Consider the following 41,809-nt stretch of genomic DNA (forward strand, 5'->3'; position numbering starts at 1 on the left):
TTATGATCTTTATAAGGAAAATCCCCTAACTCGCCATACCACAGCAGCTTAGCCGTATTAACTTTACCACCTTGAATCGCAGTCGATAGATAATCCGTTAAGTCTTGTCCGAGTGCCAGAGTCGGCAGGTAACGCCATGTTTCACCTGCGTTATAGAGATCTGCTTCAGCATAAAACGATAAAAATGGGCTTTGTTCTTTTGGAAAATCAAGACGGAATGCTCCTAGTACTTGAAGATCCGGTGTCGCAGCCGTCACTTTATCAGACCACAAGCGCCAGCCGCTCTCATCTTGCTGCCAGATAATATCGACTTCACCTTGTTTGATATTCAGCGGAGCTTGAAATACATCACCGTACGGAAATACATCATCAATGACGGTTACTTTCGCTTTTGCCTGATCTAAATTACCAGATACACTGCCCTGTACATGATGGAATCCTGGTAGCAGTTCCCATTGCGTCATCGCGAGTTCATCCAGTTCCGCGGAGTAGCGTAACGTGTCTAAACCACCGTTCATGGACAAGCGAACATCTTCAACTCGGCCTTTCGGTGCCAATTTGTTGATAAGGTCACTGGTCGATTCCGACTCTGGAGCCAATTTGATGAGCGGAATAAGTGCTTCGATATCGAGTTGAGAAAGGTTGAGCGTCCAACCATTCGGTTGCCAATCAAACGCTGCGTCTAATTCCGGCCAAGGGGTGTTGTCGGTTCGGATCCGAAGTGAGTGACCATTTACTTTCCAACCTTGTTTATCTGGTCGAAGATTGAAAATACCTGACTCGATAAACAGCTCATGACGACCGTTTTCATTCCACACCAGCTCAGAAGGTAATAGTTCAACATACGCATCATTCGGTTGGCTGTGTTTCAGCGTCAGCCAAGTGTTTAAGCTGACCTTACCCGACTCAGCACCCGACTCTTCTTGCATGTAAGTGGTTAACCAAGGCGTCACTGAGACATCTTGGGCACTCACGTAAAACTCACCAGACACATCACGCAGCGAACCATGGTCTTTAAAGTTAGCGCTCACTAACAATGAATTCAGACGAACATCGGCAATGTTCACGGTGCCTTCTGCTAAGTGGTGCTTGCCTTGGTTGCTCCAACGGAGCTGCTCGATATCTAAACGGCGAGTCTCACCAGATACCGATTTATACCAAATCCGTGAGTCGGTAATGGTGAAGTCTTCAAACTGACGTAAAAGAAGTGAGTCGAGTTGGTCGATGAGCTTCACTTCGCTCTTGTCCACACTCGGTTCCTGCTCTTGACGACTAGAGGTCGGCAGAATGTCTACGGTGTGAATATCCAGAGCGAGGTTATGGATGGTGAGGTCTGCGACCACCGGTTTGAGTTGCAAAAGAGATTGAATGAGATCGAATTCAATTTGGATTTCTTCAACGGCAAAGCGTGCATCCTGAATATTCGGCAGGTTCGCTTCTAAACCGAGTAGCGCGATGGAGGGGTGATTATTGCGCCACGTCCCTGCGACGTTGGCGATAGAAAAGTCAAAACCTGTGTCCTGCTTGACCCAGGTTTTGATCTCATCTTGGAAGTGGTTAAGTTGTGGCAATGTGACGCGCAGTGTGGTTACTAATATGGCCAATAACACCAGTACAGTAACTAAACTCCACGCACAAAAACGCCCAAAACGGTTAACACCAGAATTCACAAATGTTCCAAATTACATCATTACGACGTCAAACTGTTCCTGAATGTACAGGGGCTCAGCCTGAACTCGCACTTGCTTGCCAATAAATACTTCGAGCTCAGCCAATGCATGAGACTCATCACCCAACAGCGCTTCAGCAACAAACGGCGATGCGTACACAACAAAATTATCGGCGTCGTAAGCACGGTTTACACGAGTAATCTCGCGTAATATCTCAAAGCACACGGTTTCAACCGTTTTCACGCTACCACGGCCTTCACAAGTAGGACAGCCAGAACACAAGATATGTTCAATACTTTCTCGTGTGCGCTTACGCGTCATCTCGACTAAGCCGAGCTGAGTAAAGCCGTTGATGTTGGTTTTTACTCGGTCTTTAGCCAGTGCGGTTTCCAATGAGGTAAGCACTCGCTGACGGTGCTCTTCAGACGCCATATCGATAAAGTCGATAATGATGATGCCGCCGAGATTGCGCAAACGCAGCTGACGAGCAATAGCCTGAGTTGCCTCAATGTTGGTATTAAAGATAGTCTCTTCGAGATTACGACGACCAACAAATGCACCAGTGTTGATGTCGATAGTTGTCATAGCTTCAGTTTGATCAATGATCAAATAGCCACCCGACTTTAGCTCAACCTTGCGCTCTAAAGAACGCTGAATTTCATTCTCGGTGTCGTACATGTCAAAGATTGGCTTGTCACCTTCGTAAAGCTCAAGCTTGTCTGTTAACTCAGGTACATACTCAGAAGTGAATTCTTTCAGGTTTTCATATTCGAGGCGGGAGTCGACCATGATTTTATCGAGCTCTGTGCCGACAAAATCACGCAGAATACGCTGGGCCAAACCAAGTTCACCGTAAAGCGTTGAACGCGTTTTGTATTTTGAACGACGCTCCATGACTTTTAGCCACAAGCGCTTAAGAAATGCCGCGTCTTGAGAAAGCTCTTTTTCATCTGCGCCTTCCGCTGCGGTACGAATGATAAAACCACCGTGCTCATCACAGTAATGGTTCACCACTTTTTTCAGACGCTCGCGCTCTTTCTCACTCTCAATACGCTGCGAGACACCAACATGGCTGGCACCCGGCATAAAGACAAGATAACGTGAAGGCAATGTGATATCCGTCGTTAAACGCGCGCCTTTCGTGCCGAGCGGATCTTTGACCACTTGTACAACAATGTCTTGTCCCTGACGTACCAGCTCAGAGATATCACGGACTTGAAACTGCTGTTTTTCGTTCTCTGCCACACATTCGGTATGCGGGACAATATCTGACGCATGTAAAAACGCCGCTTTATCTAAACCGATATCGACGAAAGCCGCTTGCATACCTGGCAGTACTCGGCTGACTTTGCCTTTGTATATATTGCCCACAATGCCGCGACGCGATTCGCGCTCGATATGTATTTCTTGTAGTACTCCACCTTCAATCATGGCCACACGAGTTTCACTCGGGGTCACGTTAAGCAGCAATTCTGCACTCATGTGCACACCTCAAAACAATTATAAAAATTCTTGAATTAGCTGATCGGTTTCGAACAAAGGTAAGCCTACTACAGCGTGATAACTGCCTTCGATTCGGGTGACAAATCGCCCTCCGAGTCCCTGAATACCATAACTTCCAGCTTTATCGCATGGCTCTCCTGACTGCCAATATTGTTCGATTTCTTCGTGAGTCAGTTGCTTGAACCACACGTCAGTGGTGACGACCACTGAATGTTGTTGTTCCGATGATACGACGCTCACCGCAGTCATCACTTGATGACGACGACCGGATAAGTCAGTAAGCATACGCTTTGAATCTTCAAAACTTTTTGGTTTTTCTAGCACACGGTCATCGCATACTACGACCGTGTCAGAGCCCAATACAACGGAATCAGGCTTAGCTAATGCTAAGCCTGCCTGAGCTTTTTCCAAAGAAAGACGCAGCACGTACTCTCGTGCCTGCTCATGAGCCTGTTTGGCTTCCTCAATATCAGGCAATACGATCTCAAAGTCATAACCTAGTTGAGCAAGCAGCTCTTTTCTTCTCGGAGAACCCGAAGCGAGAACGAGAGATAAGCTTTTCTTCACCGCTTTACCTTACGTGCCATGCACGACGAACTCGTCGCATTAATAAAAACATCCATGGCCAAAGTATACAGTTTATTGCTGCCGTCCACAGAGATAATGGATTAAATACTACGTCCTGGTTCAAATATTCCCCACAGAATATCAAAACTTCCAATAACGCAGTAAAAAAGGCAATTAAAATCGACTGTTGCCACAATGCCATGTTACGAATCAACAGGAAATTCAACGCCACCAGATAGATGACAATCGACATCATCATGCCGCGAATTCCAAGCGTTGAACCGATCAAGATATCCCATAATAAGCCCAGTACTAGCGCGGTTCCAACGTTCACTCGGTGCGGCAGTGCCAACACCCAATAACACGTTACAAGGAACAACCATGATGGACGTAAAACATCTAACACACCTGGCCACGGAATGGTTTGCAATACCAGCGCAACGAAGAAACTGACACCAATCACCATTCGGCTGCTCACTACATTATTGGCCATCAGTTACCTCTTGTTCTTTTTGCTCTAATCCTTCATCCACATTGGATCGCAGCACTTTGTGTTGACGATCTTCATTCGGCCAAATCAGCAGTAGATAACGTAAGCGATCAAACTCTACAACTGGCTCAGCCTTGATTGACGCAAATTCTTGGCGCGTATCGTGATCCACATTGGTAACCGTCGCGACTGGGTACCCTTCTGGGTAAATCCCACCTAGGCCGGATGTCACCAGTAGATCGCCAACCTGAATATCAGTACTGGTTGGAATGTGCTCCAGTTGGATTTCATCCATTTCACCATTGCCCGACGCGATCACTCGAATATCGTTACGGATCACCTGGACAGGAATCGCATTTTTCGCATCCGTTAGCAACAGAACACGTGCGTTGTGCGCTGCGACAAACGTGACCTGACCAACAATGCCTTTTTCGTTGATCACTGGCTGCCCGACGTACACACCGTCTATTTGTCCTTTATCAATCACCACTTGATGACGATAAGGTGAAGTATCAACCGCCATCACTTCAGTTACGACTTTCTTTTCATCCCTGACAAATGAAGAGCCTAACAATTTGCGTAGACGTTGGTTTTCTTCTTTATATTGATCGAGCAAGATCAGCTCGCTTTTCAGGCGTAGCACTTCTCGCTTTAAGTTGCGATTGCCTTCAACTAATGCCTGACGAGTATTAAAACGTTCAAATACGCCATCGAACATGCTGCGAGGCAAATTGGCTGCGTATTGAATCGGTGCAACCATACTGTTCAATAAGTATCGGACGTTGGAAAACGTATCTAGACGACTATCAGCCAGCATTAAGCTCGCCGACACGATGACAGCAAAAAACAGACGTAATTGCAGAGACGGACCTCTGCCAAAAATCGGTTTCATCTTGTTTTTGACCTGATTGCTTCCATGATTATTGAGCCTTACTTGGCAACCTAAAAATACTTAAATAAATACTTTTAGGTATGGAGCATGTTTGAATTACAGAGAGAGCAGAAATGAAGGTGAAGCCCGACATGAGCTTCACCTAAACCTTTATTCTTCAGAGAACAGATCGCCACCGTGCATGTCGATCATTTCTAGTGCTTTACCGCCACCACGCGCAACACACGTTAGTGGATCTTCCGCGATAACCACAGGGATACCGGTTTCTTCCATTAATAGACGATCGAGATCTTTCAGTAGCGCGCCACCACCAGTCAGAACCATGCCGTTTTCAGAAATGTCTGAAGCAAGCTCTGGTGGACACTGCTCTAGTGCAACCATGACTGCTGAGACGATGCCAGATAGCGGCTCTTGAAGCGCTTCTAGGATCTCGTTTGAGTTCAGGCTAAAGCTGCGTGGCACACCCTCTGCAAGGTTACGACCGCGAACTTCAATCTCTTGAACTTCATCGCCAGGGTAAGCAGAACCGATTTCGTGTTTGATCTTTTCAGCCGTTGCTTCACCAATCAAGCTGCCGTAGTTACGACGTACGTAGTTGATCACGGCTTCATCAAAGCGATCACCACCGATACGTACTGACGATGAGTAAACCACACCGTTTAGAGAGATAACCGCAACTTCAGTTGTACCACCACCGATATCAACCACCATTGAACCTGTCGGCTCAGATACGCGCAGGCCTGCACCAATTGCTGCCGCCATTGGCTCGTCGATTAGGTAAACTTCACGCGCGCCAGCACCGAGAGCTGATTCACGAATTGCGCGACGCTCAACTTGGGTAGAACCACAAGGAACACAAACAAGAACACGTGGGCTTGGCTTTAGGATGCTGTTGTCATGCACTTGTTTGATAAAGTGCTGAAGCATTTTTTCGGTTACGTAGAAATCAGCGATTACGCCGTCTTTCATTGGGCGGATAGCGGAAATGTTGCCAGGTGTACGACCAAGCATCTGTTTTGCTGCGTGACCGACTGCAGCAACGCTTTTTGCAGAACCTACACGATCTTGACGAATAGCAACTACAGAAGGTTCATCAAGGACAATTCCTTGCCCTTTTACGTAAATTAGAGTGTTGGCTGTACCTAAATCGATAGATAGATCGTTAGAAAACATGCCACGAAGTTTCTTAAACATACTCTTCGCTCATCCTGCAAAAATATAGAAGACAAAAATTGCTCTAAATGTACCAATGCCTCGCTGTCACAGCAAGGTATTGGTACACAAACATGAGCAGAAAGCCTCAATTTCTTGCAGTTTCCTAACTTAAGGCCAAAAACCTAAGTTGTTACTGTCCGGTTAACCCTGGCTCACCACGGTAAATCACGCGGTCATTACCACGGTGAATACCGAAGGTGACGACGGAGGATGGGTTTTCTTCTCCCGCTTTGTCATTATCCCAGTTGTACTTGAGCCAAGGTAAACCATTTTTTGAATCATCAAGGTCTAACCAAACGCGCGTTTGCTGACGGTATGGTTCAGCTTGAGTTGCAGTAACAGAGCGAGAAGAACCAGAAGACACTTCACCACCAGCTCCTAATGTAACCGCTTTAGGATCAGCATCAGTACCTGTTGGCCAGATATGCGTTTCAGCGACAGTGACACCTTTCACATCGGTTTGATTGTCATCAGGGTTGGCGATAAAGCGGCTACCATTCCAGTATTCAACTCGGAGTGGCACATGTAATGTCGTGCCTTGGTTACCACCTACATCATCTAGGTCTACACGACCAAAGCGGATGTCGGGCTGAGTAGGCAACACTCCCTCACTACCATCGATAGATACTGGATCCTTATTATCATCCGCAGATTTGATTGATATCGCCGTATCTTTCGCGTTCTCGTTAAAGTTGAGCGGACCATCTGGGTAACTTGAGCCAGAACCTTTTAATAGCTCTAACCCATCCGTCGTTGAACCAGTAAACTTACCTAGACTTCTTGAGGTGACATAAGCAGCACCATTATTCACCCAAGTTCCCGTATAGGTTTTGTTCAAAATAAAACGAGATTGATAAGAGCTAGTATCTTTCAAACCAAACTTTGCTTGTAAGCCACTAGAGAAGAAGGCGTAGTTTGTTAAAGCGCCTTTATCCGCATTTAATGCCTCAACATAAAACTCCTCGACGCCAAAGCCTTGTCCCATATAAGCAAAGTTTTCTTTATGTGGGTAAGCCCATTGATTTCCTTTCGCGTCATCAACTCGGAAATACTTAGGGTAGAAACGACCAATATTTTCTTCTGCTGGCGTAATGGTGAAAGCTTTACTGCCGAGATACGTTTCAGGTGGTGTAATCTTAAAATCAAAAGCACCAACTTCGGACACAGTTTGCGTCACTGACCCCGTACCATTAGTTAGATTGATATGATCGTATGTGGTCGTCCCTAAAGTGCCAGGAATCGCACTATCAAACTGCGGGTAAGATACTTTATGACTAATCGTTAAACCTGATTGCTGATAGTTTTGTGCTGGCTTCTTGTCATCACCAAATTGATAAGCCGTCACTTTCATTGTGAACTCTTCTCCAGCAGCAACCAGTTTCTGACTACAAGAGCCAGAACCACACAGACCACCATCAACCGTCAATTTGAGATATGCGGGGAAACTCACAAAGCTATTCTGTCCTAACGAATCCTTTTCATCTTTTATTTTCGCCTTCAGCGCGACTTTACCTGCCTCTGGATACTTTAAGTTGAAGTAAGCTTTGCCTTGCTTATTGAAGTAGACATCGGCAACCTTAACAGTATTTGTCCCAACGGTAACCTCGTTACTGAAAGAACCATCTCTCTTTTTGAAAGAGACATAAGCAGGAACTGATACTGCATTGCTTGTCGGTTCGACTCTTTCAATGGATAACTGAACATCTCGATTTGCGCCATCACCGTCCTGTTGGCTTGGTGAGCTACAAAACTCCAAATAAGGCGAACTTTGATTGCTATATTGTGCCTGCCCTTTGTTATTGAAGAATGGCTTACCAGCAACCTTATCTGGAACCGTTACACCCAATGCCGCAGAGTTAAATACGATATTACAGTTTTGCTCAGATAGCGGACCACCAGCGATACGACACTTAGCTCCTTCAAATCCGAACTGTGGAACTGAACTACTCGCAATGCCAAGTTTTGCAGAGCCAGATTGATAAGCCTGCAATTTTAACGAAATAGAGTCAGAGAATGTGACACTATCTCCTTCCTCCCACTTAACCAAAGAGGAAGATTGAGGCAACAACGATACCGTGACGGGATCAATACTCGCCCCAGGATTACTAGACAACACTGATGCTGGATATGTTTTCGAGCAAGAGTCATTCATACACGCTCGAAGCGTTACTTCCGATGCCTGACAAATACTGCCAGTTCCAGCATAGTCAAACTCGAAGTGGTGAATACCTTCCGTTATTTTTTGATACTTATCAGCACAAACTTGGAAGTTATCCATTTCGTGTACGTTGGTAATGTCACCAGTCGAGGCGGTAATCGACACACGGAAATTTTCTGGAGGCGTGGTTTGCCCAAAACCTCTCATAACATCAAATTGGGAGATCAATGTTGTCCAAGAGTTCGCACTACCGATCTTACGCTGAATCGTAATGTAGACTTTACCTTGTTGTTTAGAATCGATGATAACTTTGTATCTATGATTTGGATCGCGGCGTCTATCTAAGTCACCAACATTGTGGTTACCTTTGATATAGCGATAGCCTCCCATCCATTGCCCAGCCCCGTTCTTAATCCCAGAACCACGAATTGCGACTGTATTTGGCTTAAACCCTGGTCGGTAATTACTATCCTCAAAACTACCTTCTCTTGAGTAGTTGCCGTATTCATCGATACCGAACCCAAGCCAACCGCCAGCAAAGCCTTGTATGTTAGGTTTCACGCCATAGCCAAGTGGACCACCAAATGCCCCAGTTTGTGGCGGAACATTCGCATCAGATAAAACCAATGCCACACCATCAGCCCCAGAGCCGGAGTGTGCATAATGGTCAAACTCCACCTCAAGGTAGTTATCTTTCGAAGGGAATAGATAGTTGTATGCAGATGCTGTTGCTTGATTTCTTTGAGACGAGTTTAAAACGAATCGACCACCAGACGGTTTAGGTTTGATGCTTTGCCCAAAGCCAATAACAGACCAGTTGCTAATATCATTAGCGTTGAAGTCTTCCATTGGTAAGTATTCACACTGTTTGGGAATTATATTTTCGTTATTAATTTTACTACTGTCAGTCAAAGTTAATATACGAGAGTTTACTTTTCCCAGAATAACAGAACCATTGTGGAGAGATATATCTTCATCTGCATAAAAATACCCCTCTAATGTTGAACTCTTGTGAACCGGCCAATAGCTATCATTCAGTGTTATAGAGTCTCGAGAAACAAAAATTAATTGTGAATTTTCATCTGCATACTCAATACTGGCTCCATTAAACTCTGCTTCATTCTTTAAATGTATCTTCACGTTACCATGAATGACGATTTTAGAGCTGTTTTGCATAGTCAGTTTATCAATCCAGTACTCCCCACTAAAAAAATGCACTGTAGAACTACCGTACATATTCATTTTTTTTATCTTGTGCAAAGGTGAAGAAAACCAAGCATTACAATTTTGGTATCCCTTAAAGGACTTAATATTTTCTCGATAAATATTGGTACTACTATTACAATAAATATTTTCATTACCTGTCGCTTCTTTAAATGGTTTTAATTTTTTAGGTGATAACTGTTGGTAACTGACATTACATTTTCTCAAACTGCCATCGTTATTATCACAAGAAGTTTCCGACATATATTGAAAACCATAACAAAAATTTAAATCTAATCCTTCAGTCCCCCAAATTGTAGCTTCATTATAGACCTTAAGATAACTAGCGTTACCATATCCATTACAGAAGCTATTTCCATTACCATGCCCTTGTGCAACAAAAGGAAAATCATTGATCGTAATAGTGTCACTAGAAGCTCTAACGCTATTTGTTACAAGAAATGTTAATAACAATATGAATGGAATGAATTTATTATTTAAGCTTAACTTCATTGTTCTAATCCTTAACCCAAATCTCTTGTCTGCGTTCAACCAAACTCAATCCAGAACCACACTGGACCGCAGCTTCGATACGATAAAAAGTTTGGTTATCTAGCTTTCTATCCCCCCCGTCACACACAAGTGAAACTAATCGGCAACTTCCGTAATTTACACTATCTGAGCTTGGAGCTTTGCCATTTACTTTGTTGTTGCAGTTATCTCCAACTTTTGAGCTAGGCTCATTCAGCGGGTAAATCTCAGTCAGCGCCCACTCTGTTGAAGATTGAGCGTAAAACCATGCTTGTGTTCCTAAAAACTCACGAGTCATTGAGTTTTGATTAGACCAGTTAGTCTTTGTGAGTGTAGCTCCTAGATATCCCATAACAACAATCACGAACAAGCATACAATGAGTACATTTCCACTGTTTTTCTGTTTATGGGACATTTAACACCTGCACATCTTGTTGGTAGGTACTAACTTCACCATTTTGTTCAAAAGCAAATTTGAGATAGACAATCCCACCAGTCTGTAAACTCACATTCGTGTAATCAAATTGACTGTCACCTGCCACAATATTTTCAACAACAGTGCCATTGCGAGTTAAGCGGTTACTACGCACACCTGTTTTGACAATGCAGTATTCAACTTTGGTTGCTAACTGATATAGATAAATACGATGAGCGATCGAGTCACTAGGTAAAGGCGTCGTTAAGCTATAACGATAAAAGTCGGCATTACCATTGCCATCATTACCATTTAAAGAAAGGTCACTATTAATTAAGTGATTACTCACAGCGCCTGATATCAAATCGTCATAGCGTGTAGGGTTAATGACAAAGCGTATCTCCTCGGAAGCTTTTAATGTATTTCCTGGAACGTTTTCCCCAGTGATAAAAAGCAGATCGTTGCTGGTTGGTTCTTGAAAGTAATAACCGGAATTTAAAGTTGGAACAAACGACAGACAGGATTCGTCAACCGTGTTTGTCATTGCAAAACTATTGGGAACGGCGTGTCTAATTTCACGCGCCATTTTTTCTAGCACAAATTGAGCTTGGGTCTGAATTCTTTGTCTTGAACTCGCATCAACATACCCTTTCATCCCAACTTGAACATAACCTGCAATCCCCAACATGATGATGCTACCAATAACAATGGTCAGCACGAGCTCTATGAGAGTGAAGCCTCTTTGACTCATTAATAATTACCTCTGTAACCAACCAATGAAATCGCTAACGCGGAACCAGCAAATATATCTAGTTTCACTTGCTTCATTTTAGGAACACTTCCTTCGAGCTCTGTCGTTTCTACCGCAACCTCTACGCGAAAATTGATATAACTACTGTCTGCACTATTACCTACAACACCTGAGAGTTGGTATTTTTCGCTACCTGAGGGGCAACGGTTCTGAGTATTTTTGGTGTACCAACAACCAATATAATCATCAACATCATTAAAAGCAGAGGGCGAAGTCTCTCCATCCCTTCCAAGAGCAGAGCAAGCATCTGCACCGCTTTCACCACAGCGGAGCATGCCACCGTTATCATCATAATAATGGTCAAAATTACGGGCTAAAATTTGCGACATCATACTATGCCCTAAAGCGATGGCTCGACTTTGATAATGAGAGGTGGAAGCATCTTTAATTTGTGGTATCAAGGCTGTCGAAAACATCACCATTGCGACTCCCATCAAGACGATCGCGATTATCATCTCGATTAGCGTCATTCCTCTGAGCGTTTTTTTGCCTTTCATAGTCATGAACAGCCACCTTTACTCACGTAGCCTTGCTCATTAATTGTGACCGTACAGGTTTGAGAGCTATTGTTTTCGCTAATAGAGATAGTGACCGAAGGAGGGGTCGGGTTTCCTAGCAGATCAAACTGAACCTCTCGGACAGGAGAAAAAGTAACACTGCTGTCTTCGACCCAATCACTACGACTACTGGACTGAGATGAGCAAGAGGCTTTTGAGCCGATACAATTGGTTGCTATGGATAGAATAAAATCGTTATTTCCTACCGCACTACTGACATTAGATTGCATGCGATTCACCTGGACTTGGCGAACAACAGAAATGACTTGATCTTGAATTGCGACGGCAGAAATACCAGTGCGTATAAATCGACTGGATGCATAAAGCGATAATATAGAGAGGATGACGATTACCATGATCAGCTCAATGAGAGTAAAACCTGATATCGTTGAGCGCGACTTCATACTGAGGAACCTTCGGCTTACAACAAGCGATCAAATTATAAGCAAAAAAGCATGGTGATTTTGGACTAAAATCACACTTCTTTTACGTAGCAAACAAGATTGCTCTAGGTTAGTTTTTCGATCTATCGATTTCTTCTTCAATCCGATCGTAAGTTTCTTTGTTGCTTAGCGTCTCAGAAACATGCTCAGCGGTTTGCTTGGTTTGCTCCCACTTGGCTTCGTAAATTTCTGGCTCGAAGCTGATAAATCTTGGTAATACCACATAACCGACCACTCCTAAGATAATCAGTACAACCACAAACTCTATTGCACTAAGACCCAATGATTTACGCATATGAACTATTCCGAGATTAATCAAAATAAAGGTCAGCCTGACTGACTGACCTTTTTAAACTAACTATTTACAGTTGTCTTCGCCTTTAACTACTTCAATCTCTGCAGGAGTTGTCGCATTTTTTGCTGCCGTGTATTTTACACAGTTTGAAGTGTAACCTTTAATACCGTAAACAATACTACCTTTACCATCTGTAGAAGTTGAGTCTATCAAAAGCTCCCAGTCTTGCAGACCGTCAACAGCTAGATTCAAAGCTGCTGATGTTGCTTGCGGGTAACCCCAAATTAAATCTAAATTTCCACCAGCAGCACTGATCGCACCAGTTTCACCATCCTGACCATTAATGGCTGCTTTGCCATAAACAATACCCGCTGCTCCATCCATAGCTCCTTTTAGACCTTGGATAGTTGATTCTCGAGCATCGTCCTGCAGGTTAAGGAAACGTGGTGCTGCAGTGACCGCTAGAATACCTAGGATTACAATAACCACCACTAGTTCGATAAGGGTGAAACCACCTTGTCTTTTCATTGTTTACTCTCTCTATGTAAGCATGCAGTACAACTGCAAAGTTTCGTTTAGGTCACGCGACCATTTTGGATATTGTCAAAACGGTTTGGGGCAGCAACGTTCACTAAAACTGACCGTGAAGTGGATACTGTATCTACCGCTTGAGCAGAATGACGATTCGCCATTATTCAGTTCATGCTGCAATGAGAAAAACACATTATTGTTTACCCTCTATTACAGCGTCTTACTTATGGTAATAATTGCATTATACCGACTTTCATTACCAATTATAGTGATTAGGTGTCAAAAAATTCACTCCGCCGACATTTCGACGTCTATTTTCAGTTGATTAGCTGTTGAAATAACTACAATCGACTGACCATTTTCATAAGTATAGTGACAAACATAACGATCAGTTTTGATGGATCCACTGATATCTATTAACTTATTGGTCATTATTTTACGTTGTGGATAATGCACTGCTAGCCAATAACCACAATCTAAAACACCTTGTTGAGTAAAGGGAGACACTAGCCCGCCCTCAGTCATGGTGAGATTAAAACCATCCATCAGCATATGTTTTGGCTCGCCTTGTACTAACCAAGCTTGACGATAACGCTGAACACTATCTTGCATCCAAACTCTCGCCAACTTCGCTCCGGTCACTTGCGCCTGCTCGGTAACAGGACGTAATTTGACCGCCAAGCCAACAGCAATGATGGTAGCAATTACCCCAAAAACGATTAGCGTCGCTCGACTTTGATTTTCAACCACCGATTAGCCGCCTTTGATGATGTCTAGCATTCCCCACATTGGCAGGAAGATACCCAGTGCTAGCACCATGACCATACCAGCGACAATCACCAAAAGTAGCGGTTCTATTCTTGCGGTCAGTGTTTTTAGATCGTAATCAACTTCTCTATCGTAAAAATCCGACACTTCCAGCAGCAGCTCATCAATACGACCGGTTTCTTCCCCTACTGCAATCATCTGAATCACCAAAGGGGTAAAGATTTTACTGTTGATGGCAGTCACTGAAATGGTGCTACCCGCTTCAATCGCGGATTTCATCTCAAGAATTCGATTTTCTAAAAAGCGGTTCCCCAGGGCTTCCCCGGCTAAAGCTAAAGACTGGTTAAGTGGAACGCCTGATTTCAGCATCAACGAGAAGGTTCTGGCAAAACGAGAAAGCTGCGCGCGATTAACGATATCGCCCACAATTGGCAGCCGAAGCCGAAACTTATCGAACTTTTCCCTACCATCAGCCGTCGCCACCCAAGCTCTGAAAACCGCAAACGCACCAATCATTGCCACAATCAGCAATATCCAATAATTAACAAAGAAATTAGAAGTAGCGATCAAAATACGCGTCGGCAGTGGTAACTCAACACCAAAGCGCGTAAACATCGATGCAAACTCAGGGATCACCAAGATATTCAATATAAACATGGCGATGGTAATAAAGACAATCACAAACGTCGGATAACGCATCGCCGCTTTGATACGTTTACGAGTCTCGAGTTCCTGTTCGTAGTAATTTGCCAGTTGCAATAGCGCTTGATCGAGTCGACCCGTATTCTCACCTACATTGATCATAGAAACGAACAGTGGGCTGAATACTTTGCTGTGTTGCTGCATCGCAGAAGACAAACCTCGGCCATTACTCAGTTCAGAAACGACATCTTCCAGTGCCTCTTTGAGCTGTTTGTTTTCACAATTTTGCAGCAGGCCACGCATAGAACGCAGCAACGGTACGCCCGCTTTAGTTAAGCTAAACAACTGGCGAGAGAAAAGAATGATCACTTCCAATGGAATGGCTGGCACAAATAGCTTAGACAAGCTCACTTGGCTTTTTGTCGACTCTTTCTCTAACCGCACATTGAGCGGGATGATCCCTTTGTTCATCAATGCTTCCGCTGCAGCTTCTGAGTTCACTGCCTCGATTTTGCCGTTAGTGGATGAGCCGTCTAGAGTACGACCTTGATAACGAAAAGTTGGCATTCACTTACCTATATGAAAATGGGATCAGTCTTACCAGAAGCGTCACCTTCACCTAGGGTCATCACTTCATCCAAGCTGACGGTGCCTTGCAGCGCCAGTTCCATCGCCGAGGCAAGCAGCGGCTTATAGTTTTCTGAGCGACGCGCGGCTTGCGCAAAACCGACCGCATCGTTGGCGCGCAGTTTATCCATCATTTCTTGCTCCAGTTCGAGCATTTCAAACACACCAATTCGGCCTCGATAGCCAGTCAAGTTACAGTTTTGACAGCCTGCACCTTTATAAAAAGTGGTGCCCACTTGGTTTGGAAAACGCCCAGCTAACCACTGTTGGCGTGACTCGTCTAGATGGTCTTCTGTTTTGCAATCTGGACAAACACGGCGAACAAGACGCTGCGCCACCACAGCTCTGACCGCACTGGCAACCAAGTAACCCGGCGCACCCATATCAATCATGCGTAACGCACTGTCAACCGCGTCGTTGGTGTGAAGAGTGCTCAATACTAAGTGACCCGTTAGTGCAGCTCGTAGACCAATTTCTACCGTTTCTTGGTCACGCATCTCACCGACGAGAATAATGTCTGGGTCTTGACGTAAAAAGGTTCGAAGCACACGCGAGAAAGTCAGATCGATCTTACTGTTTACCTGTACCTGAGTGATGCGAGGCAGGCGATATTCAACCGGGTCCTCTGCTGTAATGATCTTTTTCCCTGGCTCGTTGAGCTCACTTAATGCGCCGTAAAGCGTGGTGGTTTTACCTGAACCTGTCGGCCCCGTCACCAAGATCATGCCGTACGGACGAGCCAACTGTCGACGTAAACGAGCAAGCAAATCTGGCGGCAAACCTGACTCTTCTAATGGACGCAAACCAGCAGACTGGTTAAGCAGACGCATTACTACGGACTCCCCGTATTGCGTTGGTAGCGTCGACATACGAATATCGATTGATTGACCACGCACTTTGATATTGAATCGGCCATCTTGCGGCAAGCGCTTCTCAGAGATGTCTAGGTGCGCCATCAACTTCAATCGAAGAACCAAAGCCGATGCGATATTCACTTCATTCAGGATGGTTTCATGCAGTACACCATCAATACGCTGACGTAAGCGCAAAACCTGATCGTCTGGCTCAATATGAATATCCGATGCCCCGACTTGTACCGCATCTTCAAACATGGAATTAACCAGCTTTACAACGGTAACTTCCTCACTGTCGGTTCCATCAATACCGTAATCGAAGCTTTGCTCATCTTTATGCTCTTCATGCAACTGTTCCGCGAAAGAAGCGATTTCTTTGGTGCGGCGATAATAGCGGTCAAAGCTTGAAATGAGTTGGCGCTCTGAAGCCACAATGAACTCAAGGTTGTATTCACCTAGCAAATTCATCAGTGACTCTTGGATGAACAAATCTGCAGGGTCACTCATAGCAACGCGCAACGTGTCCCCATTTCGAGCAACGACCATCGCACGTAAGCGACGTGCGTGTACCTCAGGTAGAATCTGTACCGCTTCCGCATCCACAGGGGCACGACCAAGATCGATCAATGGCAAACCAAGTTGTTGGGACAAGAAGTCCAACATTTGCTTCTCAGTAATAAAGCCGAGATCAATTAACGCATCGCCTAGCTTCTGCCCGGTACTACGTTGTGCGTTTAGTGCTTGCTGGATTTGTTCTTCAGAGACGATCCCTTCTTCAACCAGAAGATCGCCTAAGCGTTTTCTCAACTGAATTTTCATTGTGCATTCTCCAGCTGTTTCAAGATGCTCAAACGGTCACGAATAAACGCTTGCGATTGATTCGAAATGCCAACTTTACCCAGAGCTTGGTTGTAAGAGTTGATCGCGGCGGTAAACGTCAGCGCGCGCTCTTGTTGAATCGCTAAACCTAGCCACCAGCGCGCATTTTCCGGCTCACGTTGAGTAAGGAGTTGATAACTCTCAAGCGCAATATCATTCTGCTTGTGTTTTTGTGCCAATGCCGCACGCATCGCCAAGTAATCTCGACTTGGTATTGGAGGCAAATGCACAAGCGGACTCAGCGCCGCTTCAGGTTGATTAGCTTTCACTAACAACTTAGACAAGGCCAAACGAAGTACTTGGTTGTTCGTGTCAAGGTTGATCCCTTCTTGGATAATCTCATACGCTTTACGCGTGTCGCCTTTGCCAAAGTACAACGCCGATAATTTTTGACGCGTGTCTGCATTCATTGGCTCATAACGTAACGCCTCAGCATAAGCCGACAACGCCGTTTGCATATCGTTAGCATCCAGTGCTTTTTCCGCTCGGCTAACCGCTTTAAGAGATAACTGGCGGTGCGTCAGCTCAACCTGCTCAATACGCATTGAACTGTTTTCTGCTGTCGTGCGGGTTACGTGATTAGATTGCTCATCGCTTGGCATCGTTGCCACTTGCGCGAGTAGCACTGCATCTTCAGAGACCGCATTTACCTCCGCTCTTGGCGTGAACCTATCAGTCTCAGGCATATGAAGCTGTTGCGCAGCCGGTTGTGTCACTGGCTTCGTGTAAACCACATGGGCTGTCTCGGGCGTCATTTTACTCGTTGGCGAATGAGTACGCTCTGATGATGTGATTGACGAAGCATTCACTGACGACAATGGCATGGTTTCTGTTTGAGCAGATGAAAGCTCGCCTGAAGGGATAGGACCGCGAGAGACCGCCCAGCCGCCCACCGCAAGGCTTAACGAGAAACCAGCAACGAGCCAAAGCCAAGGTTTACTGCGTGAAACGTTGGGAATGTCCGCACGAGTAAGCTCTGACGGTGATGTTTTTTCAGCGAGTTCTGATAATGCTTTATTGATGGCACTCAAGGTTGACTCCATCCCCAAAATACGGGTGTTTTAAACTTAGGTTTACGGGCATCAAACGTATCGTGCATAGCTGCGTAAACGTGATGATTTTTTAATAGTGTGCAACGATCATTAAATGCCGCAAGCAACGACTTGTGGCTAATTTGGTTGATCAAACGTGGAATCCCCATGGATGAACGCCAAATCGCTTTTTTCTGCTCAATAGAAAAAATGTGCGCTCCATTGCCTGCCTTGTCTAAACGATTATTGATGTAAGCCACGCCTTCATCGATAGAAAGAGGACGCAGCTGACAACTAAACGTAATACGTTGACGAAACTGCCTTAGCTCGTGGCTGGCTAACCGCTCATCCAACTCAGGTTGTCCGAATAACACCAGTTGAATGAGTTTATCTTGTTCCGTTTCTAGGTTACCGAACAGACGCAATGTTTCTAAAGCTTGTGGAGAAAGAGCTTGCGCTTCATCGACGATCAAGACGGTTTTCTTTCCCGCAGAATGCACTTGAATCAGGTGTTCTTGAATGAGAGAAACAATACGTAGCGGGTCATCGTTATCGATGCCTAACTCTCTGGCGACAGCAAACTGCAACTGCTCTCCATTCAAAACTGGATTAGGTAAGTAAATCAGCTCGACTTCAGATTCAATCTGCTCAATTAACTTACGACACACCATGGTTTTTCCGGTGCCGACTTCTCCCGTCACCTTAATCACCCCTTCTCCCATTTGCACAGCGGCTAAAATGGTTTGGATCGCCTCATAGTGAGGGACTAACCCCAAGAACATTTCTGTGTTTGGGGTTAACGAAAAAGGCTGAACTCGAAATCCAAAATGTGACAAGTACATACTCGAATCACAAACTCATTGAAAAACGGAACCTTTCCCCGCGCTTATTGCGCATCTGGGAACCACTCTTGCAGCAGATCACGAGAGCGCTCTAGCTCTTTCTGCCAAGAGTTCACACCAACTACGGTCGGTTTTAGCAAAATGACCAATTCTGTTTTCTCAGTCACGTTATTTACGTTGCGGAACAAATGCCCCAATGCGGGCACATCGCCCAAGAATGGGACTTTAGAAACAAGCTCACGATTTTGCTGTTTCATCAAACCGCCGATAACCACAACATCGCCATCTTTAGCACGAATAACCGAGTCAGATTCACGAATAGAGCTTTTTGCCAATGGCAATTGGATGTTTTGGAACTCACCGCCCAAGTTCAATTTCTTCACTTCTTCCGAGACTTCAATAACCGCAGGGTGAACATGCAGGAACACATTGCCTTTGTTATCAATTTGCGGAGTCACATCGAGAGAGATACCTGAGAAGAATGGTGTCAATTCCACTTCTGGAACAGCATTTGAGTTTTCACCGTTGCCTGCATTGCTCGATAACTCGGTAACAAAATACTCATCGGTACCCACTTTGATGACCGACTTTTGATTGTTGGCTGCGGTAATACGAGGGCTCGAAAGAACGTTCAAGTCACCTTGCGTAGACATAAAACTCAACACAGCATTGAAGTTGCCATCAGAGATAGTCACGTTGGTTTGGCCGCCCAATAGCGTGCCAATCGCATCCAACGGTGGTAATGCCGACGCTGGGCGGTTCACGACGACACTACCCGAGTTACCAATTGACGCCGATAAGTTCGACCAGTTGATGCCTTGTTGGTAGCCATCATTCAACGTCACTTCTAGAATTTTAGCTTCAAGAATGACCTGACGCTGCATGCGCTCCTGCGATACACCTAAGAACTCACGGACTTCTCGAATATCATCTGGAAACGCTCGAACCGTAATCACTCCAGCTTGTGGTGTTACGACAACGCTTTGTCCTTTGCCTGAACCAATTAGATTCGCAACGGCTTGCTGCAGCATCGGCCAGAAGTCACTTTCAGTGATGGTTTCGATGCGCGTACCGCCCGTAGATGTGGTCGAGCTATCGCCGTTGTTACTTCCATTGTCAGAGTCTGATGAGTCAGAACTATCTGAGCTACCGCCAGAATTAGACGTACCAGCCGAGGTCACTGAGCCCGTGACAATGCTCGTCAATGATCGACCAGAGCGTTTGAACTGGAGGTAATCAACAGGAATGGTTACCGTACGCATACCAGCAGGGTAGATTTGAATAACTTTGCCAGACTTCACCACATCATAGCCATACATGTTCTGTACAACGCTCAGGACTTCATCCAACGTAACATCTGACAAGTTGACGGTGATATTACCTTGTACCGCTGGATGAATCGCCACGCTGTACTCAGTGCCTTTGACTAGAGAGGCAAAGAAGCTTCGTGCATCGACCGCATTCGCTTGAATACGGAAACGCTTCGAGGTGCCTTGCTCTGAAGCAACATTCGAGTCTAAGTTAGGCATCAGGTCCGCTTCGACAGAAGAAGGAATTTCTTCTAACGTGCGGCTGTTCGCTTGATTGATAGATTCATTGAGTGCTTCTTTGACTTCCACGGGGTCACGGTGACCCATTGAACATCCCATTAAAGAAGCAATCGTTATTCCTACAACTAATTTGCGCATATCTGATCAGGCTCTGGTTATTATTTTTTTACGTTTAAACCAAAAAGCTCTAGGTCCCACTGACGGTTACCACGCTTTAAAGTTACAAATTCACTATTAATGCTCGCGACGCGATAACCCTTAAATAGCTCGCCTTTTTCAACAAGCTTGTTATCCATAATCGCGACACAAGCAGTACTTGGCTTACACACAATACTGTTGAGCGTAGGCAGTCGGTACTGTTTTGCTTTTGGTTTCGCTGACGTTTCAACCGCAGGCTTTTCCCAGCCAAGTGGTGCCGTTGGATCTTGGTTCGCCCAAGCGGTTCCTGTCGCAGCCATGACAAGCAATGAGATGATGAGTTTTTTAACCACCAATAAACTCCTCTCGAGATCCTAGTGTGTAGACTTCCAACACAAGCTTCGCTTTCGGGTACTCTTCGACTTTGTAACTAAAGCTGCGCCAATAATAACTGGCAGGAAGGCTCTCCAACTTATTTAGATAATTGGCAATAGAAAAGTAGTCGCCAGTCAGCTCCATGCGTACAGGGTGCACGTAGTAACCAGAGTATTGCGATGCTTCTTTATCTTCCGTAATTGGCTCAGATGGCAAAGTTTGCAAAGACAAAAGGTGAATGCCACTTTGCTGCTCTAATACATTTTCCAGCAGCTCAGCCATTTGCGAAGGTGTAATAAGGTGTTCGATGATCTCCGCTAGCTGCATCGAAAGGTGCTGACTTTCTGTTAGCAGGTTAGATATCGCGCGATCAATCTCAGCGTTTGGATCTTTCTTCAGCTGCGCTTGAATACGTAGCGTGTCGATTTCAATCTTTTGATTGGCTTGCTTTAAATTGCTTAGTTGCCTCTCATTACTGATGATCTCGTTAAGCTTTGGTTCCAGTACCAGCGTAAAAAGCAACATGATCACGACAACTAAACCACACAGCGCGATAAGCACTTTTTCACGCGCGCTCATTTCGCCAAAGCGCTCTTCTAATGAGATCCAGAATTCGTTCATTTCTCTTTATCCTCGCGCGTTTTTAGTTCAAACGTCACAATATCCTTATCATTTCGGCCAATTTTGACGTCGTCAAATGTCCGGCCAACCAAGCTAATTTCATTTTTAAATTGGTTAACCCAACTTGGTACTGAGCTCGGCTTTTTCGCCAGTCCCTTCAGATCTAAGGTATGGTTATTGATTCGAATTTCGGACAAAGAAATTTCTTGGTTTCCTAGCTTAGCTAATGATTGCATCACGCCAGAGTAACCCGTACGCTGCGAGTCATCGTATTTCCCGACGGCTTTAAGCGAGTCTCGCTTCGCCTTGACTTCACGCTCTAAGCGGGCTTTAGCTGCCAGCTTATTATTGTCGGGCTGATGCTTACGTAGCTTGACTTGATAGCGTTCAAGCTCTGACTTCATGATATCGCCTTTGCTTTTTACAATAGCAATTTCATCTTCTAAACCACGGCTCTGCCAAGTCACATAGCCGTAAGAGAGTAGAATGGCCGCAGCCGCGACACCCCAAGATAACGCGATATTTCTTAGTGTCAGGAGCTCTTTTTTCGGCTTTAAGTAATCAGGGTATAAGTTAACGCGTCGAGTATTAGAAGCCGCAGCAGCATCTGCTAAAACGTGTCCTGATAACTCATGTTCTGGTGGTAATAACGGAGAAACTTTAGTGCTTAAACGGTAGTTCAGAGACTGAACAAGCTCACTCTCATCCTCCTCATCACAACACACTTTCAATTGATGCAGCTGCACATGGCGCAACTGAGAAGAAAGATAATCAATCGAACGTTGCAGTTCTAACGAGAGGCTATCCATCTGTAACTCGCTAGACGGAACCCCCGTTAACGGTGGCGTCACACTGCGAATCGAACGATGGAACGCGATAGTATTTTCGACAAAAGCGCTAATACGGAAGTGACCACGCACACTGCGTTGTAATAATAGGAAGTTACCTAGTTCACCTGCGGTCTCTCCCCAAATGTCGTCTTCAGGAAGAATAGCTTCTAATGGCAACTGGGCGCGACTGGCCAGTAACACGATCTTATCCAACATTTTTCGTGATAAGACGTAAGCTTGCACTTTGGTTGAATTGGGTAGCTCTACCGCATCTGCAATGATGTCAACGGCACGCTCAGAGATCAGTTCTTTCAACAAAAACGGTAATGCTGCAGGCCATTCTTGGCGCGGCATGACAGGTTTGTCGATTTGATACATCTGATAATAGTTATGAGAAAGGACAACCGTTAGAGAATCATACGCACTCGCAGCAACGCTCAATGCTTGCTCTACGGCTTTCTCCCAATTGGATTCAGAAATATCAAATTGGTATGGGCGGCCACTTTTTATTGAAGATGATAAATAAACGGCGTCTGGCTGAATAACCAAAAAGCAGGAACGACCACCACCAGATGATCGTTTGAGCTTGTCGAGTAGTGCTTTGAAATCCATGATTATTATCTTTATTTTTTACGCCAGCGATTTCGTCTTCCCAATTTCACTTGGGATTCTGATTGAGAACTTGGCAATGCTTGTGGACGAGGAAGAAACTGCTGCTCTGCAGAGAAGTAGCGCCCTTGCCCACCATAAACCCCGAGTTCAATTAACGTGTTGAGCTCGTTTTGATTCTCAATTCCCACTGCTATGATTTTAGTTTTACTGTTTGCCGCGGCACCTAGCATGCTGCGGACAAATAGCTGGTTCTCATGTCGCTGGTCGATTTTTGCTACTAAACTGCGATGAAGTTTAAGGTAACGAATATCCACTTCTTTTAAATAGTGAGTGCTGACGATGGTTCGTCCAGCCTGCCCAACCATTAAGTGGCACCCTAAACCGGCCAGCATTTTAGCGACTGGTCGCATAAAGTCTAAGTGTCTTACAAATTGTGCTTCAACAAACTCAAAACTGAGACACTTTCTCTGTTCACGTGACAACTGTAAGAGTTCATCACGAAACCATTTAAAGTACTCTCGGTTAGAAAAAGGCGTTACATTCAAATTGAGCGCATACGATCTTGAGTTATCAAAATTATCCTTAAATTCTCTTAAGAATTTATTAATAACTGACTTATCCATTTGCGCTTCATAACCAACCTGTCTGATCGCAGAAATAAACCGAGACGCTTTAACAATACCATTCTCAGGATCGCGAATCCGGCATGTTAACTCTTCATATAATGATTTTTTATGCGTCGCGTCACTTATTGGGTGCACAGATTGTGCGTAGAGTATCACATTTTCTGGTGTAAGTGCTGTGTCAAATAACGTTCTCCACCTCACACTTCCGCGAGCTTCTTCATCGTGGTTCCATTTTTTGAAGCGACTCCAATTATTGTTATTTTGTAGTTGCGCACTACGCAAAGCTGTCTCTGCCTCATCGATGATTTGGCTGTGTCGCTCACCCTCTTTATAAGTAGTGATGCCGATATGACACCAGTTATCTGGGTCGAGTGGCTCTGGCGGAATTAATTTTTCTAACTGGCGAATGCATTGTGATGCCAAATTAGCCACATCTTTGGCACTTTGATGCGGCAGAAATAACGCAAAATCAGCATCGTAATAACGAGAAAATACAACATCAGGATATCGCTGAACTAAGTTGGATAATAAACTCCCAACTTCAACAATAAACTCATCCGTAATTTGCTTATCTTGCTCTTCTTCAACCAGTTTCCAGTCTTGAATACGTACTAGCAACACGGCGCCGCGAGCCCCACTTTCTAGTAACGCCGATTCCAGTTTGCTATCAAATAGCACTCGATTGGCGGTACCTGTTAACTTATCAAGGAAGGTTTGAGTGCGAATAAAGGTATCAAATCGACTTCGCTCTTGACGCGCATCTTGTAACTCTTCAATTAATACATCGAGCGCTTCACTGGCAGTATAAGGCCATTCTTTTTTGTCACCTTTTGCATACTGCTCTACCCGACCAGCAAGGATCATCCTGCCTCGCTCTTCGAGCATTTCAGAGCCTTCTAATTGCTCCTTAAGCCACGCAACGCCGCGCATTAAACAGAAGATGATCAAGATAACGGCAAGCGTGATCGACCAAAGCGCCTGCATTGAGTAGCTGTAACCTAAGTAAGGCGGGATCGCTTTAAAATGAATCGTGTAATCTTGATTGTGAGTCAGTTGGTATTCTGTCTCAAACAAGACTGACGCTTCCATTTGATGAGAAGTATCTTTGAAGCGATAAACAACCGCATTGTTGGTCGACAATGTCATTTCGACAATATTGGAAGCCTGCAACATTTTCGGCATCCAGCGCTGCATAGAATAAGCAGCGTCAGGATCTTCCATCTCCTTGTCGACCACCTCTACGATCCCTTCTAAATAATGGGTGAGATATTCCTGCCCAAGACGTTTAAAAGAGAGGGTGCCACCGACAAACAAGATAAACATGGCGCAGATGACGATCATGGTGACAAAAGCCACCAGCCGTGTGCTTAACTTAAGAGTTGGGGTATACCTCATGAATACCAAATTCCTTTTTTATTCATCATATACCTTATTGAAATATTTATACTTGATAAGAGTTCATCAAACAATCGGATTCGTCTGATAGTGAGAGGCTGGAGCATAAAGAACATCACACTCATTGATAAGTTTTATTGTTACGCCTAACCTTGCAGAGATAAGCCTTTGAGCTCATTAGATAGTGACAATAAAAAAGACCGCGATATTCGCGGCCTTTTCGATTCAAGCATAAGCAGAATTTAGAACGGGATATCGTCGTCAAAATCCATTGGTGGCTCATTGTACTGCTGCTGTGGTTGCTGCGGAGACTGCTGTTGTTGCTGTTGCTGAGGCGCATTGTACTGCTGCTGAGCTGGTTGTTGAGGCTGACCCCATCCACCTTGCTGCTGCTGTTGACCGCCCATTGGTGCGCCGCCACCTTGACCACGACCGCCAAGCATTTGCATTACGCCGTTGAAGCCTTGAACAACGACTTCAGTTGAGTAGCGATCTTGACCGCTTTGGTCTTGCCATTTACGAGTTTGCAGTTGGCCTTCAATGTATACTTGAGAACCTTTACGCAAGTACTCACCTGCTACTTCCGCAAGTTTGCCGAACAACACAACACGGTGCCATTCCGTTTTTTCGCGCTGTTCGCCAGTCGCTTTATCACGCCATGAATCAGAAGTCGCAATAGTAATGTTTGCTACTGCACCGCCGTTCGGCATGTAACGAATTTCAGGGTCGTTACCTAGATTCCCCACCAAAATAACTTTGTTAATTCCACGGCTGGCCATGATGTGCTCCGTTTCACTCTGGATATATAAAATTTTAGCGCATTAGAATAGCACGCTTTAATGTTTTGATTAAAGCCTAATACCATTGTGATCTAATGAGTCACCTACTAGAACCCAAATCGCATTTCAACTTACGCATGTAGCACTTTTGATTCGCGTTGCAGACATCGTTTCGTGAAGCTTTGAATTCGAACGCATTTATTCAGTAAAGCTATGGTTATAACCTCTCTTTAATGCCAACTTATGGCCTTTATTGAACACTGGGAGATTTGAACACGTGAGAAAGTCGGCTTACGCAAGAAAGCTATTTCTGATCAGTATGGAAGATAATGCGGAAAAAAAGGTGGCGGCACTCGAAAAGTACATTGATATGAGTATCCCGGTGATTTCGACCGAAGCACTCATGGAAGCTAAGCCACAGCATCGTAATAAAATCCTACTGATCGACTTCAGTGAACATAAATCACTCGTTCAATCGATCAAAAACTTACCGCTGGTATGGAAGAACTTTGAAACCGTTGTGTTCAATGTCCCTAAAAGGCTGACCACGGATGAGCTTCTTTCATTTGGTCAATTAAAGGGGCTGTTCTATTCCGAAGATACGCTAGAGCAAATTGGAGAAGGGTTAAAGGGCATTGTTAACGGTCAAAACTGGCTGCCGCGTAATGTAACCAGTCAACTTTTACACTATTACCGTAACGTCATTAACACTCATACTGCCCCAGCCACGGTAGACCTAACCATTCGCGAGCTGCAAGTACTGCGTTGCTTGCAAGCTGGTGCCTCGAACAGCCAAATGGCCGAGGAATTATTTGTCAGTGAATTCACCATCAAATCGCACTTGTATCAGATATTCAAAAAGCTATCAGTGAAGAATCGGGTTCAAGCAATCGCTTGGGCAGATCAAAACTTAATGTCATGATGCGATGCCGCGACTCTTATGACTAAAATGACGAGTCGCTCATCTTTTTTCCGCACTGAGTCTCACACTTTTTCCTACTTTATTCATGATTCATTGACGCCTCTCGTGTTAAAGTTATGCGCAGATTCTTGATAATAACGAGATAGGATATTCCCCCAATGATTAAAAAATGTCTGTTCCCTGCTGCAGGCTATGGCACTCGCTTCTTACCGGCAACGAAATCTATGCCAAAAGAGATGATGCCAGTCGTGAATAAACCGCTTATTGAATACGGCGTTGAAGAAGCAATTCAAGCTGGTATGAACGGCATGTGTATTGTGACGGGTCGTGGCAAACACTCTATCATGGACCACTTCGATAAGAACTACGAACTGGAACACCAGATTAGCGGTACCAATAAAGAAGAGCTATTGGTAGATATCCGTGAAATCATTGAATCTGCAAACTTCACTTACATCCGTCAACGCGAGATGAAAGGCTTAGGCCACGCGATTCTGACCGGGCGTGAACTGGTGGGTGACGAACCATTTGCCGTCGTTCTTGCTGATGACCTTTGTGTCAACGAAGAAGAAGGCGTGCTAGCTCAAATGGTGGCGCTATTTAAACAGTTCCGTTGTTCTATCGTTGCCGTACAAGAAGTCCCAGAAGATGAGACTCACAAATACGGCGTTATCTCTGGTGAAATGATCAAAGATGACATCTACCGCGTAGACGACATGGTAGAAAAACCTGAGAAAGGCACGGCACCAAGCAACCTTGCGATCATTGGTCGCTACATTCTGACCCCTGATATTTTCGAACTGATTGAAAATACAGAGCCAGGTAAAGGTGGTGAAATTCAAATCACTGACGCGCTACTTAAACAAGCAAAAGCGGGCTGTGTCTTGGCTTACAAATTCAAAGGCAAACGCTTTGACTGTGGTAGTGTTGAAGGTTACATCGAAGCAACTAACTACTGTTTTGAAAACCTTTATCTAAAAGATGAAAAAGCCTCTGAGTTAGGTAAACACGCAACACAAAAAGCGGTATAAAGCATCGTCGTAGTACGAAATTATTGTTTCTAAAGCCCAGCATTATGTTGGGCTTTTATTTTTACTGTTTTTTTATCCAGTAATTTTCTTTGCACATTTCTCACACTATGTAATACTTGCCCCACTTGGTTATACATAGAGCAAAAACGATGGATAAAATAGAAGTTCGCGGTGCCCGAACCCATAACCTCAAAGACATTAATCTTACAATCCCTCGCGATAAACTGATTGTCATTACTGGACTAAGTGGCTCCGGTAAATCCTCTCTCGCTTTCGATACATTGTATGCAGAAGGCCAACGACGCTACGTAGAGTCTCTCTCTGCCTACGCTCGTCAGTTTTTGTCTCTGATGGAAAAACCCGATGTCGACCATATTGAAGGGTTATCACCTGCGATTTCTATTGAACAGAAGTCTACTTCTCATAACCCGCGTTCAACCGTCGGTACAATTACCGAAGTCTACGACTACTTGCGTCTGTTGTATGCTCGTGTAGGCGAACCACGCTGTCCAACGCACCATGCCCCTCTTGCCGCACAAACCATCAGTCAAATGGTGGACAAAGTTCTAGAGATGCCAGAAGGCAGCAAAATGATGCTGTTGGCACCCATTGTCAAAGAGCGTAAAGGTGAGCATGTTAAAACGCTTGAGAACCTGGCAGCTCAGGGCTTTATTCGTGCGCGTATTGATGGAGAAACTTGCGATCTATCTGATCCTCCAACGCTAGAGCTACATAAAAAGCACACCATTGAAGTCGTGGTCGACCGCTTTAAAGTTCGTCCCGATCTCCAACAGCGCTTGGCCGAATCTTTCGAGACAACACTCGAATTATCAGGCGGAATTGCGGTTGTCGCGCCAATGGATGGCGACGGTGAAGAGATTATTTTCTCCGCTAACTTCGCTTGTCCACAATGTGGTTACAGCATGCAAGAGTTAGAGCCGCGACTTTTCTCATTCAACAACCCTGCTGGTGCATGTGGCACTTGTGATGGCTTGGGTGTTCAACAATACTTCGATCCAAGCCGAGTCATTCAAGATGATTCATTAAGCTTGGCACAAGGTGCGATTCGCGGTTGGGATCAAAAGAACTATTACTACTTCCAAATGCTCACCTCATTGGCTGATCATTATGGTTTTGATCTCCATGCGCCTTTTAATTCTCTGCCAAAGAAAACGCAAGATGTCATTCTAAAGGGCTCAGGTCGTACTGAGATTGAGTTTAAATACATCAACGATCGTGGCGATATTCGCGTTAAGCGCCATCCATTCGAAGGTATTCTGAATACCCTAGAACGTCGCTATCGTGATACAGAATCCAACTCTGTCCGTGAAGAGCTTGCGAAATACATCTCCACTAAATCTTGTTCAAGCTGTGGCGGTACTCGTCTACGCCTTGAAGCACGTAACGTGTTTATTGCTGATACGACACTACCTGAGATTGTTGAACTCAGCATTGCTGATGCATTGGAATTCTTCCATTCCTTGAAACTGGAAGGTCAACGCGCCCAAATCGCTGAAAAAGTGATGAAGGAAATCAACGACCGCCTGCAATTCTTAGTTAACGTCGGTTTGAACTACCTAAACTTATCACGCAGTGCAGAAACCTTATCAGGCGGTGAAGCTCAACGTATTCGTTTAGCAAGCCAAATTGGGGCGGGTCTTGTTGGTGTGATGTATGTTCTGGACGAACCGTCGATTGGTCTCCACCAGCGTGATAATGAACGCTTATTAAAAACACTCACTCATTTGCGCGATTTAGGTAATACCGTACTTGTGGTAGAACACGATGAAGATGCGATTCGCTGTGCGGATCATGTCATAGATATCGGTCCTGGTGCTGGCGTACATGGTGGTAATGTTGTTGCGGAAGGCACCATGGAAGATATAGTCGCGAATCCGAATTCTCTGACAGGTCAGTACTTAAGTGGTGTTAAAGAAATCGCAGTACCGAAAGATCGCACGCCGCGAGATCCGAAAAAAACGGTTGAGCTCTTAGGCGCAACAGGTAATAACCTTAAGAACGTTAACCTCTCTATTCCTGTTGGGTTATTCAGCTGTATTACAGGGGTATCTGGCTCAGGTAAATCAACGCTGATTAATGATACTTTCTTTAAAATTGCTCACACCCAACTCAACGGAGCAACAACGGCTCAACCTTCACCTTATAAATCGATTAAAGGCCTAGAGCACTTCGACAAGGTTATCGATATCGATCAAAGCCCAATTGGTCGTACACCTCGCTCTAACCCAGCGACCTATACGGGAATCTTTACCCCAATCCGTGAACTGTTTGCAGGCACACAAGAGTCGCGTTCTCGCGGTTACAAGCCTGGACGTTTTAGCTTTAACGTACGCGGTGGTCGTTGTGAGGCCTGTCAGGGTGATGGTGTCATTAAAGTTGAAATGCATTTCCTACCAGATGTTTATGTGCCATGTGATGTATGTAAAGGTAAGCGCTACAACCGTGAAACACTTGAAGTACGTTACAAAGGCAAAACCATTGATGAAGTGCTAGAAATGACGGTCGAAGACGCCCGAACGTTCTTTGAACCCGTACCTGCTATAGCACGTAAGCTACAGACTCTAATGGATGTTGGCTTGTCTTACATTCGCCTCGGTCAAGCGGCAACGACACTCTCCGGTGGTGAAGCTCAGCGTGTGAAACTAGCGAGAGAGCTATCCAAGCGTGATACAGGAAAAACCTTGTACATTTTGGATGAACCAACAACCGGCCTGCACTTCCATGATATCCAGCAGTTGCTCACTGTATTGCACAGACTTCGCGACCACGGAAATACTGTCGTGGTGATCGAGCATAACCTAGATGTCATTAAGACTGCGGACTGGATTATCGATCTAGGACCTGAAGGGGGACAGGGTGGAGGCGAGATAATCGCTCAAGGCACACCGGAAGATGTGTCGCAAATCGAGGGTTCGCACACAGCTCACTTCCTTAAGCCTATGTTGAAGTAGAAAAAACAGGTAAAGTACCGAGACCAGCAAGTGCTGGTCTTTTTTCATTCAAAACAACGCAATAACTATGGCTACTATACATGTAAGTGGAACAAAGCTTTCTCCCGAAAAAGTACAGGTTCCCCTCAATCGCAAGTTTCTCATTGCCTTGGCAACACTATTTGTGTTGGCAATGCACTTTTTCATGCCCAACCCCGGCGGTTCGGGGCTTTCGCTTTCGTTCAATGCGACAACTTGGATTGCTTTTAGCTTTGCATTAGGCATTGGGTGCTACCAACTCGCGAATAATCGAGCGCTACGTTACTCAAAATTAACCATCGGCTTGTTCATTAGTGCTCTTATCATGACGGTGCCCATTCTGTACCCAAATGCGAATAGCAGTTTGGCAGCCAACAAGCTCATTGGTCTGTGGTGTGGCGTCCTGTTTTTTATTGTCTTACAACAATTTCATTTCAGTAATAAACATCGCCAACGCCTGTTATGGTTCATTGTCCTTGCGGTTGTTATCGAAGCCATTTTTGGTCTAACACAATATCTGTATCTCAAACCAGGCAATCCGTTTGGCTACGACACGATGGCCAATCGTCCTTATGGTATTTTCCAACAGCCTAATGTAATGGCCAGTTTTCTTGCGACAGGATTGGTGATTGCCAGCTATTTACTTGCACGTCAGCCCTACAAATACGACCGTAAGTTAAGCGATGTTTATCTTCTCTATGCCGTGCCAGTTTTAACCTTACCACTAATTGTGGCGTTGGCTTCACGCACTGGTTGGTTAGCCTCGGTCATCGCCGTTTTGTTGGTCATCCCATACATGTATCGCTTTGCGACCAAAAGGCGCTTTATCCGCTGGGTTACGTCGCTTGTCACTGGGCTCTTACTCTCAGTGGTTGTCATGCATCTTGCCTTTCCTGATGGAGGTGGGTTAGCCGCAGAAAAAGTAAACATGGAGTCTCCTCGAGCGTATACTTTTCCGCAAACATTAGACATGGTGATTGAAAAGCCTTTTACTGGCTATGGATATGGCAAGTTTGAATCTGAGTACATGCTGTATACGGCTCGTCAACATGCCCTAAATGAGAATTACCCAGCTGGTTTGCCAGCCATGGATCATCCGCATAACGAGCTACTTTACTGGGGAGTAGAAGGTGGTTTGCTGCCAATACTCGGCATCTTCTTAGCGATGGCACTGGTACTGTATCGAATCTATCAAGCCAAACGCGGAACTCGTCTTGCGTTGCTGGCCTTGTTTATACCTATCGTATTGCACTCACAACTGGAATACCCTTTCTACCACTCTCTCGTACATTGGTTGATCTTCGTTATCCTGCTGTACTGGGTCGATCAGCGCGTCTCTCGTTATCGACAAGTCGGCTTTAGTAATGTGACCAAAAGCTTGCTGCGAGTCTTTAGTTTGGTACTTCCCGTTACGTTTACGTTTTACATGGTAAGCGCATTGCATACGAACTATGTATTGACGAAGTTTGAGACCACTAGGCCAACTAACCCTGATATTCTGAATCAAGTCAGTAACCCTGTAGTTTGGAAAGACAGGTTTGATTGGGATGTCTATAGCACGTTTTTAAACATTGGGCTGTACCAACAAGACGCAACCTTGATTCAGCCTTATATCGATTGGTCGCTAAAAATCATCAAAGATAAGCCTCGCCCTGCATTTTATAATAATTTGATTTTGGCCTACCAAGGCTTAGATGACTCAAGTAAAGCGGAGCAAATCAGAGCTGAAGCGCAGTTTTTGTTCCCGAAGATTGATTTCAGTGACGTCAATTACCGACCACCTTCTCAAGCAATCTCTGCCTCACCAGCACCCACTTCAGGTGCAGAGTAATAAGTACAAAAAAGCGAAGGGATGACCTTCGCTTTTCTTTATCTCATTGCGGTATAGCTTTATTCAGTGAGTGACTCTTCTAATGCTTTTAAGCACAGCGCAACGTTTTCAGGTCGAGCGCCGTAACCCATTAAGCCAATACGCCACGCTTTACCGGCTAATGCCCCAAGGCCTGCTCCAATTTCTAGGTTATAGGTTTCTAGCAAGTGAGCACGAACTTTTGCTTCATCAATTCCTTCAGGCACGTAAATCGCGTTTAATTGCGGCAAACGATGGGCTTCGTCCACAACAAATTTAAAACCTAGCTTTTGTAGGCCATTTTTGAGTTTTTCATGCATCAGTTGATGACGAGCCCAAGCGTTTTCTAATCCTTCATTTTTCAGTATCAATAAAGCTTCATGAAGCGCATACAAGCTATTAACTGGCGCCGTATGATGGTAACTACGCTTACCTTCTCCACTCCAATACCCCAAAACTAAACTCTGATCGAGGAACCAACTCTGTACTGGTGTTGTTCTTGCTTGAATCTTTTCAATCGCGGCAGGAGAAAACGTCACTGGTGAGAGCCCTGGTACACATGACAAACATTTTTGACTGCCAGAGTAAACCGCATCCAGTTGCCATTCATCCACTTTTAACGGTACACCACCAAGTGACGTCACCGCATCAACAATAGATAATGCATTATGCTGTTTCGCCAGCTTACCCAATGCTTGAGCATCACTGACTGCACCAGTTGAGGTTTCGGCATGCACAAAAGCAAGAATTTTTGTATCTGGGTGCTGTTCGAGTGCTTGCTCGACTTTATCAATGGAAACAGGCGTCCCCCATTCATCATCGACGATAACAACTTCACCACCAGCACGAACGACATTTTCACGCATGCGTTCACCAAACACACCGTTACGGCAGACGATCACTTTATCGCCTTTCTCGATCAAGTTTACAAAGCAGGTTTCCATCCCTGCACTACCTGGCGCTGAAACCGCAATAGTGAACTCATTGTCAGTTTGAAAGGCATACTTCAATAGCTGCTTGAGCTCATCCATCATACCGATAAACAGAGGATCAAGGTGACCTACAGTAGGACGACTTAGTGCTTGTAACACTTGAGGATAAATATCAGAAGGACCAGGTCCCATTAAAATACGGTGAGGTGGAATAAAGCTTTGGATCGACATGTCAGCTCCTTGATTATCTTTTATCCTGAGCATTCTAAAAGTTCTATTCAATAACATGGCTCAGGTGTAGGGTTCTTCACCCTAATAGATTTTTCCTCTATCAGCAATTAGCCGTAAGTATGGAGGTCAAACCAGTGTCACAAAATCGTTAATAAAAAACACCATAAAGGTTGAAATATTGATTGACATTAAGGCCTCAAAACCGTTCAATGTTTGAGCTTTATGTAGAAGAGGAGCGCTACCCAGGTAGATGATTTGTGGAACCGCAATTCCAACACCAATCATTGAGGGGGAGTAGTGCCGAGGTAAGTCAACGTTGCAGGATTTGACTTGTCGGTTGAATTGGGCTGAATCCCATCAACTGTCATCAGCGCAGTCTGATGAAGGGCTTCTGAGGGTAAATTTTTCAAATAGCATTCTAAATACCTCTCTTTTTGCTCTGTTCCTTTTCTCACTAAACATTGGATGTACAATTTTTTAGGAAGTCGTGGGAGAACGCAGTGAGCGCATTTAACGTAGCTAAATTCGGTGGAACCAGTGTTGCCAACTTTGAGGCAATGAGTCGTTGTGCCACCATTATCGAAAACAATCCAAATACTCGCCTGGTCGTGAGCAGCGCTTGCTCTGGCGTCACCAACCTGTTGGTAGAACTCGCCAATGGTGTACAGGATCAAACGCACCGTACTGAACTGCTGCAAAATCTGGCCAATATTCATGACGCTATTTTAACTCAGCTCGAAGACAGCACGAAAACTGCTGCCGAGGTGTATGGCATATTAGATACCGTAACCAGCCTGGCCGAGGCTGCATCTATCCAAGCTAGTGCGAAGTTAACCGATCATTTAGTCGCATGTGGTGAACTCATGTCGACGCACATTCTAACTCAGTTAATGTGTGAGCGAGGCATTCAAGCAGTGCGCTTTGATATCCGCGATGTGCTGCGTACTGATGACAACTTTGGTCGCGCGGAGCCAAACATTGAAGCAATTTCGACGCTTGCGCAAGATAAACTCGTACCACTTTGCCAACAATCCGTTGTTGTTACTCAAGGCTTCATAGGATCTGACGAAGCAGGTAATACAACAACACTAGGTCGAGGAGGCAGCGATTACAGCGCCGCCTTAATTGCTGAGAGCGTCAAAGCGGCAGGGTTAGAAATCTGGACTGATGTACCGGGCATCTACACAACAGACCCGCGAATTGCGCCAAAAGCCTCACCAATTCCCGAGATCAGCTTTAGTGAAGCTTCAGAAATGGCTAACTTTGGCGCTAAAATCCTTCACCCTTCTACGCTAGTACCCGCATTGCGCCACGACATTCCGGTATTTGTAGGGTCATCGAAAGAGCCAGAAAAAGGAGGAACTTGGATTCGCCACCAAGTCGAAAGCTCACCGTTGTTCCGTGCGCTAGCTTTGCGTTGTAACCAAACCATGGTAACGCTACGCAGCGCCAACATGTTCCACGCATACGGCTTCTTAGCAAAGGTCTTTGAGATCCTTGCAAAGCATAAGATCTCTGTCGATTTGATCACGACATCTGAAATCAGTGTATCGTTAACACTTGATCAAACCGATACATCCGGCGGCGCGCCGCAGCTGCCGCAAGCTGTACGAGAAGAGTTAGAAGAGTTATGTAAGGTAGAAGTTGAACATGACCTATGCCTCGTTGCTCTCATTGGTAACAACATGAGTGAGAGTAAAGGCTACGCGAAACAGGTTTTTGGCACGCTAGAAGACTTTAACCTACGCATGATTTGTTATGGTGCTAGCCCTCACAACTTATGCTTCTTGCTCCATGAGTCGGTATCGAAACAAGCCATACAAAAACTTCACACCGAGTTGTTTGAGAAGTAAGTTCAACTCAATAAAACAAAGGGCTGCGTATCTGCAGCCCTTTGTTGTGTCAATAGTTGTTACGTTTGAACGAGGTAAACATCAATTTAACCGTTAATGTTTGGCCCTAACCATTTTTCAGCCTCGATCCTATCCCACCCCTTACGATCAGCGTAGCTCTCTAGCTGATCTTCTTGGATCTGTGCGATCGCAAAGTAACGTGAGTCAGGATGAGAGAAATACCAACCAGAGACTGACGCGCCCGGATACATTGCATAGCTGGAGGTTAGAGTCATGCCAATATTCTCTTCCACATTAAGTAGCTCCCAAAGCGGTCCTTTTTCAGTATGCTCAGGGCATGCTGGATAACCCGGCGCAGGGCGAATACCTTGGTATTTTTCACGAATGAGATCATTGTTAGATAAATCTTCATCCGCAGCATAACCCCAAATTTCTTTACGGACACGCTCATGCAAATACTCAGCAAACGCTTCGGCTAGGCGATCCGCCACCGCTTGAATCATAATTGCGTTGTAATCATCTCCCTGTGCTTTGTATTCATCAGCAAGCTCTCGTTCACCAATACCACCAGTGACAGCAAATGCCCCTATCCAATCATGTTTACCCGACTCTTTAGGTGCGATGTAGTCAGACAAACAATAGTTGAACCCTTTTGGTTTCTCAGTCTGTTGACGCAAGTTACGCAGTACTTTCACAACGTCGGTACGAGTTTCATCAGCATAAACTTCAATGTCGTCCCCCACGCTCGCAGCAGGGAATAAGCCACACATTCCACGCGCTTTTAACAGGCCTTCTCGCTCAACTCGGTCAAGTAACTCGTTGGCATCTTCGAATAAACGTTTTGCTTCTTCACCGACTTCTTCATGTTGGAAAATTGTTGGATACTTACCTACAAGTGACCAAGTCATAAAGAATGGTGTCCAATCGATGTATTGACGTAATATAGCAACATCAAAATCATCGAAGATATGAATACCAGGCTTAACAGGCACTGGAGGGGTGTAAGTTTCCCAATCGATCGCAACTTTATTCGCTCGAGCCGCTTCTAATGTCACTGGTTTGGTTCTCGGTTTCTTTCGATTATGTTGATCACGTACTCGTTCGTAATCAGCTTCAAGTTTTTCAACAAATTCAGGGCGACGTTCATCTGACAATAGAGAAGTACATACGCCCACCGCACGTGAGGCGTTATTCACGTAAACAACTGGATGCTTGTAATTTTGCTCAATCTTTACTGCTGTATGGGCTTTTGACGTTGTTGCGCCACCGATGAGAAGAGGTAAGTTAAAGTCGAGACGCTCCATTTCTTTTGCAACATGCACCATTTCGTCTAATGAAGGCGTGATCAACCCTGACAAACCAATAATATCGACGTTCTCTTCTTGCGCTACTTTTAAGATCTTTTCGCAAGGAACCATGACACCAAGATCGATAATTTCGTAGTTATTGCACTGCAATACAACGCCAACGATATTTTTCCCGATATCATGTACATCACCTTTGACCGTCGCTAGCAAAATCTTACCGTTTGTTTGTCCCACCTGCTTTTCTGCATTGATGTAGGGCTCCAGATGCGCGACTGCTTGCTTCATCACTCGTGCAGATTTTACGACTTGAGGAAGGAACATTTTACCTTCACCAAACAGGTCTCCGACGACGTTCATCCCATCCATTAGTGGACCTTCAATCACCTCTAATGGCTTTGAAGCGTTGACACGAGCCTCTTCGGTATCATCAACGATGAACTCAGTTATTCCTTTCACTAACGCGTGCTCTAAACGCTTTTCAACAGGCCAAGTTCTCCACTCAAGTGCAGAGGCATCCTCCTCTTTACCTACCCCTTTGCCTGCGTATTCCGCTGCGATATCTAACAATCTCTCAGTGGCGTCATCACGACGGTTAAGAACGACATCTTCCACAGCCTCACGCAATTTTTCAGGCACGTTATCGTAGATTTCTAACTGACCCGCATTCACAATCCCCATATCCATACCATTTTTAAAACAGTGGTAGAGGAACACCGCGTGAATCGCTTCACGCACATAGTTATTACCGCGGAATGAGAAGGAAACGTTAGAAACACCACCCGAGATCATCGCGTGTGGTAAATCACGTTTGATATCGCCAACGGCTTCAATGAAATCCACCGCGTAGTTATTATGCTCATCGATACCCGTAGCAATGGCAAAAATGTTGGGGTCAAAGATGATGTCTTCTGGTGGAAAGCCCACTTCATCAACGAGAATTCGGTAAGCGTTGGTACAAATTTCTACTTTGCGCTCACGTGTATCTGCTTGTCCAATCTCATCAAACGCCATCACAATCACAGCCGCACCGTAACGGCGGATCAACTTAGCTTGTTCAACGAACTTCTCTTTACCTTCCTTGAGTGAGATCGAATTAACAATACCTTTGCCTTGGATACACTTAAGACCGGCTTCAATAACTTCCCATTTGGAAGAGTCGACCATGATTGGTACTTTTGAGATTTCAGGTTCTGACGCACAAAGGTTTAAAAAGCGAACCATACAAGCTTGTGCATCCAACATGCCTTCATCCATGTTGATATCGATAATTTGAGCGCCATTTTCAACTTGTTGACGAGCCACATCGAGCGCTTCATCGTACAGCTCTTCTTTAATCAAGCGTTTAAAACGCGCAGAACCGGTTACATTAGTACGCTCACCGACATTGATAAATAAAGAGTCTTTATCAATCGCGAGCGGCTCTAAGCCAGACAAGCGACAAGCAACGGGAAGATCAGGTAATTTACGAGGGGCGATATTTTCAACCGCGAGTGCCATTTGGCGAATGTGCTCAGGAGTTGTACCACAACACCCACCAATTAAGTTTAAAAAGCCACTTTGAGCCCACTCTTTAACATGCTTAGCCATATCTTCTGGCGACAAATCGTATTCGCCGAATGCATTCGGAAGCCCAGCATTTGGGTGAGCGGAAACAAAAGATTCTGATATACGCGAGAGCTCTTCAACATAAGGACGAAGCTCATCTGGGCCCAGCGCACAGTTCAAACCAAACGAAATCGGTTTAACATGACGTAATGAGTTGTAAAACGCTTCTGTGGTTTGACCGGATAATGTCCGACCGGAAGCATCGGTAATAGTCCCCGAGATCATCACAGGTAACTCAATACCCATCTCTTCAAACACACTTTCAACAGCAAATGAACAAGCCTTAGCGTTAAGAGTATCGAAGATGGTCTCGATAAGAATAAGGTCAGAACCACCTTTAATCAGCGCTCGAGTCGATTCAGAGTAAGCCTCAACTAACTCGTCGAAAGAAACATTTCGATATCCGGGGTCATTTACATCAGGAGAAATAGAACAAGTGCGGTTCGTCGGCCCTAAAACCCCTGCGACATAACGCGGTTTATCGGGTGTTTTTGCGGTCCATTCGTCTGCAACTTCACGTGCAAGCTTGGCAGCAGCAAAGTTAATTTCTTCACTTAGGCTTTCCATCTCGTAGTCAGCCATCGCAATGGTTGTTGCGTTAAACGTGTTGGTTTCGAGAATATCTGCACCCGCTTCTAAATATGCAGCGTGAATTTCCTTGATAAGTTGAGGCTGACTTAGAACCAACAGGTCGTTGTTACCTTTTAGATCACAATGCCAATCCGCAAAGCGCGTTCCTCGATAGTCTTGCTCTTCAAGTTTGTATCCCTGAATCATGGTTCCCATACCACCATCAATCAAAAGAATACGTTGCTTCAATTGAGCTTCAATCTGTTGTCTTACGTTACTTCCCACAGTACAGCCTCATTCCTTTAGTTATCTTTCCATCCTATCACACAAACTTCAGGAGTCTAGACGTCTAAACGTGGAATTAATGATTATTTTATCTCCTTCTTAACTTACAAAATAATCGCGAAAAAATGTTTGCTATTTAAGCAGCATCAGTCGAGAATCCCATTCATAAAATGTTACAAATAGAGAGCTCTATGTCGGTCTATCATACTTTATGTTTTCTATCCGCAGCTGCGATGCTAATTGCTTTTGTAAACAGCAAGATAGGAAAGATGCAAACCACCATTGCGATTACCGCTGGTTCAATGGTGCTTTCACTTCTAATCTTAATTGCGGGCCAAAACAACTGGTTCCATCTCACCGAAATTGCGACGGAGACGGTCACAAGGATCAACTTCGAAGATTTCTTGCTCAAAGGCATTCTTGGCTTCTTACTATTTGCGGGTGGATTAGGCATCAAACTCCCGAACCTTAAAGATCAAAAGTGGGAGATCACTGTTTTAGCCCTTGGAGCCACCCTGTTTTCCACTTTCTTTATCGGGTTTGCGCTCTACGGATTCTGTCAGTTAATTGGCATCCAATTTGATTTAGTCTACTGCTTACTTTTCGGTGCACTTATATCGCCAACTGACCCAATCGCTGTACTGGCTATAGTTAAAAAGCTCGATGCTCCCAAACGTATCTCCACCCAGATTGAAGGAGAGTCGCTCTTCAATGACGGCTTCGGTTTGGTTATCTTTGTCACTCTATTTACGATTGCATTTGGTACTGAGGCACCAACTGTAGGTAGTGTCACCTTACTCTTCATCCAAGAAGCTATCGGTGGTATCACTTATGGTTTCGTACTCGGTTTGCTATTCCACTACTTAATCAGTGCCACCGACGATCACTCAATGGAATTGTTACTTACCATTGGTGTCCCAACGGCAGGTTACGCATTTGCTGAATACATCCATGTATCAGGCCCACTCGCGATGGTTGTATCCGGTATTATGATTGGCAACTGGACACGCTTTATTGGCTTTTCAAAAGAGAGTGAAGATCACCTTGACCATTTTTGGGAGCTTGTTGATGAGTTTTTGAATGGCGTGTTATTCCTACTGATCGGTATGTCAATGCTGCTATTTGAATTCCACAAAGAAGACTGGATCATGATGGCTATATCAGTCCCTCTTGTACTAGCAGCTCGCTATCTAAGCGTATTTCTCTCGTACATTGGCTTTAAACGTTACAGAAAATATAATCCATGGTCAGTGCGTATTTTGACGTGGGGCGGTTTACGCGGAGGCCTGGCACTAGCGATGGCACTTTCTATTCCATCAGGTATTTGGGTGATTCAAGATAAGTTAATCGATGTAAAAGAGATTATTCTTGTAATGACCTACTCCGTCGTTGTTTTCTCTATCCTCATTCAAGGCTCAACAATCACCCCAATGATTGAAAAAGCAAAAGATGAAGAGAAGAAAATGGAAGAGAACAACCAAGCAATAACCACTCCGGAGCATACGGAGCCAGTGGACTCTTAAAGACACGTAACTTAATAGATGAAAAAGCAGCTATCTAGCTGCTTTTTTCATATCTAATCTTCGGACTCCCCTTCAAGAACAAAACGCTTGTTACTCTTTGATATACAGTTAAATATCCGAATAATCGTCACACTACGGTTTCATACATACTAACTATTGCCGATAGATAGTATCCATAGAGGGAGTCTTTTAGTTTAAGCATTTTCATCATCACTTCTCTTCCTTTGGCAATACAGGCTCCCTGTAAACACCACAGCTAAACTTCCACAACACTTAACAATGAGCGACTTTGTATTTGTATAGAGAAAGAAGCATTGAGGATGATTGCGAGATCACTCCCCCAAACGGGCTTGAAATCCCACCAAACTAAAGTCTGAGCTAGCACTCAGGTTGTTCAAGCCCTTAGCAGAAGTTTAGAGTCCTCATACTTGATCTCAGCGACACTGAACTTATATTCAAAGTTGTTCTGTTTTCGAGATAGAAACAAAGCGACACCTCGAACGACTAAGTTCTGTCACATAGCTAGATATTTCTAATATGTTATAGAGGAATCTTTGGTAAGCACGTGCTGGTACTCAAAACGAGAGCTCGAGACTGGCATCAACTAGTTCATGACAGGGCTTAGAAAGCATAGCGAAGAGGGAAGCCTGCCTCTCGATGCAAGGTTTCAATATGGAAATGAGGTTAAGGTAAGTCGGGTAACCAAAACGAAAAAAGCCCCAGTCTTTCGACTGAGGCTTAATATAAGTGGCGGAGTGGACGGGACTCGAACCCGCGACCCCCGGCGTGACAGGCCGGTATTCTAACCAACTGAACTACCACTCCGCAGTGGTATCACTCGCTTTAATAAGCAAGTGTCCA

The 41,809-nt window shown here is 44.8% G+C and carries 32 protein-coding genes, 1 tRNA gene and 1 riboswitch (1 of these 34 running past the window's edge); of the genes, 6 read left to right on the forward strand and 27 right to left on the reverse strand.

Annotated elements, in window-relative coordinates:
• From D8S93_RS19855 to D8S93_RS19970, 24 genes are all read right to left on the reverse strand, one after another.
• Window positions 1-1,670, reverse strand: partial view of a YhdP family protein gene (locus tag D8S93_RS19855; RefSeq protein ID WP_319803050.1) — the 5' portion only. Its footprint begins 2,212 nt before the window's first position; 1,670 of the gene's 3,882 nt are visible here — the first part of the coding sequence; the start codon lies at window positions 1,668-1,670; its stop codon lies beyond the left edge, outside the window.
• Window positions 1,671-1,682: 12 nt separating this feature from the next.
• The gene (rng, locus tag D8S93_RS19860) at window positions 1,683-3,152 is read right to left on the reverse strand and encodes a ribonuclease G (protein ID WP_005381138.1); all 1,470 of its coding nucleotides are present in this window, start codon (window positions 3,150-3,152) and stop codon (window positions 1,683-1,685) included.
• 18 nt (window positions 3,153-3,170) lie between these two features.
• Complete coding sequence (locus D8S93_RS19865; RefSeq protein ID WP_048626847.1) at window positions 3,171-3,740, reverse strand: Maf family protein; 570 nt, start codon at window positions 3,738-3,740, stop codon at window positions 3,171-3,173.
• A 4-nt stretch (window positions 3,741-3,744) separates the two neighbouring features.
• Window positions 3,745-4,233, reverse strand: a complete 489-nt coding sequence (gene mreD / locus D8S93_RS19870; protein ID WP_012841380.1) for a rod shape-determining protein MreD — start codon at window positions 4,231-4,233, stop codon at window positions 3,745-3,747.
• Window positions 4,223-5,122, reverse strand: a complete 900-nt coding sequence (mreC, locus tag D8S93_RS19875) for a rod shape-determining protein MreC (RefSeq protein WP_152815022.1) — start codon at window positions 5,120-5,122, stop codon at window positions 4,223-4,225. The genes mreD and mreC overlap by 11 nt, the downstream gene beginning before the upstream one ends.
• 150 nt (window positions 5,123-5,272) lie before the next feature.
• Window positions 5,273-6,316 carry a rod shape-determining protein gene (locus tag D8S93_RS19880; protein WP_005381144.1) on the reverse strand — a complete coding sequence of 348 codons (1,044 nt, stop codon included), beginning with the start codon at window positions 6,314-6,316 and terminating at the stop codon, window positions 5,273-5,275.
• A 151-nt stretch (window positions 6,317-6,467) separates the two neighbouring features.
• Entirely contained in the window at window positions 6,468-9,344 is a 2,877-nt protein-coding gene (locus D8S93_RS19885; RefSeq protein ID WP_227484015.1) for a DUF6701 domain-containing protein, read from the reverse strand.
• Window positions 9,345-10,215: 871 nt separating this feature from the next.
• A complete protein-coding gene (locus D8S93_RS19890; protein ID WP_152815026.1) occupies window positions 10,216-10,644 on the reverse strand; it encodes an MSHA biogenesis protein MshP in 429 nt (142 codons plus the stop codon).
• Window positions 10,634-11,395 (reverse strand): PilW family protein, encoded by a 762-nt coding sequence (locus D8S93_RS19895; protein WP_152815030.1) that lies wholly within the window; start codon window positions 11,393-11,395, stop codon window positions 10,634-10,636. The genes D8S93_RS19890 and D8S93_RS19895 overlap by 11 nt, the downstream gene beginning before the upstream one ends.
• Window positions 11,395-11,958 carry a type II secretion system protein gene (locus tag D8S93_RS19900; RefSeq protein ID WP_152815033.1) on the reverse strand — a complete coding sequence of 188 codons (564 nt, stop codon included), beginning with the start codon at window positions 11,956-11,958 and terminating at the stop codon, window positions 11,395-11,397. The genes D8S93_RS19895 and D8S93_RS19900 overlap by 1 nt, the downstream gene beginning before the upstream one ends.
• On the reverse strand, window positions 11,955-12,416 hold the full coding sequence (locus D8S93_RS19905; protein ID WP_025545966.1) for a type II secretion system protein: 462 nt from the start codon (window positions 12,414-12,416) through the stop codon (window positions 11,955-11,957). The genes D8S93_RS19900 and D8S93_RS19905 overlap by 4 nt, the downstream gene beginning before the upstream one ends.
• Before the next feature lie 109 nt (window positions 12,417-12,525).
• Entirely contained in the window at window positions 12,526-12,750 is a 225-nt protein-coding gene (locus D8S93_RS19910) for an MSHA biogenesis protein MshA (RefSeq protein WP_152815036.1), read from the reverse strand.
• A 63-nt stretch (window positions 12,751-12,813) separates the two neighbouring features.
• Window positions 12,814-13,278, reverse strand: coding sequence for a prepilin-type N-terminal cleavage/methylation domain-containing protein (locus D8S93_RS19915; protein WP_025545963.1), 465 nt, complete (start codon window positions 13,276-13,278; stop codon window positions 12,814-12,816).
• A gap of 291 nt (window positions 13,279-13,569) precedes the next feature.
• Window positions 13,570-14,031, reverse strand: a complete 462-nt coding sequence (locus D8S93_RS19920; RefSeq protein ID WP_319803051.1) for an MSHA biogenesis protein MshF — start codon at window positions 14,029-14,031, stop codon at window positions 13,570-13,572.
• A gap of 3 nt (window positions 14,032-14,034) precedes the next feature.
• Window positions 14,035-15,258: a type II secretion system F family protein gene (locus tag D8S93_RS19925; RefSeq protein WP_152815038.1), complete on the reverse strand. Its 1,224-nt coding sequence runs from the start codon at window positions 15,256-15,258 to the stop codon at window positions 14,035-14,037.
• 8 nt (window positions 15,259-15,266) lie between these two features.
• Entirely contained in the window at window positions 15,267-16,991 is a 1,725-nt protein-coding gene (locus tag D8S93_RS19930) for a GspE/PulE family protein (protein WP_152815041.1), read from the reverse strand.
• Window positions 16,988-18,082, reverse strand: a complete 1,095-nt coding sequence (locus tag D8S93_RS19935) for a tetratricopeptide repeat protein (protein ID WP_012841371.1) — start codon at window positions 18,080-18,082, stop codon at window positions 16,988-16,990. Before D8S93_RS19935 ends, D8S93_RS19930 begins: the two co-directional genes overlap by 4 nt.
• Window positions 18,079-18,924 carry an ExeA family protein gene (locus D8S93_RS19940; protein WP_005397403.1) on the reverse strand — a complete coding sequence of 282 codons (846 nt, stop codon included), beginning with the start codon at window positions 18,922-18,924 and terminating at the stop codon, window positions 18,079-18,081. The genes D8S93_RS19935 and D8S93_RS19940 overlap by 4 nt, the downstream gene beginning before the upstream one ends.
• 44 nt (window positions 18,925-18,968) lie before the next feature.
• Window positions 18,969-20,612: a pilus (MSHA type) biogenesis protein MshL gene (gene mshL / locus D8S93_RS19945; protein WP_074191839.1), complete on the reverse strand. Its 1,644-nt coding sequence runs from the start codon at window positions 20,610-20,612 to the stop codon at window positions 18,969-18,971.
• 20 nt (window positions 20,613-20,632) lie between these two features.
• A complete protein-coding gene (locus D8S93_RS19950) occupies window positions 20,633-20,965 on the reverse strand; it encodes a hypothetical protein (RefSeq protein WP_012841368.1) in 333 nt (110 codons plus the stop codon).
• The gene (gene gspM / locus D8S93_RS19955) at window positions 20,958-21,608 is read right to left on the reverse strand and encodes a type II secretion system protein GspM (RefSeq protein ID WP_054868338.1); all 651 of its coding nucleotides are present in this window, start codon (window positions 21,606-21,608) and stop codon (window positions 20,958-20,960) included. The genes D8S93_RS19950 and gspM overlap by 8 nt, the downstream gene beginning before the upstream one ends.
• Window positions 21,605-23,050 carry an MSHA biogenesis protein MshI gene (locus tag D8S93_RS19960; protein WP_152815044.1) on the reverse strand — a complete coding sequence of 482 codons (1,446 nt, stop codon included), beginning with the start codon at window positions 23,048-23,050 and terminating at the stop codon, window positions 21,605-21,607. Before D8S93_RS19960 ends, gspM begins: the two co-directional genes overlap by 4 nt.
• An 11-nt stretch (window positions 23,051-23,061) precedes the next feature.
• Complete coding sequence (csrD, locus tag D8S93_RS19965; RefSeq protein ID WP_048626836.1) at window positions 23,062-25,071, reverse strand: RNase E specificity factor CsrD; 2,010 nt, start codon at window positions 25,069-25,071, stop codon at window positions 23,062-23,064.
• A gap of 242 nt (window positions 25,072-25,313) precedes the next feature.
• Window positions 25,314-25,850 carry a single-stranded DNA-binding protein gene (locus tag D8S93_RS19970; protein ID WP_152815046.1) on the reverse strand — a complete coding sequence of 179 codons (537 nt, stop codon included), beginning with the start codon at window positions 25,848-25,850 and terminating at the stop codon, window positions 25,314-25,316.
• A gap of 277 nt (window positions 25,851-26,127) precedes the next feature.
• Between D8S93_RS19970 and D8S93_RS19975 the strand changes: the two genes are divergently transcribed.
• The 4 genes from D8S93_RS19975 to D8S93_RS19990 all read left to right on the forward strand — a co-directional run bounded on the left by D8S93_RS19975 (window position 26,128) and on the right by D8S93_RS19990 (window position 32,624).
• Complete coding sequence (locus tag D8S93_RS19975) at window positions 26,128-26,772, forward strand: LuxR C-terminal-related transcriptional regulator (protein WP_065645062.1); 645 nt, start codon at window positions 26,128-26,130, stop codon at window positions 26,770-26,772.
• A 158-nt stretch (window positions 26,773-26,930) separates the two neighbouring features.
• A complete protein-coding gene (galU, locus tag D8S93_RS19980; RefSeq protein WP_005397418.1) occupies window positions 26,931-27,803 on the forward strand; it encodes a UTP--glucose-1-phosphate uridylyltransferase GalU in 873 nt (290 codons plus the stop codon).
• Window positions 27,804-27,952: 149 nt separating this feature from the next.
• Entirely contained in the window at window positions 27,953-30,775 is a 2,823-nt protein-coding gene (gene uvrA, locus D8S93_RS19985) for an excinuclease ABC subunit UvrA (RefSeq protein ID WP_152815049.1), read from the forward strand.
• Window positions 30,776-30,842: 67 nt separating this feature from the next.
• Window positions 30,843-32,624 carry a PglL family O-oligosaccharyltransferase gene (locus D8S93_RS19990; protein WP_152815052.1) on the forward strand — a complete coding sequence of 594 codons (1,782 nt, stop codon included), beginning with the start codon at window positions 30,843-30,845 and terminating at the stop codon, window positions 32,622-32,624.
• 59 nt (window positions 32,625-32,683) lie between these two features.
• Here D8S93_RS19990 and D8S93_RS19995 read toward each other — a convergent pair whose 3' ends face one another.
• Window positions 32,684-33,805, reverse strand: a complete 1,122-nt coding sequence (locus D8S93_RS19995) for a pyridoxal-phosphate-dependent aminotransferase family protein (protein WP_152815055.1) — start codon at window positions 33,803-33,805, stop codon at window positions 32,684-32,686.
• 220 nt (window positions 33,806-34,025) lie between these two features.
• Window positions 34,026-34,204: riboswitch (Lysine riboswitch) on the forward strand.
• Window positions 34,205-34,305: 101 nt separating this feature from the next.
• On the opposite strand from D8S93_RS19995, the gene lysC reads away from it, so the two are divergent.
• A complete protein-coding gene (gene lysC, locus D8S93_RS20005) occupies window positions 34,306-35,658 on the forward strand; it encodes a lysine-sensitive aspartokinase 3 (protein WP_042523508.1) in 1,353 nt (450 codons plus the stop codon).
• 86 nt (window positions 35,659-35,744) lie between these two features.
• Here lysC and metH read toward each other — a convergent pair whose 3' ends face one another.
• Window positions 35,745-39,425: a methionine synthase gene (metH, locus tag D8S93_RS20010; RefSeq protein WP_319803053.1), complete on the reverse strand. Its 3,681-nt coding sequence runs from the start codon at window positions 39,423-39,425 to the stop codon at window positions 35,745-35,747.
• Between the two features lie 191 nt (window positions 39,426-39,616).
• On the opposite strand from metH, the gene D8S93_RS20015 reads away from it, so the two are divergent.
• Entirely contained in the window at window positions 39,617-40,948 is a 1,332-nt protein-coding gene (locus D8S93_RS20015; protein ID WP_041852885.1) for a cation:proton antiporter, read from the forward strand.
• A gap of 748 nt (window positions 40,949-41,696) precedes the next feature.
• Here the strand turns inward: D8S93_RS20015 and D8S93_RS20020 are convergent.
• A tRNA-Asp gene (locus D8S93_RS20020) sits at window positions 41,697-41,773 on the reverse strand.
• Window positions 41,774-41,809 lie beyond the last annotated feature (36 nt).

Origin of the sequence: Vibrio sp. VGrn 2 (assembly GCF_009361695.1) — a bacterium.
GTDB lineage: Bacteria > Pseudomonadota > Gammaproteobacteria > Enterobacterales > Vibrionaceae > Vibrio > Vibrio diabolicus.

What these genes read in the sequence shown, in the direction of transcription:
- D8S93_RS19930 (WP_152815041.1), bottom strand. Translation starts at nt 16,991, where the DNA reads ATGAAAATTCAGTTGAGAAAACGCTTAGGCGATCTTCTGGTTGAAGAA.
- D8S93_RS19995 (WP_152815055.1), bottom strand. Translation starts at nt 33,805, where the DNA reads ATGTCGATCCAAAGCTTTATTCCACCTCACCGTATTTTAATGGGACCT.
- csrD (WP_048626836.1), bottom strand. Translation starts at nt 25,071, where the DNA reads ATGAGGTATACCCCAACTCTTAAGTTAAGCACACGGCTGGTGGCTTTT.
- D8S93_RS19915 (WP_025545963.1), bottom strand. Translation starts at nt 13,278, where the DNA reads ATGAAAAGACAAGGTGGTTTCACCCTTATCGAACTAGTGGTGGTTATT.
- mreD (WP_012841380.1), bottom strand. Translation starts at nt 4,233, where the DNA reads ATGGCCAATAATGTAGTGAGCAGCCGAATGGTGATTGGTGTCAGTTTC.
- D8S93_RS19890 (WP_152815026.1), bottom strand. Translation starts at nt 10,644, where the DNA reads ATGTCCCATAAACAGAAAAACAGTGGAAATGTACTCATTGTATGCTTG.
- D8S93_RS19925 (WP_152815038.1), bottom strand. Translation starts at nt 15,258, where the DNA reads ATGCCAACTTTTCGTTATCAAGGTCGTACTCTAGACGGCTCATCCACT.
- mshL (WP_074191839.1), bottom strand. Translation starts at nt 20,612, where the DNA reads ATGCGCAAATTAGTTGTAGGAATAACGATTGCTTCTTTAATGGGATGT.
- D8S93_RS19970 (WP_152815046.1), bottom strand. Translation starts at nt 25,850, where the DNA reads ATGGCCAGCCGTGGAATTAACAAAGTTATTTTGGTGGGGAATCTAGGT.
- uvrA (WP_152815049.1), top strand. Translation starts at nt 27,953, where the DNA reads ATGGATAAAATAGAAGTTCGCGGTGCCCGAACCCATAACCTCAAAGAC.
- D8S93_RS19940 (WP_005397403.1), bottom strand. Translation starts at nt 18,924, where the DNA reads ATGTACTTGTCACATTTTGGATTTCGAGTTCAGCCTTTTTCGTTAACC.
- D8S93_RS19895 (WP_152815030.1), bottom strand. Translation starts at nt 11,395, where the DNA reads ATGAGTCAAAGAGGCTTCACTCTCATAGAGCTCGTGCTGACCATTGTT.
- D8S93_RS19910 (WP_152815036.1), bottom strand. Translation starts at nt 12,750, where the DNA reads ATGCGTAAATCATTGGGTCTTAGTGCAATAGAGTTTGTGGTTGTACTG.
- D8S93_RS19905 (WP_025545966.1), bottom strand. Translation starts at nt 12,416, where the DNA reads ATGAAGTCGCGCTCAACGATATCAGGTTTTACTCTCATTGAGCTGATC.
- gspM (WP_054868338.1), bottom strand. Translation starts at nt 21,608, where the DNA reads ATGAACGAATTCTGGATCTCATTAGAAGAGCGCTTTGGCGAAATGAGC.
- D8S93_RS19885 (WP_227484015.1), bottom strand. Translation starts at nt 9,344, where the DNA reads ATGGAAGACTTCAACGCTAATGATATTAGCAACTGGTCTGTTATTGGC.
- galU (WP_005397418.1), top strand. Translation starts at nt 26,931, where the DNA reads ATGATTAAAAAATGTCTGTTCCCTGCTGCAGGCTATGGCACTCGCTTC.
- D8S93_RS19900 (WP_152815033.1), bottom strand. Translation starts at nt 11,958, where the DNA reads ATGACTATGAAAGGCAAAAAAACGCTCAGAGGAATGACGCTAATCGAG.
- D8S93_RS19990 (WP_152815052.1), top strand. Translation starts at nt 30,843, where the DNA reads ATGGCTACTATACATGTAAGTGGAACAAAGCTTTCTCCCGAAAAAGTA.
- rng (WP_005381138.1), bottom strand. Translation starts at nt 3,152, where the DNA reads ATGAGTGCAGAATTGCTGCTTAACGTGACCCCGAGTGAAACTCGTGTG.
- D8S93_RS19880 (WP_005381144.1), bottom strand. Translation starts at nt 6,316, where the DNA reads ATGTTTAAGAAACTTCGTGGCATGTTTTCTAACGATCTATCTATCGAT.
- mreC (WP_152815022.1), bottom strand. Translation starts at nt 5,122, where the DNA reads ATGAAACCGATTTTTGGCAGAGGTCCGTCTCTGCAATTACGTCTGTTT.
- D8S93_RS20015 (WP_041852885.1), top strand. Translation starts at nt 39,617, where the DNA reads ATGTCGGTCTATCATACTTTATGTTTTCTATCCGCAGCTGCGATGCTA.
- D8S93_RS19960 (WP_152815044.1), bottom strand. Translation starts at nt 23,050, where the DNA reads ATGGATTTCAAAGCACTACTCGACAAGCTCAAACGATCATCTGGTGGT.